The sequence below is a fragment of the Caulobacter ginsengisoli genome (genome assembly GCF_030814835.1).
Taxonomy (GTDB): domain Bacteria; phylum Pseudomonadota; class Alphaproteobacteria; order Caulobacterales; family Caulobacteraceae; genus Caulobacter; species Caulobacter ginsengisoli.
In genome coordinates this window covers 780,170-837,169 of sequence record NZ_JAUSVS010000002.1, presented here as the reverse complement: position 1 = coordinate 837,169, position 57,000 = coordinate 780,170, and the positions used below count along the sequence as shown (strand labels likewise).

Annotated in this window: 51 protein-coding genes (2 of these 51 only partly in view); 36 read left to right on the top strand and 15 right to left on the bottom strand. The window is 68.7% G+C overall.

Translation table 11 applies throughout. The annotated features are described in order from the left end of the window. Nucleotides 1-314 carry the 5' end (the start) of a P-loop NTPase family protein gene (locus QO010_RS09515; RefSeq protein WP_307348538.1) on the bottom strand. The gene continues 388 nt to the left of window position 1, outside the view, so 314 of the gene's 702 nt are visible here — the first part of the coding sequence; the start codon lies at nt 312-314; its stop codon lies off the left edge, out of view. A 73-nt stretch (nt 315-387) separates the two neighbouring features. Next, nucleotides 388-1,866 carry a GumC family protein gene (locus QO010_RS09510; protein WP_307348537.1) on the bottom strand — a complete coding sequence of 493 codons (1,479 nt, stop codon included), beginning with the start codon at nt 1,864-1,866 and terminating at the stop codon, nt 388-390. Between the two features lie 116 nt (nt 1,867-1,982). Here QO010_RS09510 and QO010_RS09505 point away from each other — a divergent pair, with 116 nt between their 5' ends. Continuing rightward, nucleotides 1,983-2,768 carry a polysaccharide biosynthesis/export family protein gene (locus QO010_RS09505; protein ID WP_307348536.1) on the top strand — a complete coding sequence of 262 codons (786 nt, stop codon included), beginning with the start codon at nt 1,983-1,985 and terminating at the stop codon, nt 2,766-2,768. Nucleotides 2,769-2,780: 12 nt separating this feature from the next. Here QO010_RS09505 and QO010_RS09500 read toward each other — a convergent pair whose 3' ends face one another. Then, nucleotides 2,781-3,053 (bottom strand): sel1 repeat family protein, encoded by a 273-nt coding sequence (locus tag QO010_RS09500; protein WP_370873737.1) that lies wholly within the window; start codon nt 3,051-3,053, stop codon nt 2,781-2,783. 395 nt (nt 3,054-3,448) lie between these two features. On the opposite strand from QO010_RS09500, the gene QO010_RS09495 reads away from it, so the two are divergent. The 3 genes from QO010_RS09495 (at nt 3,449) to QO010_RS09485 (ending at nt 7,818) form a co-directional block, all read left to right on the top strand. Beyond that, nucleotides 3,449-3,952 carry an RcnB family protein gene (locus QO010_RS09495; protein WP_307348531.1) on the top strand — a complete coding sequence of 168 codons (504 nt, stop codon included), beginning with the start codon at nt 3,449-3,451 and terminating at the stop codon, nt 3,950-3,952. A 140-nt stretch (nt 3,953-4,092) separates the two neighbouring features. Next, nucleotides 4,093-5,001: a hypothetical protein gene (locus QO010_RS09490; protein WP_307348529.1), complete on the top strand. Its 909-nt coding sequence runs from the start codon at nt 4,093-4,095 to the stop codon at nt 4,999-5,001. Between the two features lie 69 nt (nt 5,002-5,070). Further along, nucleotides 5,071-7,818 (top strand): FG-GAP-like repeat-containing protein, encoded by a 2,748-nt coding sequence (locus QO010_RS09485; protein ID WP_307348527.1) that lies wholly within the window; start codon nt 5,071-5,073, stop codon nt 7,816-7,818. On the opposite strand, the gene QO010_RS09480 is transcribed toward QO010_RS09485, so the two are convergent. Then, nucleotides 7,753-8,658, bottom strand: coding sequence for a hypothetical protein (locus tag QO010_RS09480; RefSeq protein ID WP_307348525.1), 906 nt, complete (start codon nt 8,656-8,658; stop codon nt 7,753-7,755). The genes QO010_RS09485 and QO010_RS09480 overlap by 66 nt on opposite strands. A 236-nt stretch (nt 8,659-8,894) precedes the next feature. On the opposite strand from QO010_RS09480, the gene QO010_RS09475 reads away from it, so the two are divergent. The 4 genes from QO010_RS09475 (at nt 8,895) to QO010_RS09460 (ending at nt 19,361) form a co-directional block, all read left to right on the top strand. Beyond that, nucleotides 8,895-11,543 (top strand): FG-GAP-like repeat-containing protein, encoded by a 2,649-nt coding sequence (locus QO010_RS09475; RefSeq protein WP_307348522.1) that lies wholly within the window; start codon nt 8,895-8,897, stop codon nt 11,541-11,543. A 110-nt stretch (nt 11,544-11,653) separates the two neighbouring features. After that, entirely contained in the window at nt 11,654-14,326 is a 2,673-nt protein-coding gene (locus QO010_RS09470; protein ID WP_307348520.1) for an FG-GAP-like repeat-containing protein, read from the top strand. A gap of 116 nt (nt 14,327-14,442) precedes the next feature. After that, complete coding sequence (locus QO010_RS09465) at nt 14,443-18,756, top strand: FG-GAP-like repeat-containing protein (protein ID WP_307348519.1); 4,314 nt, start codon at nt 14,443-14,445, stop codon at nt 18,754-18,756. Between the two features lie 71 nt (nt 18,757-18,827). Next, a complete protein-coding gene (locus QO010_RS09460; RefSeq protein WP_307348517.1) occupies nt 18,828-19,361 on the top strand; it encodes a nuclear transport factor 2 family protein in 534 nt (177 codons plus the stop codon). A 7-nt stretch (nt 19,362-19,368) separates the two neighbouring features. On the opposite strand, the gene gatB is transcribed toward QO010_RS09460, so the two are convergent. Beyond that, nucleotides 19,369-20,868 (bottom strand): Asp-tRNA(Asn)/Glu-tRNA(Gln) amidotransferase subunit GatB, encoded by a 1,500-nt coding sequence (gene gatB / locus QO010_RS09455; RefSeq protein WP_307348516.1) that lies wholly within the window; start codon nt 20,866-20,868, stop codon nt 19,369-19,371. Between the two features lie 163 nt (nt 20,869-21,031). On the opposite strand from gatB, the gene QO010_RS09450 reads away from it, so the two are divergent. Further along, nucleotides 21,032-23,266 (top strand): MHYT domain-containing protein, encoded by a 2,235-nt coding sequence (locus QO010_RS09450; protein WP_307348514.1) that lies wholly within the window; start codon nt 21,032-21,034, stop codon nt 23,264-23,266. Between the two features lie 4 nt (nt 23,267-23,270). On the opposite strand, the gene gatA is transcribed toward QO010_RS09450, so the two are convergent. Both gatA and gatC read right to left on the bottom strand, forming a co-directional pair. Then, nucleotides 23,271-24,743 carry an Asp-tRNA(Asn)/Glu-tRNA(Gln) amidotransferase subunit GatA gene (gene gatA / locus QO010_RS09445; RefSeq protein WP_307348512.1) on the bottom strand — a complete coding sequence of 491 codons (1,473 nt, stop codon included), beginning with the start codon at nt 24,741-24,743 and terminating at the stop codon, nt 23,271-23,273. A 2-nt stretch (nt 24,744-24,745) separates the two neighbouring features. After that, complete coding sequence (gene gatC, locus QO010_RS09440) at nt 24,746-25,033, bottom strand: Asp-tRNA(Asn)/Glu-tRNA(Gln) amidotransferase subunit GatC (RefSeq protein WP_307348510.1); 288 nt, start codon at nt 25,031-25,033, stop codon at nt 24,746-24,748. Between the two features lie 87 nt (nt 25,034-25,120). Here gatC and ruvX point away from each other — a divergent pair, with 87 nt between their 5' ends. From ruvX to dprA, 5 genes are all read left to right on the top strand, one after another. Then, nucleotides 25,121-25,585 carry a Holliday junction resolvase RuvX gene (gene ruvX / locus QO010_RS09435; RefSeq protein WP_307348508.1) on the top strand — a complete coding sequence of 155 codons (465 nt, stop codon included), beginning with the start codon at nt 25,121-25,123 and terminating at the stop codon, nt 25,583-25,585. Between the two features lie 43 nt (nt 25,586-25,628). After that, nucleotides 25,629-26,606 carry an aspartate carbamoyltransferase catalytic subunit gene (locus QO010_RS09430; RefSeq protein WP_307348505.1) on the top strand — a complete coding sequence of 326 codons (978 nt, stop codon included), beginning with the start codon at nt 25,629-25,631 and terminating at the stop codon, nt 26,604-26,606. Next, nucleotides 26,603-27,904: a dihydroorotase gene (gene pyrC, locus QO010_RS09425; protein ID WP_307348503.1), complete on the top strand. Its 1,302-nt coding sequence runs from the start codon at nt 26,603-26,605 to the stop codon at nt 27,902-27,904. Before QO010_RS09430 ends, pyrC begins: the two co-directional genes overlap by 4 nt. A gap of 71 nt (nt 27,905-27,975) precedes the next feature. Continuing rightward, nucleotides 27,976-28,635, top strand: a complete 660-nt coding sequence (plsY, locus tag QO010_RS09420) for a glycerol-3-phosphate 1-O-acyltransferase PlsY (protein WP_307348502.1) — start codon at nt 27,976-27,978, stop codon at nt 28,633-28,635. Next, nucleotides 28,636-29,727 carry a DNA-processing protein DprA gene (gene dprA, locus QO010_RS09415; RefSeq protein WP_307348501.1) on the top strand — a complete coding sequence of 364 codons (1,092 nt, stop codon included), beginning with the start codon at nt 28,636-28,638 and terminating at the stop codon, nt 29,725-29,727. Here dprA and QO010_RS09410 read toward each other — a convergent pair. After that, nucleotides 29,724-30,083 (bottom strand): hypothetical protein, encoded by a 360-nt coding sequence (locus QO010_RS09410; RefSeq protein ID WP_307348500.1) that lies wholly within the window; start codon nt 30,081-30,083, stop codon nt 29,724-29,726. The two genes, dprA and QO010_RS09410, sit on opposite strands and share 4 nt — an antisense overlap. 280 nt (nt 30,084-30,363) lie before the next feature. Next, a complete protein-coding gene (locus tag QO010_RS09405) occupies nt 30,364-30,918 on the bottom strand; it encodes a helix-turn-helix transcriptional regulator (RefSeq protein ID WP_307348499.1) in 555 nt (184 codons plus the stop codon). Between the two features lie 137 nt (nt 30,919-31,055). Here QO010_RS09405 and QO010_RS09400 point away from each other — a divergent pair, with 137 nt between their 5' ends. The 9 genes from QO010_RS09400 (at nt 31,056) to rnr (ending at nt 40,919) form a co-directional block, all read left to right on the top strand. Then, nucleotides 31,056-31,502: a hypothetical protein gene (locus QO010_RS09400; protein ID WP_307348497.1), complete on the top strand. Its 447-nt coding sequence runs from the start codon at nt 31,056-31,058 to the stop codon at nt 31,500-31,502. 59 nt (nt 31,503-31,561) lie between these two features. Then, entirely contained in the window at nt 31,562-31,927 is a 366-nt protein-coding gene (locus QO010_RS09395; protein ID WP_307348496.1) for a hypothetical protein, read from the top strand. A gap of 181 nt (nt 31,928-32,108) precedes the next feature. Further along, nucleotides 32,109-34,724 carry a type I DNA topoisomerase gene (gene topA / locus QO010_RS09390; RefSeq protein WP_307348495.1) on the top strand — a complete coding sequence of 872 codons (2,616 nt, stop codon included), beginning with the start codon at nt 32,109-32,111 and terminating at the stop codon, nt 34,722-34,724. Nucleotides 34,725-34,795: 71 nt separating this feature from the next. Next, on the top strand, nt 34,796-35,851 hold the full coding sequence (locus tag QO010_RS09385) for a hypothetical protein (RefSeq protein WP_307348494.1): 1,056 nt from the start codon (nt 34,796-34,798) through the stop codon (nt 35,849-35,851). Further along, the gene (locus tag QO010_RS09380) at nt 35,848-36,582 is read left to right on the top strand and encodes a prolipoprotein diacylglyceryl transferase (protein WP_307348493.1); all 735 of its coding nucleotides are present in this window, start codon (nt 35,848-35,850) and stop codon (nt 36,580-36,582) included. Before QO010_RS09385 ends, QO010_RS09380 begins: the two co-directional genes overlap by 4 nt. Next, nucleotides 36,524-37,972 (top strand): radical SAM protein, encoded by a 1,449-nt coding sequence (locus QO010_RS09375; protein WP_307348492.1) that lies wholly within the window; start codon nt 36,524-36,526, stop codon nt 37,970-37,972. Before QO010_RS09380 ends, QO010_RS09375 begins: the two co-directional genes overlap by 59 nt. Next, entirely contained in the window at nt 37,969-38,238 is a 270-nt protein-coding gene (locus QO010_RS09370; RefSeq protein WP_307348491.1) for a hypothetical protein, read from the top strand. Before QO010_RS09375 ends, QO010_RS09370 begins: the two co-directional genes overlap by 4 nt. A gap of 11 nt (nt 38,239-38,249) precedes the next feature. Further along, complete coding sequence (locus QO010_RS09365) at nt 38,250-38,579, top strand: hypothetical protein (RefSeq protein ID WP_307348490.1); 330 nt, start codon at nt 38,250-38,252, stop codon at nt 38,577-38,579. 45 nt (nt 38,580-38,624) lie between these two features. Further along, complete coding sequence (rnr, locus tag QO010_RS09360; RefSeq protein WP_307348489.1) at nt 38,625-40,919, top strand: ribonuclease R; 2,295 nt, start codon at nt 38,625-38,627, stop codon at nt 40,917-40,919. 6 nt (nt 40,920-40,925) lie between these two features. Here the strand turns inward: rnr and QO010_RS09355 are convergent, their stop codons facing one another. Then, nucleotides 40,926-41,435: a GNAT family N-acetyltransferase gene (locus QO010_RS09355; RefSeq protein WP_307348488.1), complete on the bottom strand. Its 510-nt coding sequence runs from the start codon at nt 41,433-41,435 to the stop codon at nt 40,926-40,928. Nucleotides 41,436-41,479: 44 nt separating this feature from the next. Here QO010_RS09355 and QO010_RS09350 point away from each other — a divergent pair, with 44 nt between their 5' ends. The 3 genes from QO010_RS09350 to QO010_RS09340 are packed head-to-tail and all read left to right on the top strand — an operon-like array spanning nt 41,480 to nt 43,893. Beyond that, nucleotides 41,480-42,502: a DUF4424 domain-containing protein gene (locus QO010_RS09350; protein WP_307348487.1), complete on the top strand. Its 1,023-nt coding sequence runs from the start codon at nt 41,480-41,482 to the stop codon at nt 42,500-42,502. Nucleotides 42,503-42,550: 48 nt separating this feature from the next. After that, complete coding sequence (locus QO010_RS09345) at nt 42,551-43,291, top strand: NUDIX hydrolase (RefSeq protein ID WP_307348486.1); 741 nt, start codon at nt 42,551-42,553, stop codon at nt 43,289-43,291. Then, nucleotides 43,288-43,893, top strand: coding sequence for an NUDIX hydrolase (locus QO010_RS09340; protein ID WP_307348485.1), 606 nt, complete (start codon nt 43,288-43,290; stop codon nt 43,891-43,893). The genes QO010_RS09345 and QO010_RS09340 overlap by 4 nt, the downstream gene beginning before the upstream one ends. Before the next feature lie 41 nt (nt 43,894-43,934). Here the strand turns inward: QO010_RS09340 and QO010_RS09335 are convergent, their stop codons facing one another. Next, a complete protein-coding gene (locus tag QO010_RS09335; RefSeq protein WP_307348484.1) occupies nt 43,935-44,699 on the bottom strand; it encodes a hypothetical protein in 765 nt (254 codons plus the stop codon). Nucleotides 44,700-44,874: 175 nt separating this feature from the next. Between QO010_RS09335 and rpmG the strand changes: the two genes are divergently transcribed. After that, complete coding sequence (gene rpmG, locus QO010_RS09330) at nt 44,875-45,042, top strand: 50S ribosomal protein L33 (protein ID WP_307348483.1); 168 nt, start codon at nt 44,875-44,877, stop codon at nt 45,040-45,042. Between the two features lie 66 nt (nt 45,043-45,108). On the opposite strand, the gene QO010_RS09325 is transcribed toward rpmG, so the two are convergent. From QO010_RS09325 to QO010_RS09315, 3 genes are all read right to left on the bottom strand, one after another. After that, nucleotides 45,109-45,555, bottom strand: a complete 447-nt coding sequence (locus QO010_RS09325) for a hypothetical protein (protein WP_307348481.1) — start codon at nt 45,553-45,555, stop codon at nt 45,109-45,111. Between the two features lie 129 nt (nt 45,556-45,684). Next, entirely contained in the window at nt 45,685-47,049 is a 1,365-nt protein-coding gene (locus tag QO010_RS09320; protein ID WP_307348480.1) for a PleD family two-component system response regulator, read from the bottom strand. Between the two features lie 3 nt (nt 47,050-47,052). Further along, nucleotides 47,053-47,418, bottom strand: coding sequence for a response regulator (locus QO010_RS09315; protein ID WP_307348479.1), 366 nt, complete (start codon nt 47,416-47,418; stop codon nt 47,053-47,055). 96 nt (nt 47,419-47,514) lie between these two features. On the opposite strand from QO010_RS09315, the gene QO010_RS09310 reads away from it, so the two are divergent. From QO010_RS09310 to QO010_RS09275, 8 genes are all read left to right on the top strand, one after another. After that, nucleotides 47,515-48,156, top strand: coding sequence for a hypothetical protein (locus QO010_RS09310; RefSeq protein WP_307348478.1), 642 nt, complete (start codon nt 47,515-47,517; stop codon nt 48,154-48,156). Further along, nucleotides 48,153-49,055, top strand: a complete 903-nt coding sequence (locus QO010_RS09305) for an ROK family protein (protein ID WP_307348477.1) — start codon at nt 48,153-48,155, stop codon at nt 49,053-49,055. Before QO010_RS09310 ends, QO010_RS09305 begins: the two co-directional genes overlap by 4 nt. Continuing rightward, on the top strand, nt 49,052-50,326 hold the full coding sequence (locus QO010_RS09300; RefSeq protein WP_307348647.1) for a DNA polymerase IV: 1,275 nt from the start codon (nt 49,052-49,054) through the stop codon (nt 50,324-50,326). The genes QO010_RS09305 and QO010_RS09300 overlap by 4 nt, the downstream gene beginning before the upstream one ends. A 73-nt stretch (nt 50,327-50,399) precedes the next feature. After that, nucleotides 50,400-51,452, top strand: coding sequence for a DUF2332 domain-containing protein (locus QO010_RS09295; RefSeq protein WP_307348476.1), 1,053 nt, complete (start codon nt 50,400-50,402; stop codon nt 51,450-51,452). 197 nt (nt 51,453-51,649) lie between these two features. Further along, the gene (locus tag QO010_RS09290) at nt 51,650-52,849 is read left to right on the top strand and encodes a peptidoglycan-binding domain-containing protein (protein ID WP_307348475.1); all 1,200 of its coding nucleotides are present in this window, start codon (nt 51,650-51,652) and stop codon (nt 52,847-52,849) included. A 268-nt stretch (nt 52,850-53,117) separates the two neighbouring features. After that, nucleotides 53,118-53,450 carry an ATP-dependent Clp protease adapter ClpS gene (gene clpS / locus QO010_RS09285; protein WP_307348474.1) on the top strand — a complete coding sequence of 111 codons (333 nt, stop codon included), beginning with the start codon at nt 53,118-53,120 and terminating at the stop codon, nt 53,448-53,450. Nucleotides 53,451-53,457: 7 nt separating this feature from the next. Further along, a complete protein-coding gene (gene clpA / locus QO010_RS09280) occupies nt 53,458-55,767 on the top strand; it encodes an ATP-dependent Clp protease ATP-binding subunit ClpA (RefSeq protein ID WP_307348473.1) in 2,310 nt (769 codons plus the stop codon). A gap of 2 nt (nt 55,768-55,769) precedes the next feature. Then, a complete protein-coding gene (locus QO010_RS09275; RefSeq protein WP_307348472.1) occupies nt 55,770-56,210 on the top strand; it encodes a YdeI/OmpD-associated family protein in 441 nt (146 codons plus the stop codon). A gap of 21 nt (nt 56,211-56,231) precedes the next feature. Here the strand turns inward: QO010_RS09275 and QO010_RS09270 are convergent, their stop codons facing one another. After that, nucleotides 56,232-56,666 carry an HIT family protein gene (locus tag QO010_RS09270; RefSeq protein WP_307348471.1) on the bottom strand — a complete coding sequence of 145 codons (435 nt, stop codon included), beginning with the start codon at nt 56,664-56,666 and terminating at the stop codon, nt 56,232-56,234. Between the two features lie 48 nt (nt 56,667-56,714). On the opposite strand from QO010_RS09270, the gene QO010_RS09265 reads away from it, so the two are divergent. Next, on the top strand, nt 56,715-57,000 hold the 5' portion of the coding sequence (locus tag QO010_RS09265; RefSeq protein ID WP_307348470.1) for a DUF4287 domain-containing protein. The gene runs 308 nt beyond the window's last position; the window shows 286 of its 594 coding nt (coding positions 1-286); its start codon is at nt 56,715-56,717; its stop codon lies beyond the right edge, outside the window.

Sequence of the window (57,000 nt, the reverse complement as noted above, 5' to 3'; positions counted from 1 at the left end):
GGGGCCTGCTGCGGCGGCTGGACGGTGAAGAAGGCCGAGCCGTCGGGGCTGGCGGAGACGGCGGTCCCCAGCTCGCCGTAGTGCTCGGGATCGGCGGCGATGGCGGCGGCCTGGGGCGAGGCGAAGAGGTCCAGATCGACCAGCCAGACCTTGCGGCCGGCCCGGCGGGCGGCGAACCGGGCGAACTCGCGGGCGACCGTCGAGGTCCCCTCCCCGCGCCGGGCGGCGATGAACTGGACGACGCGCGGGCGGCCGGGCGCGGGGGCGCCCAACGAAGCCCACAGCTCGCCCATCTCGCCGTTCAAATCCACCATGCGTCGAATCGCGCCAAGCCAGAGACAGCCAGCTTACCGTTACTGAGGAAGGCCTGTCCCGCGCCGCAGAGTCTCACCGCGGCTTGACGGACGCCATGCCTAAGATTGGCAGGTCGAGGGTCCGCGAAGCGGAGGCGGCCGTCGGCAGGCCCGGCCGGAGGAACATCCGCACCAGCCCGGCGCACAGGGCCGCGAAACCGGCGAACAGCAGGGCCAGGATCATCACCGGCTTGCGCAGGCTCTTGCCGGTCGAGGGGGCGCTGGCCCGCTCGACGATGCGGATATTGTCGCTGCTTTCCGAGGCGATCTGGCGGACGGCCTCGTCCTGGGTCGCCTTGACGCTGTAGTCGCGGACATTGGTCTGCAGCAGGTCGCGGTCGCGGCTGAGGGCCTGGAACTGCGGCTCCAGGGCGACCAGCTTGAGCAGCCGGTCATTGGCTTCCTGCACCTGGCGGTCGTACTCGGCCTTGGACTGGCGCAGGGCGGCGACCTCGGCGGTCAGCTGGATCTGCTCGGTCTGGGCCGTCTGGTAGACCGGGTTGACCCCATAGCGTTTGGGCCCTTCGGTCAGGGTGCGGCCGGCCTGCACGCCCTGCTCCAGCTGGGCGATCTGGGCGTCGATGTCCTTGATCGTCTGGCTGTCGGGCAGGTAGCGGCCCAGCTTGTCCTCGCGCTCGAGCTTGAGCGCCGCCAGCTTGGCCGAGGCGGTGGTGTCGGTATCGCGATAGAGGCCGATCTCGGGCTGCACGCCGGCCATCTGCTGCTGCAGCGCGGCCAGCCGGCCCTGGCGGTCCTGCAGCTGGGCCTGGACAGCGTTGGACTGGGCCTCGGCCTGGGCCTGCAGCTGGGTCAGCGAGGTCTTCTGGGCGTTGAAGTCGCCGATGTCGTTGGTGACCAGGAACTGCTGGTAGGCGGCGTCGGCCTCGTCGAGCTTGCCCTGGAACATCACCCGCTGGCGGTCCAAAGCCGTGGAACTGGGCTGGGCCAGGACGCTGCGGCGATAGAGCAGATACTGTTCCAGCAGCGTGTTGAGCACCCGGGCGGCGACCACCGGGTCTTCATGCTCGAAGGTCAGGTTGACGACGGGGTTGTCGGGAGCGGCCTCGATCTTCAGCCCCTTGCCCATGCCCTCGACGGCCTTGGCCATGATGGCTTGTTTTTCCTGTACGCTGGCGGCGTCGTATTTGGCGGCGAGGTCCGGGTAGATGATCCCCAGTCCGACCTTGCGGATGGTCATCTCGCGCAGCGGCTCGCTGGAGAGGATGGCGGTCTCGGACTGCACCACGCTGTTGACGTCCGGCACCGCCCCACGCGCCGCATCGCCCGCCAGGGGTTCGTAGACATATTCCTGGCCCAGCTGGATCAGCAGGCTGGAATGGGCCGGATAGGCCTTCTTCAGGGTGAAGGCGAAGCCAAGGCCGGCGATGAAGATCAGCAGGAAGACCGAGATCATCAGGTAGCGCTCACGCCAGAGCAGCGTGATGAAGTCGCTGGGCGCATAGCGCGGCCGGGCGGCCCAGTCGGCGCTGGCCGGCGGGTCGTGGGCTACCATGGTCCAGCTTTGGGCGGTCATCGGGTGTCGGCGAATCCAAGACTCTTCTAGTCTCAGCCACCCTGGCCGCGCGTCATTAACGCTCCGTTACCCATTCTCGTTAACGGTTGGACACCATGAGCCCTCGTTCCCGCCTGATGGTCACGCTGCTGGCGACCTGCGCCGTCGCCGCCAGCGCGCAGGCGGGCAACCTGCGCTGGCCGGGCTATCGCGAGGGCCAGTCCCCTCCCCCCGCTTCGACGGCCGCCCCGGCGCCTGAACCCGAGCGCGACGCGCCCGGCGCCTTCGCCAATATCGGCTACGCCGATTGGAGCGACTCGGAGCCGGAATACCGCCTCTATCCGGGCGATGAGCTGGACATCACTGTCCCCTCCGCCCCGGAACTCAACAAGACGGTGACGGTGCAGCCGGACGGCCGCGTCTCCCTGCCCCTCATCCAGCCGGTGATGGCCGCCGACCGCACCATTCCCCAGCTGCAGGACGCCCTGACCGCCGCCTATGCGACCCAGCTGCGCCGGCCGCAGGTGTCGGTGGCGGTCAAGACCGCCCAGCCCCTGAAGGTGTTCGTGATGGGCGAGGTCGACAAGTCGGGGGTCTATGACATGCCCGGCGACATCAACGCCCTGCAGGCCATCGCGCTGGCCGGCGGCTTCAAATCCAGCGCCCGGACCCACAAGATCGTGGTGATCCGCCGCGGCCCCGGCGGAACGGCCATGGCCCGGACGGTCGATCTGGATCAGGTGATGAAGAACCCGGCGGGACGGGACCTGGTGCCCCTGCGGCGGTTCGACGTGATCGTCGTGCCGCGCACCGGCGTGGCCCAGGTGGGGGTCTATATGCAGCAGTTCCGCGACCTGCTGCCCCTGCAGTTCAGCTACGCCATCAACGGCGTCAGCCAGTAGGCTGGCGGCGCCTTAAGCGCGGGCCAGCCACTCGCGGGCGGCGCGCTGGGCTTCGGCGACGTCTTCCGACGCCATCTCCTGGCTGATTTCCTTGCGGTAGATACGGGCCTCGAGAGAGCCGCGCATGGCCGCCAGGTTGAACAGCATGTGGGCCGAGACATAGTCCAGCGGCGCCCCGCCCTGACCGGTCGAATACAGCAGTCCCATGCGGAACAGCTCATCGCCCGACGTATCGGGCCCCGGCAGCGGCATCGGAGGCGCGGCGGCCTCCATTTCCATAACCATCGACATGACCGTAATCCCCTTTGGGCGCCCGTTCTGGGCGTTCGTCATGAGACGATGAAAGAGCTCCAGGCATGAAAGCAGGGTTAATCGAATAGGGGTCCAGAAGAAAAACGCACCTGAAAAACGCTATATTTTGTCGCGGTTTAGCATTCAGGCTAGGTTTCGGTCAGGGTTGATTCACCGGTGCTACCGGGCGGTTACGAAGCCCGTAACGAGGGGTTAGCGGCGGGGGTTGGGAGTCTCTGATTGTTAAGGGGGACCTGCGGAACACCCATCCTGACCGGGGCGTTCAGATTGGGTTCAGGCCCGGCGATTCACCATGAAGGCCTGTCGAGGGATCATCTGACGGCCGGCTCTTGGCTGGGATCGGCCGCTGTAAACAGGAGGACGTGCTCATGAAACGTCTGATTATGGCCATTGCCAGCATCGCCTGCGTGGCGGGGCCCATGGTGGTCGCGGCCACCGACGCCAACGCCCAGTCGCGCTGGGACCGCCGTGACGATCGCCGGGACGACCGTCGCGATGATCGCCGGGATGACCGCCGCTGGGATCGCCGCGACGACCGTCGTGACGACCGTCGCGACGACCGCCGTTGGGACCGTCAGCGTCATAACGGCTACTACTACAACGGCCGCTGGGCCTATGGCCCGCCGCCGGCCAGCTACTACGGCCGCCCTGGCTATCGCCCGGGCTACTACGCCTGGCGTCGCGGCGCCTACCTGCCGGGCTCGTATCGCAGCCGCGGCTACGTGGTCTACGACTACGGCCGCTATCGCCTGCGCCCGCCGCCCCGCGGCTACTACTGGTACCGGGTCGGCAACGACTATCTGCTGGCCGCCATCGCCACGGGCCTGATCTACGAGGTCATCGCCAACAGCAACGGCGGCTACGGCTACTAGACGCCGTTCCAGTCCGAAATGAACGCCCCGCGGGAGACCGCGGGGCGTTTTTCGTTGGGCGCGATTCCCCACAGCGGGAACCGACGGCGTGGCGCTGCGGGGCCGGTGGCGCTACAGACTTACCCAGTATGGGTAGGGCGATGCGGGCGGTTGGTGAAAATCCGGGGGCGGCCGAGGCGGCGGCGGTTCTGGACAGGCGGGAAGTGGCCAGGGTCATGGCGCTGCCGGGCTTTGACCAGGCCGTGCGCCAGGCGGTCAGTTGCTGGCTGCCGCGCGACATGGCCGACACCGGCGATATCGGCCTGCTGCGCGATGTGGGCCGGGTCGTTGGCGCCATACTGACCTTCTATCTGGATGGCGAGCCGGGCGGGTTGACCCGCCCGCGACTCGAAGCCCTGCTGACCGCCACCGGCGTCTCCAGCCGGGGCCGCGCCGCCTCGATCCTGATCTATCTGCGTTTCATCGGCTATATCGAACCGGACCAGGGCGCGGGCGAGGGCGCCGGCGTTCGGCGGTTCGCGCCGACCGCCAAGCTCATCGCCGCCTATTTCGGCCGTATCCGGCGTGAACTGGCCTGGGCCGCCGCCCTCGACGCCGACATCGCCCGGCTCTGCGCGCGCTTCGACGAGCCAGGTCTGGCGCGCGCGTGGGCGCACCGCCACGGCGAGCAGGTGGTGGCGGTGCTCGAGCATCTCTCGGCGCCGGAAATCTCACTGGACGTCTTCTCGCATCGCAATGGCGGCATGATGATCCTGGCCGGCCTGCTGCAGAACGCCGAGACGTCTTCCGGCGACACATTCCCCGCGGCGGGGCGGGTCCGCTTCAGCGTCAGCCGCCTGGCCAGGCTCAGCGCCAGTTCGCGCGCCCATGTCCGCCACCAGCTGCAGGCCGCCGAGAAGCTGGGCCTCCTGGCCGACCTGGCCGAGGGCGAGGCGACCATCACCCCGACCCTGGCCTACAATGTCCGCTTCTTCTGCGCCGGCAACGTGCGGATGTTCGCCTGGAACGCGCGACGGGTGCTGGCCGAGGCCGGGCCACAGGTCTGCTAAAAATTTCCACTGATCGGCCGCGCGCCGATCGGCTCTTTAAGGGGACCGCGTCCGCCCCGGAGAGCCGTCATGTCCAATTTCCCCGCCGTTCTCGATGTCGCCAGCCTGGACTCGGCCGACGGCTCGGTGCTGACCGCCAACCCCACCGCCAGCGCGGGATTCAGCCTGGCCCGCATCGGCGACATCAACGGCGACGGCTTCGACGATTTCGTCGTCGGCGCGCCGGACCTCTACTACCATGTCGGCGGCGTCTTTGTGGTGTTCGGCAACGCCTCGGGCCTACCGGCCACACTGAACCTGTCCGCCCTGGACGGAACCAATGGGTTCGAGGTCCGTGGCACGACGTTGAACGGCCGCGCCGGCTTTTCCGTCACGGGGGGAGACTTCAACGGCGACGGCCTGGCCGACGTGCTGGTTGGGAACCCCAACGCCGACCCGGGGACTACGGACGCCGGCTCCGTCTTCGTGGTGCTGGGCCGCCAGAGCGGATTTTCGGCCGTGGAGTGGGCCGACAACCCCAACCAGGAGCAGGCCTTCCGCCTGAACGGTCCTACAACCTCCGGCCATGCCGGCGCCCTGGTCGCCGCCGTCGACCTGAACGGCGACGGCTTCGACGATGTGGTGATGGCCGACTACGTGCATCCCTATGCCGGGTTCGACCCTAACCATCCCAACGTCAATGGTCGGGTCGAGGTCTATTTCGGCAGGCCCGGCTACGCCCTCTCCAGCGAAACGGTCATCGGCGGCGGATTCACCATCACCGGGACCGCCGCCCAGCCGAACCTGGGCCAGCACCTGTCGGCGGCCGGTGACTTCAACGGCGACGGGATCGCCGACCTGCTGGTGGGCGTCAACAACTACGACGCCTATGTGATCTATGGCGACGCCGCCGCCAGCGGCTGGACCTCGTTCGACATCGACCATGTCGACCCCTCCAGGGGGATGCATATTCACGGGCCGATCGTGCCGACCTGGGCCTCGGCGGGCGATGTCAACGGCGATGGCTTCGACGACATTATCGTAGGCAGCTGGGCCAAAGGTTCCTTTGGCGAGGCCTACGTCGTCTTCGGCGGGGCCAGCGGCGACATCGATCTGACGACCGGCGTCCCGGACAGCCGCTGGATGCGGCTGGTGGGCGACAACAGCGGCGGCGGCAGCTCCAGGTTCGGGACCTCGGTCGCGGGTCTGGGCGACGTCAACGGCGATGGCTACGACGACGTCATCGTCGCCGCGCCGGCCGGCTTCCCTGGCTCCGGCGCCGCCTATGTGATTTTCGGCGGGCCCGACCTGGCCGGGACCACCCTGAACATGGCTGGCCTGGGCGCGCTGGACGGCTTCCGCATCAACAACATAGGGGTCACCCTATCCGGCCCGAGCGTCAGCGGCGCGGGCGATGTCAACCATGACGGCCTGGATGACATCCTGGTTTCCGGCGGCGGCAAGAGCTACGTCATCTACGGCCGCTGGACGACCCAGGTGTTCGACGGCGACAGCGGCGACAACACCCTGACCGGCGCGCCGGGCGACGACATCCTGGACGGGGGCGGCGGGGCCGACATCCTCTACGGCCTGGTGGGCGCCGACACCCTGTCCGGCGACGACGGCGGCGACCTGCTGGATGGTGGGACCGGGGCCGACGCCATGACCGGCGGGGCCGGCGACGACAGCTACTATGTCGACGACATTGGCGACACCACGGTGGAGGCCGGCGGCGAGGGCAGCGACGTCGTGTATACGACCATAGACTGGACCCTGGCCGCCAACATCGAGAAGCTGATCCTCGACGGCTCGGGCGATATCGACGGGACCGGCAACACCGCCGCCAACGTCATGACCGGCAACGCCGGGAGCAACACGCTGGATGGCGGGGCCGGGGCGGACCTGATCAAGGGCGGGCTGGGCGACGACACCCTGCTGGGCGGGATCGGCGACGACCAGCTGCTGGGCGGCGATGGGACCGACAGCCTGGACGGCCAGGGCGACAACGACCGGCTGGACGGCGGGATCGGCAACGACATCCTGGCCGGCGGCGCGGGTAACGACATCCTCGACGGCGGCGGCGACAATGACGGCCTGGACGGCGGCACGGGTAACGACCAGCTCAACGGCGGCGGCGGGATCGACTCCCTGACCGGCGGCGACGGCAACGACGTCCTGGACGGCGGCACGGGCGGAGACGCCATGACCGGGGGCCTGGGCGACGACACCTACTCTGTCGACGACGCGGGCGACACGACGGTGGAACTGGCCGGCCAGGGGACCGACATGATCCGGGCCAGCATCGGCTGGGTCATGGGCGCCAACCTCGAGAACCTGGTCCTCGATGGAACCGGCAATATCGACGGAACGGGCAACGGCGCGGTCAACGCCATCACCGGCAACACCGGCGCCAACACCCTCGACGGCCAGGCCGGCGACGACGTGCTGAAGGGAATGAACGGCAATGACGTCCTGATCGGCGGGACGGGCTCGGACATCCTGGTCGGCGGTGCGGGGGCCGACACCTTCGTGGTGCGGCAGGCGTCGGTGATCCAGAGCCATCTGGGCGGCGCGGTCGAGGTCGACACGGTCAACGATCTGATCCTGGTCCAGGGCGACAAACTCGACCTGTCGGCCATCGACGCCGACAGCTCGACCGGCGCGGACGACGCCTTCCATCTGGTCGGAAGTTTCAGCCACCATGCCGGCGAGATGACGCTGAACGTCTCGGGCGGGATCACCCTGCTCTCGCTCGACGTCGATGGCGACGGCTCAGCCGACTACCGGATGAAGATCACCGGCGATGTCCATCTCGACAGCGGCGGCTGGCTGCTCTAGCGCCTGCTCGGCCGCCCAGGCCAGGCCCATCCAGTAGATCGGCAGGAAGTTGCGCACCTGCAGGATCAGGTCGGGCGACAGGGTCGTCAGGCCTTCGCGGTCGCGCAGCAGGAAGCCGGCCTGCTCGCCCGCCCGGAGGATGGCCTGGGCCTGGCCGCGCGAGATGTCGGCCCGCCGCGCCAGCGACCGGTCCGACAGCCGCACCGGTCCCGGCGCCGGGAAGTCCCCGCCTTCGGAGCTCGCGTCGACCAGGATCTGGCCCAGCACCGCCAGGCCTGACCGCCGATGCGAGAAGACGTCCAGCCTGCGCTCGGTCGGCGGCGCGTTCGGCGCCTGGAGCAGCGCCAGATGCGAACCCAGCAGGAAACGGCCATGGGCGGCGATCAGCCGTTCCGGCATCCCCGGCTGGTTCCAGACGGTCAGGACCGCGGCAGTGGCGGGCCAGGCCGGCAGGCAGGCCTCGAGCTGCAGCCTGAACCAGTTGGTCAGAAGCTCGCGCAGCGCCGGCGTCGGCGCATAGCGCTGGACCCGGCCGTCGGGCGACGGGGCCGGCGCGATCATCTTGCGGAACTGCAGATAGATCAGCATCGGCCCGATCCGGCCCCGGCTGGCGACGCCCCAGGCGGCCATGACCCTGGCCAGGCTGGTATGGGTCAGGCCCTCGGGCTCAGCCTCGAGCTGCACCGTCCACAGGGCGGCCATGAAGATGCCGACGTCCTTGAGAATCTGGCCCAGGCGCGGATCCCCGGCCGGCTGGGCCCAGCTGTCGCAGGTGCGGCGGGCCGCGGCGGCGAAGTCCGGATGCGCCTGCAGCCCGGCCAGCTCCTCGGACCTGCTCATCGCAAAGACCATCGCGCCGAGATCGGCCGCTGGATAGGGGGTGGGGTCTGGCAGGCTGAAATCCCTCCGCGAGTCCGACCGTTCGCGATCGGAGCCGGCGCCCCCGCGACGCCGTCATGCCCAGCACTTCATCCTACCCATCCCAGGAATTGTGCCAATTTTTTTCCCTGCCCGGGGGATTGAACCGCTGATCTAACGCCGCGGCGCGGGCGGGCGGTCCGCGAGGGAGGGCGGCGATGCCTGGTTTTCCGACAACAATCGTCTTGGATGGCTCGGCTATCGTAACCGAGGCGGCGCCCGACCAGACCTATAGCTATTCGGGCTGGGACCTCGCCTCGCTGGGCGACATCAACGGCGACGGCTTCGACGACTTCGTCGTCGGCACGAAAACCTCGAGCCCGGGCGCCTACGTGGTTCTGGGCGGGGGCGCCGGCAGCTTCACCATCACGGGCGCCAACGCCTACTCGGCCGCGGGTGTCGGCGACATCAATGGCGATGGCTATGACGACCTGATCCTCAGCACGCCGTACCAGGACAATGGCCTTGCCTGGGTCGTGTTCGGACACGCCGGCGCATTTGCAAGCCAGCTCGATGTGACAACGTTGGACGGGAGCAATGGCTTCCGCATCGAGAACACCTTCCCCGACAACAGTTTCGGCAAGTCGATCGCGACCGGCGACTTCAACGGCGACGGCTTCGACGATGTCGTCGTGGCGGCCGCCAACCGCCAGTTTGTCCTGTTCGGCCATGCCGGCGGCTTCGCGGCCAACCAGGACAACCTGGCTGGTCTGACCCTGTACAGCCCCACCGCCTTCTACAGCTTCGGCAATATCGTCGCCGCGGCCGGTGACATGAACGGCGACGGCTTCGACGATTTCGTGTTCGGCGATCCGGGCGGGTCCATGGCCTATGTGGTGTTCGGGGCCAATGTCGGGCCGGGTCAGTTCTTCGGCGACGCTCTCGATGGGACCAACGGCTTCAGGCTTTTCGGCCCATCGGGAAGCCTCACCGGCCGGTCCGTCGCCTCGGCGGGCGACATCAACGGCGATGGTTACGACGACCTGATCATCGGCGCGCCGCTGCAAAGCACGGCGGGGACCTATGCAGGCGCCGCCTATGTGGTGTTCGGCCATGCCGGCGGCTTCCCGCTCGATACCGACCTGAACACCCTGGACGGGACGAACGGGTTCCGGATCCTGGGCGATGTCGCCGGTGGCGTGACCGGATGGGCTGTCGCCTCGGCCGGCGATTTCGACGGCGACGGCTTCGACGACCTGCTGGTCAGCAGCCGCGGCAAGAACGCCGTCCAGCTGGTATTCGGCCACGCCGGTGGCTTTTCGGCCGGTCTGAGCATCGCCGATCTGGACGGCAACAACGGCCTGACCCTCCAGTTCCCGATAAACGGAACCGAGTTCGGCTTTGCCGTTTCCTCCGCCGGGGATGTCAACGGCGACGGCTATGACGACCTGATCGTCAGCGCCCCGTGGACGCTCCGGCACTACGGCCGTGAGGGTGAAACCTATATCGTCTACGGCCGGCCGGTGACGCCGGTCGTCTCCAGCGGCACGGCCGGCGTCGACAACGCGGTCGGCAGCCGGACCCAGGACACCATGGCCGGCGGCGGCGGGGCCGACTTCCTGTACGGCCTGCAGGGCGACGACGTCCTGGCGGGCGATGACGGCGGCGACTGGCTGGACGGCGGGACCGGGGCGGACGCCATGACCGGCGGAACGGGCGATGACACCTTCGTGGTCGACGACGCGGGCGACACCACGATCGAAGCGGGCGGCGAAGGCAGCGACACGGTCGACGCCTCGGTCAGCTGGACGCTGGCCGCCAATATCGAAAAGCTACTGCTGGAAGGCTCGGGGAACATCAACGGGACCGGCAACGGCCTGGCCAACACCCTGACCGGCAATGGCGGCAACAACAGTCTGGACGGCGGGGCGGGCGCGGACCTGATCAAGGGCGGGCTGGGCGACGACACCCTGCTGGGCGGGATCGGCGACGATCAGCTGGTCGGCGGCGACGGCACGGACAGCCTGGACGGCCAGGGCGACAACGACCGGCTGGATGGCGGCGTCGGCAACGACACCCTGGCCGGCGGCTCCGGCAACGACATCCTCGATGGCGGCGCCGACAACGACAGCCTGGATGGCGGGACCGGCAACGACCAGCTGACCGGCGGCGGCGGGGTCGACAGCCTCACCGGCGGCGACGGCAATGACAGCCTGGACGGCGGGACCGGCGCCGACAGCCTGAGCGGCGGCCTGGGCGACGACGTCTACTATGTCGATGACGCCGGCGACACCGTGACGGAGCTGTCGGGCCAGGGAACCGACACCGTCCGGACGATGGCTGCCTTCACGCTGTCGGCCAATGTCGAGAACCTGATCCTCGATGGGTCCGGCAACATCGGCGGGACCGGCAACAGCCTGGTCAACGCCATCACCGGCAACAGCGGCGACAACATCATCGATGGCGGGGCCGGGGACGATGTCCTCAAGGGCCTGAACGGCAATGACACCCTGATCGGCGGGACCGGCTCGGACATCATGGTCGGCGGCGCCGGGGCGGACACCTTCGTGATCACCCAGGCCTCGATCCACACCAGCGGGGCGATCGAGACCGACACGGTCAACGATCTGCTCGTCGCCCAGAGCGACAAGCTCGATCTCTCGGCCATCGACGCCGACAGCCTGACAGCGGGCGACCAGGCCTTCCACCTGGTCGGCGGCTTCACCCACCATGCCGGCGAGTTGACCCTGACCCTGTCGGGCGGAAGCACCCTGCTGGCCCTCGACGTCGATGGCGACGGCCGGGCCGACTACCGCATGACGATCGTCGGCAATGTCACCGGCGACAGCGGGGGCTGGCTGCTCTAGCCGGCCGCATCCTCATTCCGGGGATTGTGCCAATTTTTTTCCCTGCCCGGCTCAGCGGTCGCTTGCTCTAACGCCGTTCGACGGGCGGGCGGCCCGTGAGGGAGGCAAGGATGTCCGATTTTCCGGTAGTCATCGGGGTGGGGCCCGGCTTCGACATTGCGGCGGTCCTGAGCGGCGACGTCTTCAATGGCCGCGCCGGCTGGAGCGTCGCTTCGATCGGCGATTTCAATGGCGACGGCCTGATCGATTATGTCGTCGCGGCCCGGTACGGCAACAGCTTCGGCGGCACGGGCGCCTATATCGTGTTCGGCGGCGGGGCCGGCGGCTTCACGATCCATGGCGTCAATGCGCTCTCGGTCGCCGGCGCCGGCGACATCAACGGCGACGGCTTTGACGACCTGATCGTCGGCGCCCCCTATTCGGGCAACGGCCACGCCTATGTGGTGTTCGGCAGCGCCGACGGTTTTTCCGGCGACCTGGCCACGCTGGATGGGACCAACGGCTTCAGCGCCAGCGGGACCTTCGTCACCGGCTCCGGCTTCTCGGTCTCTTCGGCCGGCGACTTCAACCACGACGGCTTTGCCGACATCATCGTCGGGAGCAACACCGGCAACGCCTATGTGATCTATGGCAAGGCCGACGGATTCGGCGCCAGCTTCGATTCCTTCAACCTCGACGGGACCAACGGCTTCAAGCTGGCCGGGGGCGGCCTCGGCCGGGCCTTGGCCGCGGTCGGCGACCTCAATGGCGACGGCTATGACGATATCGCCTTCGGGGTTCAATCGGCGTCCGCGGTCTATGTGCTGTACGGAACCGGCGAGCCGCTCGACAACTTCGTGGACGTTGCCAATCCGACCGGAACCACCGGCTTCAAGATTTTCGGACCGGCCGGCGACTTGGTTGGCGCATCCGTCGCCTCGGCGGGCGACGTCAACGGCGATGGCTATTTGGATCTCATCGTCGGGGCGACGGGCGACGACGCCTGGGCGACCGACGCCGGCGCCGCCTATGTGGTGTTCGGCGAGGCGGGAGGCTTCTCCGGCGACATCGACCTGACGACCTTGGACGGGACCAACGGCTTTCGGATCGTCGGCGCCTTCACCGCCGGCGCGGCCGGTACGTCGGTCGCCTCGGCGGGGGACTTCAATGGCGATGGCTACGACGACCTGATCGTCGGCGCTCCGTTGGCTTCCACCCCCGGCGCCGCCTATGTGGTGTTCGGCAAGGCCGGTGGCTTCGCGGCCGATCTGAACATCCTGAGCCTGGACGGCAACAACGGCTTCGTCATCACCGGGCCGTCGGATGAGGATTTCGGGCGAAGCGTCGCCTCGGCCGGCGACCTGAACCACGATGGCTTCGATGACCTGATCATCGGGTCGGACGGGAGCAACACACGGTCTGGGAGGGTCTACATCATCTACGGCGCCTTAGCCGTGCCGGTCGACTTCATCGGGACGAGCGGCGGCGACACCCAGGACGGCGGCAAGGCGGCTGACAACCTGGCCGGCGGCGACGGCGCCGACTTCCTGTATGGCCTGCTGGGCAACGACTCCCTGTCAGGCGATGACGGCGGCGACTGGCTGGACGGCGGGGTCGGGGCCGACGCCATGACCGGCGGGACGGGCGATGACAGCTACTATGTCGACGATGCCGGCGACACGACGATCGAGGCCGGCGGCGGCGGCAATGACGTGATCTACACGACCATCAGCTGGACCCTGGCCGCCAACATCGAGAAGCTGATCCTCGACGGCTCGGGCGATATCAACGGGACCGGCAACACCGCCGCCAACACCATGACCGGCAATGCCGGCGCCAACAGCCTCGACGGCGGGGCCGGCGCGGATCTGATCAAGGGCGGGCTGGGCGACGACACCCTGCTGGGGGGCATCGGCGACGACCAGCTGCTCGGCGGCGACGGGACCGACAACCTGGACGGCCAGGGCGACAACGACCGGCTGGACGGCGGGATCGGCAACGACATCCTGGCCGGCGGCTCGGGCAATGACATCCTCGACGGCGGGGCCGACAACGACAGCCTCGATGGCGGGGCGGGCAATGACCAGCTCAACGGCGCCGCCGGAACAGATAGTCTGACCGGTGGCGACGGCAACGATGTGCTGGACGGCGGAATCGGCGCCGACGGCCTGACCGGCGGCCTGGGCGACGATGTCTACTATGTCGACGACGCGGGCGACACGGTGACCGAAGCTTCAGGCCAGGGCGCGGACACCGTCCGGACGATGGTCACCTACGCGTTGTCGGCCAATGTCGAGAACATGATCCTCGACGGCTCCGGAAGTATCGGGGGCACGGGCAACGGTCTGGCCAACGCCATGACCGGCAATGGCGGCGACAACGTCATCGACGGCCAGGCCGGGGACGATGTCCTCAAGGGCCTGAACGGCAACGATACCCTGATCGGCGGGACCGGCGCGGACATCCTGGTCGGCGGCGGCGGGACCGACACCTTCGTGGTGACCCAGGCCTCGGTGATCCAGAGCCATCTGGGCGGGGGCCTGGAGGTCGACACGGTCAACGACCTGATCGCCGCCCAGAGCGACAGGCTCGACCTGTCGGCCATCGACGCCGACAGCGGCACGGCCGGAGACCAGGCCTTCCAGCTGGTGGGCGCCTTCACCCACCATGCCGGCGAGATGACCCTGGTGTTCGGCGCCGGGATCACCACCCTGCAGCTCGACGTGGACGGCGACGGCGTCGCCGACTACCGGATGAAGATCAGCGGCGACGTCCATCTCGATAGCGGAGGCTGGCTGCTCTAGCCCCGTCTCTACCCAATTTGAGCAGCTTCCCCGCCCCCGCAATCCGAGATAGCAACGGTATGTGACGCGCCCGTTGTTAAGGCGCGAGGGGGGGAATCCAAGTGGCCAGTCCGGCTTTGAGCGGTCTTGCGACCGACGTCACCTTTCTTGAAAACACCGTCAACGCCACGCCGCAGCTGCTGGACGCGGACGTCACCTTCTCCGACACGGACGACGACTTCGCGGGGGGACGGCTGATCGTCAACGGCCTGCTGGCCGAGGACCGGGTCGCCATCGCCAACGGGACGGTGATCTACGTCACCGCCGGCAACCTCTACTACGACGCCGATGGCGCAGGCGCCGGAGCGGCCGTTCTCATCGGCGTGGTGAGCGGCGGGGTCGGCTCGGCCCTCAAGGTGACCTTCAACGGCTCGGCGACCAGCGCGGCGGTCGACGCCCTGATCCAGAACCTGACCTACGCCAATGTCAGCGACACGCCGACGGCCAGCCACAGCCTGGCGATCTCGGTCACCGACGCGGCCGGCCACCGCCTGGACCAGGGACCGATCTGGAGCGCCCCCACGCTCTCCGCCGACGTTGTGGTCGACAACCTGGCCAGGCCGGTGCTCGCCGACCTGGACGGCGATGGCGACCTGGACCTGCTGGTGGGCAGCGGCCCGGGCCTGAGGTATTTCGAGAACACCGGCACAGCCGTAACGGCGACCTTCGTCGAGCGCACCGGCGCGGCCAACCCCGGCGACGGCCTGCCGATCGACATCGACGCCTCCCCGGCGCTCGCCGACATCGATGCGGACGGCGACCTGGACCTGCTGGTCGGGGACGCCTGGGGCGTGCTCGCCTATTTCGAGAATACCGGGTCGGCCCAGGCTGCGGTGTTCACCGCCCGGACCGCCGCCGACAATCCGTTCGACTCCCTCGGCGCGGCCGAGGGCCACGCCTCGCCCGCCTTCGCCGACCTGGACAACGACGGCGACCTGGACCTGGTCATCGGCGGCGCCGACGGCCTGTTCAAATATGCCGAGAATGTCGGCTCCAGCCTCAATCCGGACTTCCTCCTGCGGACCGGCGGCGACAATCCCTTCGACGGCATCCCGGTGGGGCCGCAGGAGACAAACTCCGCCCCGGTCCTGATCGACGTCGACGGCGACGGCGACTTCGACCTGATCACGGGCGCCGACTATGGGCAGTTCCGCTATCTGGAGAACACCGGCTCGGCCGCCAGTCCCGTCTTTGTCGAACGGACCGGCGCCGCCAACCCGCTGGACGGCTACGCGGTCTATTACCGCGCGGCCCCCACGGTCGGAGACCTGGACAACGACGGCGACCTCGACCTGGCGGCCGGCGACTATTTCGGCGACCTGTTCCTGTTCCCGACCACCATCGGCCAGCTTATCACCATTAACATCACCGCCGAGCGCGAGGCGGCCAGCCTGGCGGGGCATGCCAGCCCCAGCCTGACCGGCGTGCGGAGCAGCGCCACCTTCCTCGAGAACACCGTCAATGCGGCCGCCCAGATCATCGACGCCAACGTGGTGTTCAGCGACGCCGACAACGACTTCAACGGCGGCAGCCTCACGGTCAGCGGCCTGCTGGCCGAGGACCGGGTGTCGGTCTCCAACAGCGCGACCATCTATGTGACCGCCGGCAGCCTCTATTATGACGCCGACGGCGCGGGCGCGGGGGCGGGCGTGGTCATCGGCGCGGTAAGCGGCGGGACCGGCGCGGACTTCACCGTCACCTTCAACGCCGCGGCGACCGGCGCGACGATCGACGCCCTCATCCAGCGCCTGGCCTACGCCAATGTCAGCGACACCCCGACGGCCAGCCGCAACCTGGTCCTCTCGGTCAACGACGCGGCCGGCCACCACCTGCTGCAAGACCCGGTGCTCGGCAGCGGGACGGTCCTGACCGGCGTCACCAGCGACGGCTTCGCCCGCCCCGCCCTGGTCGATATGGACGGCGATGGCGATCTCGATCTGGTTCTGGGCAGCTACGACGCCACCGGCCTGAAGTATTTCGTCAACGGCGGCTCGTCGCTCTCGCCCGACTTCGTCGAGCAGACCGGCTCGGACAATCCGCTGGACGGGCTGTTCAGCGGCTATCTCGGCGCGCCGAGCTTCATCGATATCGACCGGGACGGCGATCAGGACCTGCTGGTCGGGGACTATTACGGCGGCCTGTTCTATTTCGAGAACACCGGCTCGGCCCAGACGCCGGCCTTCACCGCCAGGACAGGCGTGGACAATCCCTTCGACACCATCGTTCCGGCGGCCGATTTCGCCTCTCCCACCTTCGCCGACCTGGACAATGACGGCGATCTCGATCTGGTGTTGGGCGGCATCGATGGCCAGTTCGGCTATGCCGAGAATGTCGGGTCCGACACGACGCCGAACTTCGTGCAGCGCACCGGCGCCGACAATCCCTTCGACGGCATCGTGCCGCAGATATCTCAGGCCAACCGCAGCACCCCGGTGCTGTTCGATGTGGACGGCGACGGCGACTTCGATCTGATCTCGGGCGCGGACTATGGACAGATCCGCTACCTGCTCAACATCGGCACGGCGGCCAACCCCGACTTCGTCGAGGTGACCGGGACGGACAATCCCTTCAGGAACATCGGAGTCGACTTCAACTCGGCGCCGACCGTCGGCGATCTGGACGGCGACGGCGACCTGGACCTGCTGGTCGGAGACATGTTCAGCGCGGTGACCCGGTACACGCTGGGCCATACCAGAACCATCACCATCAATGTCACCGCCGAGGCCGACCCGATCGTGCTGAGCGGGGACAGCGGCGACAACATCCTGGACGGCGCGGGCCTCAACGACACCCTGTCGGCGGGCGATGGCAACGACACGCTGAACGGGGCCGCGGGCGCCGACGCGATGAGCGGCGGGACGGGCGACGACACCTACTATGTCGACAACGCCGGCGACACGACGGTGGAAAACGGCGGCGAAGGCTATGACACCGTCCACACGACGATCAGCTGGACCCTTGTGGCCAACACCGAACAACTGATCCTCGACGGCTCGGGCAACATCAACGGCACGGGCAACAGCGCCGCCAACGCCATGACCGGCAACAGCGGCGCCAACAGCCTGGACGGCGGCGACGGCAACGACACTATCAACGCCGGCGGCGGGACCGACAGCCTGACCGGCGGCAACGGCGTCGACCTGCTCTACGGCGAGGGCGGAACCGACACCCTGGACGGCGGCGCCAACGGCGACGTGCTGGACGGCGGAACCGGGGCCGACGCGATGAGCGGCGGGGCCGGCGACGACTGCTACTATGTCGACAACGCCAGCGACACGACGGTCGAAACCGGCGGCGCGGGGACCGACGTCGTCCACACCACGGTGAACTGGACCCTCAGCGCCAACATCGAGACCCTGATCCTGGACGGCTCGGGCGACATCAACGGCTCGGGCAACGCCGCCGCCAACACCCTCATGGGCAACGCCGGCGCCAACAGCCTGGACGGCGGGGACGGCGACGACCTGATCAAGGCCGGCCTGGGGGCCGATATCGTCCTGGGCGGCGTCGGGGCGGACCAGCTGCTGGGCCAGGACGGAGCCGACAACCTGGATGGCGGCGATGGCGCCGACCGCCTCGACGGCGGCAACGGCGACGACATCCTGGCCGGCGGGATCGGCAACGACATCCTGGACGGCGGCGCCGGCATCGACACGATGGATGGCGGCGCCGGCAACGACCAGCTCAACGGCGGCGACAACAATGACAGCCTGACCGGCGGAGACGGCAACGACATGCTGACCGGCGGCCTGGGCGCCGACGCCATGACCGGCGGTTTGGGGGATGACTGTTTCTATGTCGACGACGCTGGCGACACGACGGTCGAGGCCAGCGGCCAGGGCTCGGATATCGTCCACGCCGCCGTGACCTGGACGCTGGGCGCCAACATCGAAATCCTCATCCAGGATGGCTCGGGCAATATCGACGGGACCGGCAACGCCCTGGCCAACACCCTCACCGGCAATGGGGGTAACAACAGCCTGGACGGCGGGGCCGGAGACGATGTCATCAAGGCCGGTAACGGCAACGACATTCTGATCGGCGGCGCGGGCGCGGACATCCTGGTCGGCGGCGCGGGGGCCGACACCTTCGTGGTGACCGCCGCCTCGATCCGCACCAGCGGGGCGGTCGAGACCGACACTGTCAACGACCTGATCGCCGCCCAGAGCGACAGACTGGACCTGTCGGCCATCGACGCGGACATCTCCACCGGGGCCGACGACGCCTTCCACCTGGTCGGCGGCTTCACCAGGCATGCCGGCGAGATGACCCTGACCCTGTCGGGCGGCAACACTCTGCTGGCCCTCGACGTCGATGGGGACGGGCGGGCCGACTACCGCATGACCATCGCCGGCAACGTCACCGGCGATAGCGGGGGCTGGATTCTCTAGGCCCCGCCGGATTTACACATCGGGCGCGCCCGGTCAGACTGGCCGGACCGATCGGCGGGCAGGAGTTGATCATGATTTCTCGACTGGGGCGGGCCATGGCCGCGGCCTTGATGCTTTGCGTGCTGGGCGTCTGTGGCCCCGTCTTCGCCGGTCCCGATGAAGAGGCGCTGGCCAAGATCGAATACGACTTCGCCAACATGCAGATCACCAAGGACCCGGCCACGATCGAGCGCATGGCCGGGATCATGGACGCGGGCTTTCGCTTCACCGATCCCGCGCGGCGCGACTGGGGCGCGTCGAAAGAGCAGGTCCTGATGACCATCCGCTCGGACAAGCTGGTCATCGCCTCGACCGACTTCCGCCCCTTCACGATCCGCATCTTCGGCTCGACGGCGATCGTCGAGGGCGTCAACAGCTCGACCGGCGCCTTCGACGGCCGGGACATCAGCGGGACCTTCGCCTGGGTCGACGTGTTCGAAAAGCGCGATGGCCGCTGGATCTGGCTGTTCAGCCAGAGCGGTTTCATCGGCGACAAGCTGTCCGACAAGGAGGCCTGCGACGCCGCCTGCCCCGGCCTTCAGCCCGGCTTCTCGCTCAAGAAGTAGGGCCCGCCTACTCGACGCCGAGCTTGGCCTTCAGGATGGCGTTGACCGAGCCCGGATTGGCCTTGCCGGCCATCTCCTTCATCACCTGGCCCACGAACCAGCCGATGGCTTGCGGTTTTGCTTTCACCGCCTCGGCCTGGCCGGGGTTGGCGGCGATCAGCCTGTCGATCACCGCCTCGATGGCGCCGGTGTCGCTGACCTGGACCAGGCCGTGCTTCTCGACGATGGCGGCCGGCGCCCCCTCCCCGGCCCACATGTGGTCGAAGACCTGGCGGGCGATCTTGGAGGAGATGGTCCCCGCCTCGATCAGCTTGACCAGGCCGGCGATGTCGGCCGGCGGGATGGGCGAGTCGGCGATGTCGTGGCCGTCCTTGGCCAGGCGCCCCAGCAGGTCGTTGATGGTCCAGTTGGCCACCAGCTTGGCGTCCCGGCCCACCGCCGCCTGCTCGAAGAAGCTGGCGCGGGCGGCGTCGGCGATCAGCACACCGGCGTCGTAGGGCGAGAGGCCGTACTGGCTCTGCAGCCGGGCCTTCTTGGCGTCGGGCAGTTCGGGCAGGCCCGCCTCCAGTTCCTTGACCCAGGCCGGATCCAGAATCAGCGGCAGCAGGTCGGGGTCGGGGAAGTAGCGGTAGTCGTTGGCCTCTTCCTTCGAGCGCATGGAGCGGGTCTCGCCCTTGCCCGGATCGAACAGCCGGGTCTCCTGGTCGATCTTGCCGCCGTCCTCGAGGATCTCGATCTGCCGGCGGGCCTCGTACTCGATGGCCTGCTGGATGTAGCGGTTGGAGTTGACGTTCTTGATCTCGCAGCGCGTGCCCAGGTGCTTGAAGCTGCCGGTTTCGCGGAACTTCTCGTAGGCGCCCGGCCGGCAGACCGAGACGTTGACGTCGGCGCGCAGGTTGCCCTTCTCCATGTCGCCGTCGCAGCTGCCGACGGCGATCAGGATGGCCCGCAGCTTCTTCACATAGGCCACCGCCTCGTCCGAGCTGCGCATGTCGGGCTTGGAGACGATCTCCATCAGGGCGGTGCCGGCCCGGTTCAGATCGAGATAGGTGGCGTTCGGATCCAGGTCATGGATCATCTTGCCCGCGTCCTGCTCCAGGTGCAGCCGCTCGATGCGGACCGTGAAGGTCTCGCCGTTGTCATGCTCGACGACCACCTCGCCCTCGCCGACGATGGGCTGGTCGAACTGGCTGATCTGATAGCCCTGCGGCAGGTCGGGATAGAAGTAGTTCTTGCGGTCGAACCGGCTCTTCAGATTGATCTGGGCCTTGAGGGCCAGACCGGTCTTCACCGCCTGCTCGACGCAATAGCGGTTGAGCACCGGCAGCATGCCGGGCATGGCGGCGTCGACCAGGCTGACCTGCTGGTTGGGGCCGGCGCCGAAGCCGACCTTGGCGGACGAGAACAGCTTGGACTGCGAGGACACCTGGGCGTGGACCTCGAGGCCGAGGACGATTTCCCAGGGGCCGGTGCGGCCGGCGATGGTCTTGGTGTCGGTAGCGGTCATGGGCGTCTTCCTAGCCCGCAGGGGCGATCAACGGAAGCGCCCAGCGCGACGGATCGCCCCGGTCGCGGCCGAAAATGCCCAAGCAACCGAAACCGGTAACCTTCTTGGCCGATAATGGACGCTGTTATCCGGGGAGTTGGACTTGCTGGCCGTTCTTCTTTGCGTGACGCAGGATCATAACCCGTGGCTGGTTTTGCTGGCCGCGGCGATCTGCGTCGTGGCGATCGGCACGGCCTTCCACCTGAACAGCCGGGCCGCCCAGGCCTCCGGCGCGGTGCGGCGCGGCTGGACCGGGCTGGCCGGACTGCTGGCCGGCGGCGGCATCTGGGCCACCCATTTCATCGCCATGCTGGCCTACCAGCCCGACCTGGCCATGGGCTACGACCCGCTGGGCACGGTGCTGTCGCTGGTGCTAGCGGCCGCGGCCCTGACCGGAGCCTTCGCCCTGACCAACAGCCTGGCCGGCCGCTGGGCCGCGCCGCTGGCCGGCGGCGCCGCGGGCCTGGGCATCGCGATCATGCATTTCGTCGGCATGACGGCGCTGCGGCTGTCGGCCGACCTGATCTGGCGGCCGGGCTATGTCGCCGCCTCCCTCGCCGCCGCCGCCGGGCTGGCGGCGCTGGCCTTCTTCGTCGCCAAGGCCAAAACCAAGAAGGGCCGCGGCCGCTGGCGCTGGCTGGCCAGTTCCGGAATCTTCGTCGCCGCCATCGTAGCCCTGCACTTCACCGCCATGACCGCCGTGGTGGTGGTCCCCAACGGCGCCAAGGCCATGGCCGGCCAGATCATCGACCGTGGGGGGCTGGCGGTGATCGTCGCCGGCTTCTCGATGCTGATGCTGGGCGCCGCCCTCGCCCTGCTCTGGGTCGAGGGCCGCAGCCAGGTGGCGACGTTGCTGGGCCTGCGCACCTCGCTGGACGGCCTGACCTCAGGCCTGGCCATCTTCGACCGGCAGGACCGCCTGGTGGTCTGGAACCGCCCCTTCACCGAAATCGCCCGGGCCGCCGGCGCCGAGCCCGAGGCCGGCCAGACCATGGCCGAACTTCTGAGCCAGGCCGGAACCCGGACGGACGGCCCGGTCAAGCAGGCCCTGGCCGACGTGCGCCACACAGCCGTGGACCGCGAAGCGCAGTGGCCGGACGGCCGCTGGATGCGGGTCCAGGCCAATCCCACCGCCGACGGCGGGCCGGTGCTGATCATCTCCGACATCACCGCCCAGCGCGAACACGCCGACGCCCTGGCCGCCGCCCGCGACGCCGCCATCGCCGCCAGCCGCGCCAAGAGCGAATTCCTGGCCAATATGAGCCATGAAATCCGCACCCCCCTGAACGGCGTCCTGGCCGTGGCCGACCTGCTGGCCCAGGACAGCCTCAACCCGAACCAGCAGGAACTGGTCGGCATCATCCGCTCGTCGGGCGATACCTTGAACCGCCTGCTCAGCGACATCCTGGACCTGGCCCGGGTCGAGACCGGTCGCATGGAAACCGCCAGCGAGGCCTTCCCGCTGGGTGAGACCGTCCGGTCGGTCGCCGGCCTCTTCGAGACCAAGGCCAAGGAAAAGGGCCTGACCTTCGCGCTGGACCTGCCGGCCGGGATGGAACGGCTGGTGACCGGCGATCCGATGCGGCTGAAGCAGATCCTCGGCAACCTGCTCTCCAACGCGGTCAAGTTCACCGAGGTTGGCTCGGTGCGGCTGACCGTGCGGGACACCGAAAGCGGCGTGCGTTTCCGGGTGCTCGACACGGGCCTGGGCTTCGACGCCCAGACCCGCGCGCGGCTGTTCCAGCGCTTCGAACAGGCCGACAGCTCGGTCACCCGCCAGTTCGGGGGCAGCGGCCTGGGCCTGTCCATCTCGCAGGAACTGGTCCGGCTGCTGGGCGGGACGCTGGACTGCCGGTCGCAGCCCGGCATGGGCTCGGCCTTCACCCTGGTCCTGCCCCTGCCCGACGCCGAGGCCGATGCGGGCGCGCCGGATGCGGACCAGGAAGTCTCGGACGCGCCCTCGGGCCTCAGCGTGTTGGTCGTCGACGATCACCCCACCAATCGCCGCGTGCTGGAACTGCTGCTCGGCGGCGCGGGCTGCGAAGTGACCTGCGCCGACGACGGTCAGGCCGGGCTGGAAGCCTGGCGCTCGGGCCGGTTCGACGTCGTGCTGATGGATATGCAGATGCCCGTTCTGGACGGCCTGGCCGCCACCCGGGCCATCCGCGCGGAGGAGCTGGCCAGAAACCTGCCCCGCACGCCGGTGATCATGGTCTCGGCCAATGCGCTGGCCGAACACCTGGCGGCGAGTCAGGCCGCCGGCGCCGACAACCACATTTCCAAGCCCATCGCGGCGGCGGAGCTGTTCGCGGCGCTGGAGGTCCTGACCGGACCCCAGGCTGAGCGTCGGGTCGCCTAGCGCCCTACCACCACCGTTCGGCCTTCGACCGGAACCCCGCCGCGTCCTCGATGGCGCCGGCCACCGAGAACACCGTCCCCTCGTCCAGCGCCCGGCCGATCAGCTGCAGGCCCAACGGCAGGCCTTGCGCGTCCAGGCCCGCGGGGATGCTGATCGACGGGAGGCCGGCCAGGTTGGTGGTCACCGTGAAGACGTCGTTGAGATACATCGCCACCGGATCGGCCATCCGCTCGCCCAGCGCGAAGGCCGCCGACGGCGCGGTCGGGGTCAGCAGGACGTCGCAGGTCCGCCAGGCCTGGTCGAAGTCATCGGCGATGCGCCGGCGCACCCGCTGGGCCTTGAGGTAGTAGGCGTCGTAATAGCCGGCCGACAGCACATAGGTGCCGATCAGGATGCGGCGCTTGACCTCGGCCCCGAAGCCCTGGGCCCGGGTCTGCTCATAGGTCTGGGTCAGGTTGGCGCCCGGGACGCGCAGGCCGTAGCGCATGCCGTCATAGCGGGCCAGGTTCGAGGAGGCCTCGGCCGGGGCGACGATGTAGTAGGCCGGCAGGGCGTATTTGGTATGGGGCAGCGAGACCTCGACGATCTCGCAGCCGGCGGCCTTGAGCCATTCGACGCCGTCGGCCCACAGCTTCTCGATCTCGGCCGGCATGCCGTCGACCCGGTATTCCTTGGGCACCCCGACCCGCAGGCCCTTGATCGACTTGCCGACGAAGCTGGCGAAGTCCGGCACCGGCTCGTCCAGGCTGGTGGAGTCCTTGGCGTCATGGCCCGACATCGAGGTCAGCAGGATGGCGGCGTCCTCGACCGTCTTGGCGATCGGGCCGGCCTGGTCGAGCGAGGAGGCGAAGGCCACCACGCCCCAGCGCGAGCAGCGGCCATAGGTCGGCTTGATCCCCACCGTGCCGGTGAAGGCGGCCGGCTGGCGGATGGAGCCGCCGGTGTCGGTGGCGGTGGCGCCCAGGCAGAGGTCCGCCGCGACCGCCGCGGCCGAACCGCCCGACGAGCCGCCGGGGGTCAGGCTCTGGTTGCCGCCGCGGGCCTTCCAGGGGTTGACCACGGGCCCGAAGGCGCTGGTCTCGTTGGACGAGCCCATGGCGAACTCATCCATGTTCAGCTTGCCCAGCATCACCGCCCCGTCGCGCCACAGGTGGCTGGTGACGGTGGACTCATAGTTCGGCTTGAACTCGCCCAGGATCTTCGAGGCGGCGGTGGCGCGGACGCCCTGCGTGCAGAACAGGTCCTTGATGCCAAGCGGCGCGCCTTCCAGCGGGCCGGCGGTCCCGGCGGCGATGCGGGCGTCGGAGGCCTTGGCCATCTCGATGGCCTTTTCCGGGGTCTCCAGGACGAAGGCGTTGAGGGTGCGGGCGGCCTCGACGGCCTCCACGTGAGCCTGGGTGATCTCGACGGCGGAGAAGTCGCGGGCTTTCAGGCCGTCCAGGGCGGCCTTCAGGGTCAGGGCGGTGAGCTTGGACATGACTATTCCACCACCTTGGGCACGATGAAGAAGCCGTCGGTCGTGCGGGGCGCGTTGGCCAGCACGCGGGCCGGGTCGCCGCCGTCCACCACGACATCGTCGCGCAGCGGCAGGGCGCGGGCGACCACCGAGGTCATCGGCTCGACCCCGTCGGTATCGACCTCCTGCAGCTGTTCGATCCACTGCATGATGGCGTCCAGCTCCTGGGCCAGCGGCGCCAGGCGCTCCTCGGGTTCGGCGATGCGGGCGAGGCGTGCGACCTTGCGCACCGTCTCGGCGTCGATGGCCATGGCGGCCTCCTGTTACGTTCGGGGCTGGGGTTACCCGCCCCAACCTCTCTTTGACAAGCACTCTCGCGGCGCGTAGCCGCCAAAGGCATGGCGGTCTTCGATATTTCCGAGCTTTCGGCGCAACTTTCGCCCTACGCGGCCCTGGCCGGGCTGGATCTGGGCGAAAAGACCATCGGCGTGGCGATGAGCGATGTCACCCGCACGGTCGCGACGCCTCTGGAAACGATCCGCAGGACCAAGTTCACCGACGACGCCAACGCCCTGTTCAAGCTGATGGAGGGCCGGGGGGCGGTGGGGATCATCATCGGCCTGCCCGTCAACATGGACGGCACGGAAGGCCCGCGCTGCCAGTCGGTGCGGGCGTTCGGGAGGAACCTGCTGCGGCTGCGGGACCTGCCCATCGCCTTCTGGGACGAGCGGCTGTCCAGCGCGGCGGTCAACCGGGTGCTGATCGACGAGCACGACGCGACGCGGAAACGGCGAGGCGAGGTGGTCGACCGGATGGCGGCAGGGTGGATCCTGCAGGGAGCGCTGGATCGGATGCGTTCCTGAGGGGGCTCGACGACTCCCCTCCCCTCGCCTATGACGGCGGCTCATGACGACAGCCCTGGGTCTTGAAGACGTCCGCGCCCGGACCTTCCCCTTCCCGCACCGTCATTTCATTTCCGCCGCCGATCTCAACGCCGTCCAGGCCGCCGAGCTGCTGGAGCTGGCCGACGGCTTCGTCGACCTGAACCGCCAGACCTCCAAGAAGCTGGACCTGCTCAAGGGCCGAACGGTGATGAACCTGTTCTTCGAGGCCTCGACCCGGACCCAGTCCAGCTTCGAGTTGGCCGGCAAGCGGCTGGGTGCGGACGTGGTCAATATGAGCCCCCGCTCCTCCTCGATGAGCAAGGGCGAGACCCTGATCGACACGGCGGTGACGCTCAACGCCATGCAGCCGGACCTGCTGGTGGTGCGCCACGCCTCCTCCGGCGCCGCCTCGCTGCTGTCGCAGAAGGTCGGCTGCAGCGTCATCAACGCCGGCGATGGCCAGCATGAGCATCCGACCCAGGCCCTGTTGGACGCCCTCTCCATGCGGCGGGCGTTCGGGCGGGTGTCTGGCCTGACCGTGGCTATCTGCGGCGATGTCATGCACAGCCGGGTGGCGCGCTCGAATGTCAGCCTGCTCAACACCCTGGGGGCGACCGTGCGCCTGGTCGGGCCGCCGACGCTCATTCCCGCCGGGGCCGACCGCTGGGGCGCCGAGATTCATCACGACCTGCGCAGCGGCATCGCCGGGGTCGATGTGGTGATGATGCTGCGCCTGCAGCTGGAGCGGATGCAGGGGGCGCTGGTCCCCTCGGCCCGGGAGTATTTCCGCTTCTGGGGCCTGGACCGCGAGAAGCTGGCCGCCGCGGCGCCGGGGGCCAAGGTCATGCATCCCGGCCCGATGAACCGCGGCGTGGAGATCGATTCCGACGTCGCCGACGATCCGAACATCAGCCTGATCCAGAACCAGGTCGAGATGGGCGTCGCCGCCCGGATGGCGGTGCTGGCCTCGCTGGCCGCGCGGCTGGAGAACCGGCCTTGAGCAAGCCCCGGCCCCAGGCCTTCATCAACGCCCGGCTGGTCGATCCCGAGAGCGGCTATGACGGCCCCGGCGGGCTGGTGGTCGCCCAGGGTTCCATCGCCGAGGTCCGCAAGGGGAGCGATTTCCAGGGCTTGTCGGAGGATCTTCAGGTCATCGACTGCAACGGCGCCATGCTGGCGCCCGGCCTGGTCGACCTGCGCGTCAAGACCGGCGAGCCCGGCGCCGAGACCAAGGAGACCCTGAAGTCCGCCGCCCAGGCCGCCGCGGCCGGCGGGGTGACCTCCATCGTCGTGCAGCCCGACACCGACCCGGCGGTGGATGACCCCGCGGTGGTGGACTTCATCCTGCGCAGGGCCCGCGACGTGGAACTGGTGCACGTCTATCCCGCCGGGGCGGCGACCAAGGGGCTGAAGGGCCAGCAGATGGCCGAGATTGGCCTGATGCGCGAGGCCGGCTGCGTCTATGTCACCGACGTCGACCGGCCGATCGTCGATTCCAAGGTCATGCGGCGGCTGCTGAGCTACGCCGCCAGCTTCGGGGTGCTGGTCGCCCACCGCCCGGCCGACCCCTGGCTGTCCGAAGGCGCCGCCGCCACCGAGGGCGAGTTCGCCGCCCGGCTGGGCCTGCCGTCGGTCCCCACCGTCGCCGAACAGATCATGCTGGAGCGCGACCTGGCCCTCTGCGAACTGACCGGCGCGCGGCTGCTGGCCGACCAGATCACCTGCGCGGCGGGGCTGGAGAGCCTGAGGCGCGGCAAGGACCGCGGCGTCCGGGTCTGGGCCAGCGCCTCGATCAACCATCTCAGCTTCAACGAGCTGGACATCGGCGACTACCGCACCTTTGCCCGCCTCGACCCGCCCCTGCGCCATGAGGATGACCGCCAGGCCCTGATCGACGGCCTGGCCGAGGGGCTGATCGACGTGGTGGTCTCGGCCCACACCCCCGCCCCCGCCGAGGACAAGCGCCTGCCCTTCGACGAGGCCGCGCCGGGCGCCATCGGGCTGGAGACCCTGCTGCCGGCCCTGCTGGCCTTCCACCACGACGAGCGCATCCCGCTGGTCAAGCTGATCCGCGCCGCCACCCTGGCTCCCGCCCAACTGATCGGCCTGAAGACCGGCCGGCTGACCGCCGGCGCCCCGGCCGACCTGGTGCTCTGCGACCTGGGCGCCCCGCTGATCGTCGACGCCGACAGGCTGATCTCGAAATCCAAGAACTCGCCCTTCGATGGCCGGCGCCTGCAGGGCCAGGTGCTGATGACCCTGGTCGACGGGCGGATCGTGCACCGGGCGACGGAGTAGCGGGGGAAGGGCTTGACCCCGCTTCCCTCACCAGACAACCCTGGCGGCCAGAAACGCCGGGAGGGCGCATCTTGGAATCATTGGCCGGTATCGCCCTAGCGACCCTGGGACTGATCGTCCTGGGCGGCTATCTGCTGGGCTCCATTCCCTTTGGGATGATCGCCACCAGGCTGGGCGGGGCCGGCGATATCCGGCAGATCGGCTCGGGCAATATCGGGGCGACCAATGTCCTGCGCACCGGCCGCAAGGATCTGGCGGCCATCACCCTGGCGGGCGATGCGCTGAAGGGGGCGGCGGCCGTGCTGCTGGCCGGCCTCATCACCCACTGGACCGCCCCGGCCATGGCGCTGGCGGGCGGGGCGGCCTTTGTCGGCCACCTGTTCCCGGTCTGGCTGAAGTTCAAGGGCGGCAAGGGCGTGGCCACCTTCTACGGCGTGCTGTTCGCCATCGCCTGGCCTGTGGGCGTGCTGGCGGGCCTGACCTGGCTGGCCATGGCGGCCCTCTTCCGCCTCTCCTCGCTGGCGGCGCTGACGGCGGCGGCCCTGGCCCCGCTGTTCGCCTTCGCCACCGATGGGCTGGGCGTGGCGGGCCATTACAAGTATCCGGTCGTCGTGCTGACCACGGTCATGGCGGTGCTGATCTTCATCCGCCACCATGAGAACATCCGCCGCCTGCTCAAGGGCGAGGAGCCGCGCATCGGGGGCGGCAAGGACGCCGCGCCCACCGCCTAGATGCGGCGCAGCCTCACCGACGATCAGCGCCGCGACTGGCTGCGGCTGGCGCGGACCGAAACCATCGGGGCGGTGGCCTTCGACCAGCTGATCGCCCGCCACGGCGACGCTGGCAAGGCGCTGGAAGCCCTGCCCGCCCTGGCCCGTCGCGCCGGCCGGGCGGCGCCGCTGGGCACCCCCTCCCCGGCCCATATCGAGGCCGAACTCGAGGCCGGCCGGCGGCTGGGGGCGCGGCTGATCGCCTGTGTCGAGCCGGGCTTTCCGCATCTGCTGGCGGTGCTGGACCCGCCGCCGCCGCTGATCTGGGCGCTGGGCCGGGCCGAGCTGCTGGAGCGGCCCGGGATCGCCATCGTCGGGGCCCGCATCGCCTCGGCGGCCGGCCAGAGGTTCGCCCGGGATCTGGCCCGCGACCTGGGCGCCGCCGGCCGGCTGGTGGTCTCCGGCATGGCGCGGGGCATCGACGCGGCGGCGCATGAGGGATCCCTGGCGACCGGCGCGGTGGCGGTGCTGGGGGGCGGCGTCGGCGACGTCTATCCGCCGGAAAACCGGGGGCTTTACGAACGGCTTGCCGTGGAAGGCTGCGTGGTCTCCGAATGCCCGCCCAGCTATCGCGCCCAGGCCCGTGACTTCCCGCGCCGCAACCGCATCATCTCGGGCCTCAGCCGGGCCGTGGTGGTGGTCGAGGCGGAGCTGAAGTCAGGCTCGCTGATCACCGCCCGCCTGGCGGCCGAGCAGGGCCGCGACGTCCTGGCCGTGCCAGGATCGCCGCTCGATCCCCGCTCGCGCGGAACCAACAACCTGCTGCGGCAGGGCGCGGCCATCTGTGAAGGCGCGGACGACGTGCTGCGGCTGCTCGACACCCTGCCGGGCCTGGGCGAGAGCGAACGCGACCCGCCGGCCCCGTTCGCCGACGAGCCGTCCCGGGCCCTGCGCGATCAGCTGGAAGGCCTGCTGTCGCCCACGCCCGTCACCCGAGACGAACTGGTCCGCGTCACCGGCGCCCCGGTCGGCGAGGTGATGGCCGCCCTGCTGGAACTGTCGCTGGCCGGCCGGGCCGAGCTGATGCCCGGCGGGTTGGTGGTGAGCGGTTAGGCGGAGACCACCACGCTCAGCACCGGCGGGCGGCGCATCCAGCCGCGGGCGAGTTCCAGATAGAAATGCGCGTCCTGCTTGGTGACTTCCTTGCAGCGCGCGATCTCGGCGTCCGTGCCGCCGTTGCGGCGGCAGAGCGAGATGTCCTGGCGGCCGTCGCGCAGGCATTCCACCGCGCTGGCGGCGGCATAGTAGAGCTTGGCCGGCGGCACGCGGGCGCGGACATCCTCGCGGCTGAGCAGGCGGAAATAGCGGTTGAGCAGGCGGCGTTCCGGGTTGTTGAAGTCGACCCGGTCGAGGCCGTCGAGCTCCAGTTCGTCGTCAAACCCTTTGATCTGCGCCACAGCGTCCAACATGGAATACGTCCCCTTTTCCGACTGTGGATAAGGATCATCGAATCCGCTGGGAGGGGGGTCCCGTAAGTCTACGGGGGGCGCCACCCGTACGGGGTACGGGGGTGGCGCGGCCTAGTCAAAACCCTGAAATTGCAGACTATTTATTGTTCGAAATATCCACACTCGGTCAAGTCGAACCCATTTCCCGCTCAACGTACGGGCAAATGACGGGCTCTGAAAGAGTCCAGAGTTTAGAGCACGTCGGGCGGCGGAACCGGCGGTCACTTCCGCCTGACGTGCTCTAGAGCAGCCCGTCGCGCATGGCGATAATGGCCGCCTGGGTGCGCCGTTTGACCCCCAGGCGGCGGCAGGCGTTGTCCAGATGCTCGTCGACGGTGCGGGGGCTGAGGCCCACGATGGCGGCGATGTCCCAGCTGCTCTTGCCCTGGGCCGCCCAGCGCAGGCATTCCAGCTGGCGCTCGGTCAGGGGGCTGGGTCCGGCCTCGCCGGTGGTGAAGGCCCGGGCCAGGGGCGTGGGGTCGGGCGCGGAGGGCAGGCCCAGCCGTTCGGCCAGCCGGCCCCAGAAGGCCTGCACGGCGTCCAGCCGCTCCTGGCTGACGAAGGGCAGGAACCACAGCGGCCCTTCCGGCCCCAGCGGCTTGGCCTTGGGATTGTCGATCGAGACTCCGGCGACCTCGGCGGCCACCAGTTCCACGCTGTAGGCAAAGGTGCGGGTCGGCCCCTTGGGCAGAGCCAGGCGGCGACGGCGCGCCTCCTCGAACGCCTTCTCTGGACCGTAGCGGTCCACCAGGGCGTCCACCTGCGACCGAACAGCGCGGTGGAAGTCACGGTTCATGCTCAGACTGATGACCCCCTCCCTTGTCACAAGAATAGATGCGACCTTCGCGCTATAGGTAGCACAGGTTATGAACCTTGGCGGACGGAAATGGGAATTTCCCGCCGTCCGCGACAATTTGGAAGGGCCGCCCCGGCATGTCGCTGATCGCCTACTATCTGATCCTGCTTTTGATCACCTCCTATGCGATCGCCAGCGGGCGGCGATTCGAGCGCTATGCGGGGGGGCTGATGATCCTCAACTCGCTGCTCACCACCACGCTGCAGCGCCTGCTGCACGACTTCTATCCCCTGATCACCATCACGCTGAACGACGCCTTGCTGCTGACGGCAATGGCCTGGATCGTCTGGCGCTGCCGCCGCCCCTGGTTCCTGGGCATGCTGGCGGTGGAGGCGATCATCCTGCTCCTCGACCTGAGCCAGGTCTCGGTCCAGCTCCTGCCGCGCAAGAGCTACGCCGACGCCACCGCCATCCTCGCCTACGCACAGTTGGCCATGCTGGGGGCCGGGGTGATCTGGCGCACCTACGGGCCGCCCGCCGAACCCCCGGAATCGGAGCCGTTGCCGCGCGGTCCCGTACACTAACGGGTTGGGTTAATCCCCAAACCGGGTCGCCACTGGACTCCTCATTTCGGGAGGGTTCCATGAACAGACAGATCATCGCTCAAGACGTCGCCGACCATCTGGTCGAGGCCGAGCTGGCCATCGCCCAGAGCATGGCCAAGGCCGCCAAGCTCATGGAGGTCATGGTGCTGGCCCAGCTGCAGCTGAAGGTGGCCTCGACCGTCGCCGAGCCGGCGATGAGGCGGGTGGCCGCCGCCATGGCCACCCTGGGCCAGGCCCATTCGGAAATGGTCTCGGCCCACAACCGCATGGACCAGATTCAGCGCAAGATCGGCCTGACCCCGGTCGCCGGCGGCGGCATGGAAAAGGAAGACGACGGCCCCGTCCTGCCGCCCCATGGCGCCGACCTTGGCCAACCCGTGACGGGCTTCGAAGCCCAGATCTGATCATCGGCGATCCCGCCTCCCAAAAAGGCGCCGCCCCCTTGAAAAGGGGGCGGCGTTTCGACGCCTGTTGGGCATCTGTCCGGCTATCCGTTGACAGAGCCCCTACCCCACCCCCACTTTCCGGCCTCGCTCGATCGGCGAATTTCCCGCCGACGCACCGTCATAGAGACCGCCGGACTGCATGAACCTCGTCATCGTTGAGAGCCCCGCCAAGGCCAAGACCATCAACAAATACCTCGGCCCGGGCTTTACGGTGTTGGCGTCGTACGGCCACGTCCGCGACCTGCCCTCCAAGGACGGCTCGGTCCGCCCCGACGAAGACTTCGCCATGAGCTGGGAGGTCGACGCCAAGGGGGCCAAGCACCTGTCGGCCATCGCCGAGGCCGCCAAGGGCGCCGAGAAGATCATCCTGGCCACCGACCCCGACCGCGAGGGCGAGGCGATCAGCTGGCACGTGCTGGAAGTGCTGAACCGCAAGAAGGCGACCAAGGGCGCCGAGATCCAGCGGGTCACCTTCAACGCCATCACCAAGTCCTCGGTGCTCGAGGCCATGGCCAATCCGCGCCAGATCGACATGGAGCTGGTCGACGCCTACCTGGCGCGGCGGGCCCTGGACTATCTGGTCGGCTTCACCCTCTCGCCTGTGCTGTGGCGCAAGCTGCCGGGCTCGCGCTCGGCGGGCCGGGTGCAGTCGGTGTCGCTGCGGCTGATCGTCGACCGCGAGATCGAGATCGAGCGCTTCAAGACCCAGGAATACTGGACCGTCGAGGCCGACGTCTCGGCCGGCGCCGAGCCCTTCCTGGGCCGGCTGGTCAAACACGAGGGCAAGCGCCTCACCAAGTTCGACCTGGGCAATGAAGAGACCGCCGCCGCCGCCAAGGCCGCCGTGCAGGCCGCGACCTTCAAGGTGACCTCGGTCGAGAAGAAGCCGGCCCGGCGCACCCCGCCCCCGCCCTTCACCACCTCGACCCTGCAGCAGGAAGCCAGCCGCAAGCTGGGCTTCTCGGCCCAGCGCACCATGCAGGCCGCCCAGAAGCTGTATGAGGGCATCGACATCGGCGGCGAGACCGTCGGCCTGATCACCTACATGCGGACCGACGGCGTGCAGACCACGCCCGAGGCGCTGGATGAGGCGCGGGCGGTCATCAAGGGCCTCTACGGCCAGGAATACGTCCCCGAGACGGCCCGGCTCTACAAGACCAAGGCCAAGAACGCTCAGGAGGCCCACGAGGCCATCCGCCCCACGGCGCTGGGCCGCAATCCCGGCTCGATGCGGCTGGAGGGCGACCTTGGCCGGCTCTACGAGCTGATCTGGAAGCGGATGATCGCCTCGCAGATGGAAGCCGCTCGCATCGAGCGCACGTCTGTCGAACTGGACAGCAGCGACGGCCGCACCGCCCTGCGCGCCACCGGCCAGGTGGTCCTCTTCCCCGGCTATCTCAGCGTCTATGAGGAAGGCCGCGACGACGCCGACGACGAGGATTCGGCCCGCCTGCCGATCATCCGCGAGGGCGCCGACGCCCGGGTGATCGCCGCCAGAGCCGACCAGCACTTCACCGAGCCGCCCCCGCGCTACTCGGAAGCCAGCCTCGTCAAGAAGATGGAGGAGCTGGGCATCGGCCGGCCCTCGACCTACGCCTCGATCCTGACCGTGCTGCGCGATCGCGCCTATGTCCGCATGGACAAGAACCGCTTCATTCCCGAGGACAAGGGCCGGCTGGTCACCGCCTTCCTGGAAGAGTTCTTCAAGCGCTACGTCGAGTACGACTTCACCGCCGCGCTAGAGGAAAAGCTCGACCTGGTCAGCGACGGCAAGCTCGACTGGAAGGTGCTGCTGCGCGAGTTCTGGACCCAGTTCCAGGGCGCCGTGGGCGACATCGGCGAGCTGCGCACCAGCCAGGTGCTGGACGCCCTCAACGAGAGCCTGGGCCCGCACATCTTCCCGGCCCGGGAAGACGGCGCCGATCCGCGCACCTGCCCGACCTGCGGCACGGGGCGCCTGTCCCTGAAGACCGGCAAGTTCGGGGCCTTCATCGGCTGCTCCAACTATCCCGAATGCCGCTTCACCCGCCCCATCGCCCAGCCCGACGGCGAGGGCGAGGCCGCCGCCGAGGGCGACCGCGAGCTTGGCGTGAACCCCAAGACCATGCAGACGGTCTGGCTGAAGGCCGGCCGTTTCGGCCCCTATGTCGAGGAAGCCGCCGACAAGCCCAAGCGCGCCAGCCTGCCCAAGGGCTGGCCGCCGGCGACCATGGACATCGACAAGGCCCTTAGGCTGCTCAACCTGCCCCGCGAGGTCGGCAATCACCCCGAGGACGGCAAGGCCATCCTGGCCGGGATCGGCCGCTATGGCCCCTACGTCCAGCACGACGGCCTCTACGCCAACCTGGAGAACGAGGACGAGGTCTTCGACGTCGGCCTCAACCGCGCCGTCACGGTCCTGGCCGAAAAACGCGCCGGCCGCGGCGCCGGCGGCCGCGCAGCGGCCACGGCCCTGGCCGAACTGGGCGCCCACCCCGCCGACGGGGAGCCGATCCGGGTGCTGTCAGGCCGCTTTGGCCCCTACATCAAGCACGGCTCGACCAACGCCAACGTGCCGAGGGGCAAGGACCCGGCGAGCGTGACGCTGGAAGAGGCGGTGGCCCTGCTGGCCGAACGCGAGGCCAAAGGCGGCGGCAAGAAGAAGCCGGTTCGTAAGGCGGCGGCGAAGAAGCCGGCGGCAATGACGGCCAAGACGGTGAAGGCGAAAAAGCCGGCTGCGAAGAAGAAGGCCGCGCCGAAGAAGAAGCCCACCTAACTCCTCTCCTCTAACGAGGAGAGGAGGCGCGTCCAGGTGACAAACCCAGCCACATGCGGGAGGCTGACGCCATGCGCCTGACGCCCCTCGCTTGCCTGACCGCCCTGGCCTTCCTGTTCGCCGCCGCGCCAGTGGCCAAGGCCTGCACGCCAACCTACCCGACGCCGGAGAACATCGAGCAGGACAATGTGCGGGCGCGCTACCTCATGCCGAACGTCTGGGAGCAGGCGCGCAAGGCGGCCGACATCGCCATCGCCCGCGCCGATTATGTGGACGGACCCGAGACGGACGCGCCGGAATACGCTCGTGGCCCCGACAACCTGAGCGGCGAGGATCTGCGTCCCGTCCGGTATTTCTTCACGGTCGTGAGAGTCCTCAAGGGCGCCCCGCCTCAGCGATTTGCCTTCCAGCCGGCCGAAACCCTCATGCTCTGGCGTGGCCGCCCGAACACCTGGATGACCCGCTGGAACGAGAGCCTGTTCAGCCTGTTTCACGTCGCCCGCGGCGACCGGGAATTCTGGCGGCGCGGAACAGGGTCGATGGGGTGGTTTTCCAATGGTCCCGGCGATTGCAGCAACCAGATCGCCTTCCGCACCGAGCCCCTCTACCTGGTCATGCGGGATGAGGCGGGCGTCACGCTCCTGGCGGACGTTCTGGACGACAACGACCCCCTACCCGACCTCATCGAGGCTTACGCCAACGACCCGGCGGCTCCGGTCTTCTACAGCCTGCCGCTGGCGGACTATCTCAAACTCGACGGGCCCCTGCTGAGGGTCCGCGTGACCCGCTGTGAGCCATTGGCCGCCGTTATTCTCGAGGAGATGAAAGGCTATGGCATCGATGCCTATGCGGTTGGCGAACAACTTTTCCCTGAAGGCCGGGGGGACATCAGCATTCCCGGCTGTCGGCGAGGCGGTGAATATCTGTTCGACGATGGGCCCAACAGCTCGGTAGGCCTGCAAATCTTCGACTCTTCGGGCCTCTACCCCATCGACGGCGACTGGGTGACCTTCGACGACAGCGGGATGGCCATTCGGTTCGAAGGCCCCAAGCGCGTCCTGCTCGCCGACGTCCGGCGCCTGGCCAAACCTTCGACCCCAGCCTCCTCATCAAGTCCATCCGGGTGATCCACATCCCCACCGCCCCCTGGGCTCACCCGCTGTTCGACGTCCTGGGCTGGGGTGGCGGCATGGCGTTGGGCTACGGCCTCTACCGCTGGCGGCTGAGGGAGGCGGCGCTCAGGCTGGCGACCGCCACCGGGCCGGGCTACTTCGCCGCCCTGATCGCCGGGGCGGCGCCGGGGGCGTGGCTGGCGGGGTCGCTGAACACCCTGCGCGGGCCGGCGCCGGCGTTGTCGCACAGCATCGTCGGGGCGCTGGTCGGGGCCATCGCGGCGGTGGAGGTCTACAAGCTGGTCCGGGGCATTCGCGGCTCGACCGGCGGCGTGTTCGTCGGGGCGTTCGCGCTGGGGGCCGTCATCGGGCGCTGGGGCTGCCTGTTCACGGGCCTCGCCGACCGCACCTACGGCTCGCCCACCGCCCTGCCCTGGGCGGTCGACCTGGGCGACGGGATCGGGCGCCATCCGGTGCAGGTCTACGAGTCGCTGGCCATGGCGGCCTTCCTGGCGGTCTATCTGATCGGCCTTGAGCGGCGCGCGCCCTGGGCGATGAAGCGCGGCTTCTACGCCCTGTGCCTGGCCTACGGCGTCCAGCGGTTCGCCTGGGAGTTCCTCAAGCCCTATCCGCCGGTGCTGGGACCGCTTAACCTCTTTCACCTGTTGTCGCTGGGACTGGCCGCTTATGGACTTGCCTTCTGGGTCAGAGACCGCCGCGACGAAGAGCGAGGCGCCGGCCCGTAAGGTCGCGCCCTACCTGTTCTTCGGCCAGACCACGAGCCTGTGCGAAACCTGCCTGGCCCTGGTCCCCACCAAGATCATCACCGAGGGCCAGGACGTCTATTTCCTCAAGCGCTGCCGCGAGCACGGGGTGCAGAAGACCCTGGTCAGCGACGACCTGGACTACTGGAAGGCGACCAAGGACTGGCTCAAGCCCGGCGACCGGCCGTTGAGCCCCCAGACCCGCACCGACCACGGTTGCCCTTATGACTGCGGCCTCTGCCCCGACCATGAGCAGCACAGCTGCCTGGCCATCATCGAGGTCAACGAGGCCTGCAACCTGACCTGCCCGGTCTGTTTCGCCGACAGCTCGGTCAAGCGCACAGGCCATCGGCCGCTGGCCGAGATCGAGGCCATGCTGGATGCGCTGGTCGCCTCGGAGGGCGAGCCGGACCTGGTGCAGCTGTCCGGCGGCGAGCCGACCCTGCATCCCCAGTTCTTCGAGATCCTCGACGCGGCCAAGGCCCGGCCGATCCGCCACCTGATGATCAACACCAACGGCCTGCGCATCGCCCGCGAGCCGGGGTTCGCCGCCAGGCTGGCGGCCTATGCGCCCGGTTTCGAGGTCTATCTGCAGTTCGACAGCCTGCGGCCCGAGGCGCTGATGGATATCCGCGGCGCCGACCTGTCGAAGGTCCGGGTCCAGGCGCTGGAGGCGCTGGAAGCGGCCAACCTCTCGACCACGCTGGTCGTCACGGTGAAGGCCGGGGTCAACGACCAGGACATCCCCGACATCGTCCGCTTCGCCCTGCAATGGCGCTGCGTGCGGGGCGTCACCTTCCAACCGATCCAGGACGCCGGCCGCAACGAAGGCTTCGATCCCTCGCGCCATCGGGCGCTGCTGTCGCAGATCCGCCGGCGGATCGCCGAGGCGGGCGTCTTTGGGCTGGAGGACCTGATTCCCCTGCCCTGCAATCCCGACCAGATCTGCATCGGCTACGGCCTGAGGAACGGCGATCAGGTCTCGCCGATCACCGCCCTCTTCCCGCGCGAACTGTTCGTCGCCGCCGCGCCGAACACCGTCACCTTCGAGGGCTATCCGGAACTTCAGCAGCGGGTGTTCGAGCTGATGAGCCTGTCGACCGCCCAGGCTGACACGTCCGACAAGCTGGCCAACCTGCTCTGTTGCCTGCCCGAGGCGGCCGTTCCGCAGAGCCTGGCCTATGAGCACACCTTCCGGGTGGTGATCTCGCAGTTCCTGGACCGCTTCAATTTCGACCTGGGGACGGTCAAGCGCTCCTGCGTCCACTTCGTCGAGACCGACGGGCGGATCATCCCCTTCGACACCTACAACACCTTCTACCGCCCCGGCGCGCCCGGCGCGGCGGCCCTGAAGCGGGGACAGCACCGATGAACGACGTCGCCAACAAGCATATCGACCCGCTGCGGCGGCTGGCCGGCTGGATCGTCGTGGCGATCGGCGTGCTTTGGCTTCTGCTCAGCGGCGCCTGCACCGCCCTGGCCCTGGCCTATGCGCTTCCGGACGCCCTGGGCCATGCCACGGCGGGCGAACTGGCGGGCCTGCTGGCCACGATCCTGATCCCGGGCGGAATCGGGATCGCCATCGGCTGGGGAATCTACGCCGTCGGCCGCGCCATCGCCGGCCGCCGCAAGGGCTGAGCGGCGGCGGCATGGAGGACGGCGACGAACGCCAGGACCTGACCGGCTGGCTCTCGCCCGGGCGGGGCGATTCCGGCTCGGCCCAGTCGGCGCTGCGGCGGATGGCCGGCTATCTGCTGATGACGATCGGGGCGCTCTGGGCCCTGGCCTGCGGCGCCTGCACGGTGAATGCGACGCTTGGCGCGATGGGCAGCGTGGCGAACCCGGGGGCGCTGGCGGCCTTTGGCCTGATCATCATCCTGCCCGGTCTGGGCTTTACCGGGGTGGGGCTTGTGGTCCTGCGGTGGGGCTGGCGGGTGGCCCATGGCGGGCCGAAAATCGAGCCCGAAACCTTCGAGTAGCCGCGCGGCGCGAGACTTACCCGCCGCCACGCGGTATCCAGCGGCATGGCCAAACCCCACAAGCCCAGCACCTTGCGCCCCGCCAAGGGCCTTCCCGACCGCGACACCCTGATCCAGTTCCTGCGCGAGGCCGGGTCCGCCGACAAGGCCGACATCGCCAAGGCCTTCGGGCTGAAGGGCGAGCAGCGGCGGGCGCTGCGCGAGATGCTGCGGGACCTGCAGAACGAGGGCGCGCTGGGAACCCGCGGCCGCAAGGGCTTTGCCGAGGCTGGCGCGGTGCCGCCAGTGGGAGTCGCCGATATCGTCGAGCGGGACAATGACGGCGATCTCTTGGTCAGGCTGGTCAAGGGCGGTGAGGACGTGCCGCTGGCCCGCCTGGCCCCCGACCGCAACGAGGCCCAGGGCGGGGCGCCCGGCATGGGCGACCGGGTGCTGGTCCGCTTTGGCCGCACCGAGACGGGGGAGCTGGAAGCGCGGCTGATCAAGCGGCTGGGTCAGAGCGCTCACCGCCTGCTGGGCGTGGTGCGCAAGGGCAAGCGCGAGGTGCGGGTCGAGCCCGTCGATCGCCGCTCCAAGGACAGCCTGGTGCTGTTCGACCCCGACGCCGCGAAGCTCAGGGAAGGCGACCTGGTCCTCTGCTCGATCGAGACCGCCGTGCAGAAATACGGCCCCAAGCGCGGCAAGGTGCTCGAAGTCCTCGGCCGCGAGGACGACCCGCGCGCGGCCTCGCTGATCGCCATCCACGCCCACGGCATCCCGACCGGCTTCACCGACCAGGCTCAGTCCGAGGCCCTGGCCGCCCAGCCCCCGACCCTGGAAGGCCGCGACGACCTGCGCGACCTGCCCTTCGTGACCATCGACCCGGTCGATGCGCGTGACCACGACGACGCCGTCTTCGCCCATCCCGATCCCGACCCGAAGAACGCCGAAGGCTGGATCGTCTGGGTGGCCATCGCCGATGTCGCCGCTTACGTGCGCGCCGGCACCGCCCTGGACCGCGAGGCCCGCGAGAAGGGCAACAGCGTCTACTTCCCCGACCGGGTCGAGCCGATGCTGCCCGAGCGGCTCTCCAACGGCCTGTGCAGCCTGCGGGAAGGCGAGAACCGCGCCTGCATGGCCGTGCGGATGGTGTTCGACAAAGGGGGCCGCAAGACCGGCCACAAGTTCGTCCGCGGCCTGATGCGCTCGGCCGCCAAGCTCTCCTACGAACAGGCCCAGGCGGCCATCGACGGGACGCCCGACGACAAGACCGGGCCCCTGCTGGACGGCGTCCTGAAGCCGCTGTGGGCCGCCTATCACGCCATGCTCAAGGGCCGGCTGGTCCGCTCGCCGCTGGCCATCGAGTCGATGGAGCGCAAGATCATCATCAACCCGGAGGGCGAGATCACCTCGATCACCCCCCGCCCCTCGCTGGAAGCCCACCGGCTGATCGAGGAGATGATGATCCAGGCCAATGTCTGCGCCGCCGAGACGCTGGAGGCCCGCAAGACGCCGCTGCTCTACCGGATTCACGACACCCCCAGCCAGGAGAAGGTCATGTCCCTGGCCGAGTTCCTGGGCACCCTGGGCATCAACTGGTCCAAGGGCGAGGCGCCGCGCACCGACCGCTTCAACAAGCTGCTGGACGACACCCGCGAGGGGCCGCACGCCGAGATCGTCAACGAGGTGGTCCTGCGCACCCAGATGCAGGCCATCTATTCGTCCGAAAACATCGGCCATTTCGGGTTGAACCTGGCCCGCTACGCCCACTTCACCAGCCCGATCCGGCGCTATGCCGACCTGATCGTCCACCGGGCCCTGATCCGCGCCCTGAAGCTGGGCGAGGACGGCCTGACCGACCAGGACATCAGCCAGATCAAGGACACCGCCGAGCGCATCACCTTCGCCGAGCGGCGGGCCATGGCCGCCGAACGCGACGCCACCGACCGCTATGTGGCGGCCTTCCTGCAGGACAAGGTCGGGGCGGCCTTCCTGGGCCGGATCACCGGGGTGACGCGGTTTGGACTGTTCGTGCGGCTGAACGACACCGGGGCCGACGGCCTGGTGCCGGTCTCCTCGCTGGGCGGCGAGTATTTCGTCCATGACGACCGCAGCCACGCCCTGGTCGGCGAGCGCACCGGGGCCCGCTGGCCGCTGGGCATGGCGGTGGAGGTCAAGCTGCTGGAGGCGACGCCGGTGACCGGCGGACTGATCTTCGAGATGCTCAGCGAGCCGGCCAAGGCCGATCCCAACGCCCCCCGGCCCAGGCTGGGCGTGCGGGGCCGTGGCGGCCCGCCGCGCGGTGGCCCCCGCGGGCGTCCGTCCGGCAAGGCGGCCAGTCCTGGCAAGCGGCGGCGGTAGCTCGCCCTAGAGATCGAGCCGCATCGCGCACCGACGCTCGCCCGGCAGGCCGCGCTCGATCTCGCGGGCCAGGTAGCCCCGCAGCCGCTCGTCCAGCTCGCCCTCGGCCAGGGTGCGATAGCCCAGCCGCCGGTAGAAGACCTCGTTCCAGACCAGGTCGCGGAAGGTGGTCAGGGTAACGGCCTTGAGCCCCAGCGCCCGGGCCTTGGCGGCGGCGGCGGCCATCAGGGCGCGGCCCAGGCCCCGGCCCTGCGCCTCATGGGCGACGGCCAGCTCCAGCACATGCAGCGCCTCGCCCTCGGGCGTGGCGAGCAGAAAGCCCAGGATGGCGCCGTCCTCCTCCGCCACCCAGACCGCGCCATCGGTGATGAAGGGGGGATAGGCCTGGGCGGGCGTGACCTCGTCGTCGGCGATCCATTCCAGGCCGGGCGCCTCGCGGAACCGCGCGCCGGCCGAGGTTTCGACCTGCGGCAGCTGGGCGGCGTCTTCCAGATGGGCGAGGCGGATGGTCGGCATGGCAAATCGCCCTTAAGCTAAGACCCGGGCATATGGAGGGGTCGATGCGGATATCCAAGGCGATTTCGCTGGGCGCGGCTGTGGGGTTACTGCTGCTGGGACCAACGGCGCGGGCCAACGACTCCACCGCCGAGCTGGCGGCCGGCGGGTTGGTGCTGAAGACCTCCGCCTCGATCCAGATGAAGTCGGAGGACCTCTTCATCTCCACCGAGGAGGTGCGGGTCGCCTATCGGTTCGTGAACACCTCCAGCCGGGACGTCACCACCATGGTGGCCTTCCCGATGCCGGATCTGGAGATCAACGGCGTCGACGACATGATCGCCATCCCGACCGAGGATCCCCAGAACATCCTGGGCTTCACCGTCACGGTCGACGGCAAACCGGTGGCGACCCGGGTCGAGCAGAAGGCCTTCTCCAAGGGCGTCGACCGCAGCGCCTACCTGACGGCCCTTGGCATCCCCCTGGCCGCCCAGACCAAGGCGGCCGACGACGCCATCGACGCCCTGCCCCAGGCCAAGAAGGACGAACTGGTCAGGATGGGCCTGGCGGCCATCGACGAGTTCGACGCCGGCAAGGGCTGGGAGAAGCACTGGCGGGCCAGCTGGACGGTCAGGACCACCTTCTACTGGGCCCAGACCTTCCCGGCCGGGAAGGAGATCGCCGTCCTGCACCGCTACAAGCCCTCGGTCGGGGCCAGCGCCGGCTCGATGATGGGCAGTGTCTATTCCAAGGGCACGCCTGAGCTGGCGCAGTACAAGCGCCGCTACTGCATGGACCAATCGTTGCTCAGCCGCATCGATCAGATGGCCCGGGCGGCCGGCAATGACGGCTCGCCCTTCTGGGAGCAGCGCATCGGCTATGTGCTGAAGACCGGCGGCAACTGGGCCGGGCCCATCGGCGATTTCCATCTGACCATCGACAAGGGCGCGGCGGCCAACCTGATCAGCCTTTGCGTCAACGGCATCGTCAAGACCGGTCCGACCCGGTTCGAGGTGCGCAAGAGCAACTTCACGCCGGACCGCGACCTGGACATTCTGATCCTTTTGCCAATCCCGGCGGCGGAGTGACGCCACGTCACGGCTGGCGCCGCCGGCGGCGCGGCCTATGCTTTGTCGATGTCAGAGACCAAGCCAGATCCGATCCTGGACCCCAACTACGACCCGCGCAGCGACGGCGCCATGCGCGAGGCCGGCGCCAGGCTGATCCGGCCGCGCCATGCCGCCACCCTGATCATTGTCCGCCGCGATGGACCCAAGCCGCGGCTGATGATGGGCCGCCGGGCTCAGGGCCACGCCTTCATGCCCTCCAAATGGGTGTTCCCGGGCGGCCGCATCGACCGGAACGATTTCACCGCCCCGGCGACCGGCGAGCTTGAAGCCGAAACCGCCCGGCGCCTGGCCCAGACCGCCCGCCACGCCAGCCCGCTGCTGCCCAGAGCCCTGGCCATGGCCGCCATCCGCGAGACCTTCGAGGAGGTCGGGCTGCTGCTGGCCAAGCCCGCCGAGCCGCGTCCCGGCGCCGGGCCCTGGCGCGAGTTCCTGGAGGCCGGCGCCCTGCCCGACCTGTCGGCGGTGCGGTTCGTGGCCCGTGCCATCACCCCGCCCTATCGCCCCCGTCGCTTCGACGCCCGCTTCTTCATGGCCGAGGCCGAGAACCTGATCAGCCTGGAGCGCCGCCCCGACTGTGGCGAGCTGGACGAGATCGCCTGGGTCGACCTGGACGAGGCCGCCGCCCTGGACCTGCCCAACATCACCCGCTTCGTGGTCCAGGAGGTCGGCGAGCGGCTGAAGCAACCCGGCCGCCCCGCCCCCTTCATGCGCTTCCTGCGCGGCGCCCGGCGGCTGGAGCATCTGTGAAGCCGGTTCGACCGAGGCACGCCGCCAGCCTGCTGCTGCTGCGCCGCTCGTCCAAGGGCCTGGAAGTCCTGATGGGCCGGCGGCCGAAGAAGTCCAGCTTCGCCCCCGACGTCTTCGTCTTCCCGGGCGGCAAGGTCGATCCCGCCGACTATCGCGGCCACGCCCCACCCCTGGCCCCCGGCTGCCTGGAGAAGATGGTCGCCTCGCCGGGCCTGGCCCACGCCCTGGCCGCCGCCGCCCTGCGCGAAACCTGGGAGGAGACGGGCCTGGACGTCTCGGCCGCCCCGCTGCGGCTGGCGGCCCGGGCCATCACCCCGACCATGAGCCCCATCCGCTTCCACGCCCGCTTCTTCGTCACCGACGCCGAGCATGCGGTGGGCGTCCCGGCCGCCACGCCGGAACTGTCGGACCTGGCCTTTCGGCCGCTCGAGGACGCGCTGAAGCTGCCGATCATCGATGTGACCGAGGCGGTGCTGCACTCACTCCTGGAGGATGCGCCGCCCTTCCTGTTCACCTATCGGCGCGGTCGACCGAGGATCACGCCCCTGGCGGAGCACCCGGAGGGACGGGTGTTCGATCCCGTGCTGACCTCGTTGATCTGAGGGCGTCCCGCGAGCCGCCTGCCCCCCCGGGGAGAGGCGGCTCAGTGCACCGAGGGAATGATGCAATAGGTCTTGGAGACGTCCTGGTCTCGGAAGGCCTTGGTGCGCATCAGCGAACGGTAGTTCAGGTCGTAGTCGTCGAGATTGTAGTGAATGCCGCCGGCGTCGAAGGCCAGGCTGAGAACAGGCTCGCGCGCCGCGTCGATGACCTTCCGGCAGTCGGTCCCATCCCTGACCCGGTCGCAGGCCCAGCCGGCGGAGCAGGACCAGACTTTGTTGACCGCATACTCCTCGTCCCGCAGAGCCGGCGAGGCGACGAAGGTCATCCGGTCAGAGATTTTGCCGTCGCGGCCAATCCACTGCAGCCAGCGTGATGGTTTGCCGAACTGGGCGGTCAGCTCACGCCGCCAGTCCTCGGCGCTGCGGGGGTCGTTCTTCGCGACGTCCTGCATGTAGCTGACACCGCTGACGATGCGCCGGCCGTCCAGGTCGAAATAGGTGACGGTCACGATCTTACCGGTGGCGAAGAAGACTTCCTCGCCATCGTTGGCCGAGCCGTTGTCGTAGTGGTGGGGATGATCGTAACGCTTTTCGACGCCCTGAGCGGCCAGGACCTTCTCAGCCTCAGCCAATGGCATGCGCAGGGTCACACCCAGCAGCGGCATAGCGCGCAGCTTCGCCGCCGAATAAACCGGTCCGAGGACGGTGCGCATGCTGGGCGCTGGCTGCGAGGCCGCGCTGGACACAACGGCGGTCAGGACCAGGGCGATCAGGAGGCGGGCCAAGGGCCTGACGGTGGTGTTCATGAAGCTGGGCGCCTTCCCCCCGGTTACTGCCCTGACTTTGATCCAAGCCCATCCTGGCGGCAAGCCAACGGCGGCGTCGTGAGCGCATTGACTTCGCGCCCGCGATCAGTATGTTCCGCCGCTCTCAGATTTCCCGCCTTCCGGGCGGACCGTTGCACGCCCGAGGATTCGACCCATGGCCAAACCGGCTTCCATCAAGATCCGCCTGAACTCGACGGCGGACACCGGCTTCTTCTATGTCACCAAGAAGAACGCCCGCACCAAGACCGAAAAGATGGTGCTGAAGAAGTACGATCCGGTCATCCGCAAGCACGTGGATTTCCGCGAAGGCAAGATCAAATAGGCAGCGAGTCATCTCGCGCCTAAGCGAACGCCCGGCCGCTGGCCGGGCGTTTTGCGTTTTGAACCGCTAGCTGGCCTTGGACCTGGAGCGGGACTTGCCGCCGCCGCTGGAGCGGGGCTTGGGCCTGGCCGCCGGCTTGCTTATGGCGGCCACGCGCTTGCTGGGCAGGCTGCCCACGCCGCCGGCGATCGAGCCCAGGAACAGGATCAGCGTCAGGGTGATCAGCCAGATCGGCGTCGGGGCCTCGATGGCGGTGGTTTCCATCATGCGGATCATCGAGACCCACAGGGTGGCCAGGGTGAAGCCCCAGGCCCCGGTCAGGGCGCGCGAATTGGTGGTGGTGTCGGCGGCCATGGCGAAGGCGCCGCCGGCGATCAGCAGCGCCGCGGCCACCATGTCGTCGACCCAGTAGGCCCAGGGTTCCCAGGCGCCCCAGTTGCGGGCCACGACCTGGGCGACGACCAGGGGGCCGAAACAGACCGCGGCGCGGGCTGACCATATTCTGTAGTTCACCCAACTTCCCCCGATGCGACACGACAAGGTTGATCCCGACGCCCGAGACATGCCTCGCTTCCGGCGGCCGGGCAACTGTCACGATGCAGAGCAATCCCCGAAACTGGGGACAGCAGGCCCGTCCGATGGTCAGGCGGCCTTGGCGATGACCCGGTTGCGGCCGGCGGCCTTGGCCTCATAGACGGCCTCATCGGCCCGCTTGAGCAGGCTCTCGGGCGAATCGCCGTTGCCGCGGGTCGCCGCCACCCCGATGGAGATGGTGACGGTCAGCTGGTCGCCCTCGCCGGCCACCCGGAAGGGCGAGCCGGCCACATGCAGGCGGATGCGCTCGGCGATGCGCTGGGCGTCGGCCAGGCGGGTGTCGGGCATGATGACGGTGAACTCTTCCCCGCCGTAGCGGCAGGGCAGGTCTATGGCCCTCACGTTGGAGGCCAGGCGCACGGCGAACTCGCGCAGCACCTCGTCGCCGACGTCGTGGCCGTAGCCGTCGTTGATCTTCTTGAAGTGGTCGATGTCGATCATCAGGGCGGCGACCGGATCGCCCCCCATCACCGCCCGGTTCACCAGCGCGCCCAGCTGGCCTTCCATGTAGCGGCGGTTATGCAGGCCGGTCAGCTGGTCGGTGACGGCCAGTTCCAGGCTGTGGTCCAGGCTGTCGCGCAGGAAGTCGGAATAGCGCTTGCGCTTGATCTGGGTGCGGGTGCGGGCGGCCAGCTCCTGGGGGTCGATCGGCTTGGTCAGGATGTCATTGACGCCGATGTCCAGCGCCTTGACCAGCCGCGAGCGCTCGTCCGGATCGATGATGGCCAGGATGGGCAGGTGGCGGGTCACCTCGTCCGAGCGGATGGCGGCGCAGAAGCGCAGGCCGTCGAAGTCGCGGGCGGTGGCGTTGACGATGATCAGGTCGACCGGGCCTCTGGCGGTCGCCAGGGCCTTGTCCGCCTCGGTTTCGACCACGGGGCGGTGCTCGACGGCCAGTTCGGCGCTGACCCGCGCCGCCTGGCGCTCGTTGTCGTCGACGATGAGGATGCGGCCGCCCGAGCCGCCCAGGCGCGAGGCGGCGCCGGCGATGACGCCCATGCGCCGGCCCGAGGCCTCGCGCTGGCGCAGTTCGTCGATGATGACCTTCAGCCGGGTCAGACTGCGCACCCGGGCGAACAGCATGACGTCGTCGATGGGCTTGGTCAGGAATTCGTCGGCGCCCGCTTCCAGGCCGGCGATGCGGTCGGAGCGGCCGTCCAGGGCGGTGACCAGCACCACCGGGATGTGGCGGGTGATCTCGTCGCTCTTCAGCCGGCGGCAGACCTCGAACCCGTCCATGCCGGGCATCATCACGTCCAGCAGGATGATGTCGGGCAGCTCGGCGGCGGCAATGGCCAGGGCGCTAGGGCCGTCGTTGGCGGTCAGCACCTCATAATATTCGGCGGCCAGGCGCGCCTCGAGCAGGCGGACGTTGGCTTCGATATCGTCGACGACCAGGATGCGTGCGCTCATGGCCTAGTCCAGTAACCGGCGAATGGTTTCAAGGAAGTGCGCAACCGAGATCGGTTTGGAAATATAAGCCTCGCAACCGCCCTCGCGAATCCGCTCCTCATCGCCCTTCATGGCGAAGGCGGTCACCGCCACCACCGGGATATGGGAGAGCTCGTCGTCCTCCTTCAGCCACTTGGTGACCTCCAGGCCCGATATCTCGGGCAGCTGGATATCCATCAGGATCAGGTCCGGCTTGTGCTCGCGGGCAAGCGCCAGGGCCGACAGCCCCTCACGCGTCTGCAGGGTCTCGTACCCTTGCGCGTCGAGCAGGTCGTGAAAGAGCTTCATATTGAGCTCGTTATCCTCGACGATGAGGACCTTCTTGGCCATGCCGTCCCGACCTAAACCCGACACTGCCCGGCAAAAGGACTCGCCCTCGGTGTCAGAGTCCGTAATCACACGGATATCCTTAAGCCTGAGCTAATCTTGTCTCTTAGCCTTCCCCAGGACCTGATCGTCAGCCCATCGGCGCCCCTGCTCATCGTCGATGTCGACGAAGTGCTGGCCCTGTTCATGGCCGGCTTCGAGCGGTTCATCCGGCGGCAGGGCTATGAGATGCGAATCGACCGCTTCGCCCTCTTCCAGAATCTCTACCGGCCAGGCGAGGCCGAGCACCTGGATATCGTTACCGGCCGGGCCCTGTTCGACGCTTTCTTCCGAGACGGAGCCGACGATCTGGAGCCGGTCGCGGGGGCCGCCGACGCCCTGGCCGATCTGTCGCAGCGGGCCGGGGTGGTGATCCTGACCAACGCCCCCGACTGTGGGCGTGAATCGCGCACCGGCTGGCTGGCCCGGCACGGGTTCGACTTTCCGATGATCCTCAACAGCGGCGTCAAAGGCCCGATCATCGCCCAGCTGGCCGGGCTGACCAGCGGCCCGGTAGCCTTTATCGACGACCTGCTGCCCAATCTCGAATCGGCGGCCGAATCGGCTCCAAGGGTGCTGCGCTTCCAGACGGTGGCCGATCCGCGGCTCCGCCCACTCGCACCCCAGGCCCCCGAGCGGCATCCGCGTCATGACGACTGGGCCGATCTCAAGCCCGCCATCGAGGCGGCGGTCTGGCGATGATCCGCATCGGCGTCGATTTCGGCGGCACCAAGATCGAGGCCGCCGCCCTGGACGAGCGCGGCGACTTCCGCGCCCGGGTGCGGGTTCCCAATCCCGGAAACTATGACGAGGCCCTGCTGGTGGTGCGCGATCTGGTCGCCGAGGCCGAACGCAAGGCCAGCGCCCGCCTGGCCAGCGTCGGCATGGGCATGCCCGGTTCGATCTCGCCCAGCACCGGCCTGATCCGGGGCGCCAATTCGGTCTGGTTGAACGGGCGGCCCTTCAAGGAAGACCTGGAGCGGGTGCTGGACCGGCCCATCCGGCTGGAGAACGACGCCAACTGCTTTGCCCTCTCCGAGGCCAGCGACGGCGCCGCCGCCGGCAAGCGGGTGGTGTTCGGGGCCATCCTGGGCACCGGCTGCGGCGGCGGGGTGGTGGTGGACGGCCGCACGATCATGGGCGCCAACGGCGTCGCCGGCGAATGGGGCCACACCCCCCTGCCCTGGCCGACTCCCGAGGAATACCGCGCCCACCAGTGCTGGTGCGGCCGGTTCGACTGCCTGGAAACCTGGACCTCCGGCACCGGCTTCTGCGAAGACTATGAGCGGCTGAGCGGCCTGAAACTCACCGGCGACGCCATCGTCGCCGCCGCCCGGGCCGGCGAGATCCCGGCCGCACAGGCGCTGGACGGCTATATCGACCGCCTGGGCCGGGGTTTGGCGGTGATGTGCGACTTCATCGACCCCGACGCCATCGTGCTGGGCGGCGGCATGTCCAACACCGCCGAGCTCTACGACCGCCTGCCGGACGCCATCCGGCCCTGGCTGTTCTCCGACGTCTTCGAGACGCCGATCGTCCAGGCGATGCACGGCGATTCCTCGGGGGTTCGGGGGGCGGCATGGCTGTGGCCGCTGGATTGAAGGCCCTCTGCAGGGACTGCTTCTGGACCGGGCCCGAGCGGCCGGCCTCACGGCGCTGTCCCAGCTGCGGTTCGCCCCGGCTGGTCGCGCACGAGGAGCTGGCCAGCCTCTCCATGGCCCATATGGACTGCGACGCCTTCTACGCCTCGGTGGAGAAGCGCGACCGGCCCGAGCTGCGCGACGAGGCGCTGATCATCGGCGGCGGGGTGCGGGGGGTGGTGACCACCTGCTGCTATATCGCCCGGATGAGCGGGGTGCGCTCGGCCATGCCGATGTTCAAGGCCCGCAAGCTGTGCCCGCAGGCGGTCATCCTGCCGCCGGACTTCTCGAAATACCGCGCCGAGAGCCGCCGGATCATGGCCAAGATGCGCGACCTGACCCCGCTGGTGCAGCCGCTGTCGCTGGACGAGGCCTGGATGGACCTCGCGGGCACCGAACGGCTGCACAGCGCCCCGCCGGCGGTGACCCTGGCCAAACTTCAAGCCGATATCGAGGCGGACGTCGGCATCACCGTCTCCATCGGCCTGGCCCCCAACAAGTTCCTAGCCAAGATCGCCTCGGACCTGGACAAGCCGCGCGGCTTCTCGGTCCTGGGCCAGGAGGCCCCGACCTTCCTGGCGACCAAGCCGGTGGGCATCCTGCCCGGCGTCGGACCGGCCATGGTCGCGGCGCTGGAGAGCGCGGGCTTCCGCACCGTCGGCGACCTGGCGCGGGCCGACCAGCGGGATCTCGCCAACCGGTTCGGCGACAACGGCCTTCGCCTGCACCGACTGGCCCACGGCCAGGATGCGCGGGTGGTCAATCCCGACCAGGTCCGCAAGACCATCAGCGCCGAAACCACCTTCAATACCGACCTCAAGGCCTTGGAAGACCTTGAAGATCGGCTCTGGCCCCTCTGCGAGAAGGTCGCCCGCCAGCTGCGCGCCGAGGACATCTGCGGCCGGGTGGCCAGCCTGAAACTGCGCACCCCCGACTTCAAGATCATCACCCGCCGCCGCACCCTGGACTCCCCCATCCAGACCGCCCGCACCCTGTTCGACGTCGCCCGCGAACTGCTTCACGCCGAGCCGGCCGGGCGCAGCTACCGGCTGATCGGGGCGGGCCTCAGCGATTTCAGCCCCGCCGGCTCCGGCGAGGGGGACTTCTTCGCCGGCAAGGAGACCCGGGTGCTCTCCAGCGAAAAGGCCGTCGATGCGCTGCGGGCCCGCTTCGGCCGCGAGGCGGTGCAGACCGGCCGGGCCCTGAAGAGCGGCGCCCGCGAGCGGGATTGATCGACAGTTTCAAGATTTTCACCGGCCGCGCGGTCGCTAGTTTCCGCTCCTGACACCGCGGCGGAGCTGAGCGATGAGCGATAACTACATCCAGGGCCTGCAGTGGCAGGCCAAGAACTGCCACGACATGGGTTCGCCCTTCTCCGGCGAACTGCTCGAGCGGGCTATCGCCGGCGAGCTGGGGCCGCTGGACGATCTGTTCGCGACCTGGAAGGACGAAGAGGCCCGCGTCCACCTGCGCGAGGCCACGCCCCTGCGGCTGCTGGGAGCTTTGCACGCCTTCGCCCTGGCCGAGCCGCAAGGCGCTCTCGCCGCCCAATATCCCGCCGCCAATCCGGACCCGGACTGGGCCGCCCTGACCGCCGCCGCCCGCGCTCTACTGGAGAACCGGCGGGACGAGGTGGCGACCTTCATGGTTTCGCCGCCCCAAACCAACGAGGTCGGACGCTCCTTCGGCCTGGCTCCGGGCTTCATGGTCATCGCCGCGGAGACCGACCTGCCGCTGCGGCTGTTCGAGATCGGGGCCAGCGCGGGGCTGAACCTGCGTTTCGACCGCTATGACTACGACTTCGCCGGCCAGCGCTGGGGGATCGGCGGCTCGCCAGTGCTGCTGGACAACGACTGGCGGGGGCCGCCCGCCCCGCTGGGGCCGCTGGAGGTGGTCGAGCGGGCCGGTTGCGACCAGGCGCCGGTGGATGTCGCCGACCCGGCCCAGGCGCTGCGGCTGCAGGCCTATGTCTGGCCCGATCAGGTCAAGCGGCTGGCGCGGGTGCGCGGGGCCATCGCGGTGGCGCAACGAAGCCCCGCCGAGCTGACCGCCGCCGACGCCGCGGCCTGGACCGCCCGGCGCCTCGCGCCCAAGGCCGGGACGGCCAGCGTGCTCTATCACTCGGTCATGTGGCAGTACATGCCCGACTCGACCCAGGCCGCGACCCGCGCGGCCATCGAAGCGGCCGGGGCGGCGGCCAGCGATAAGGCCCCCGTCGCCTGGCTGCGCATGGAGCCCAATCCGGCCCGCAAGGGCTGGCCGATGGAGCTGCGGCTGACCCTGTGGCCGGACGGATCGGAGCGCCATCTGGCCGACGTCCACCCGCACGGCGCGTGGGTCGAGTGGTCCCCAATTTAAGGGGGTCCGCCGCCTCAAAACGGGTCGGGGCGGGAAATGGGTAGCAGGAATTTCCCCTGCCAGGCGAAAATCGCACAAGTTCCTTTGCAGAACCCAAAAGATGACAGATGGTTAACGCCGATGGGTTGGATGGGGACGTTCCAATGAAACGAAACGCTTATTTGAGTAGCGTAGCCGCGTTCGGCGTTTTGGCTGTGATGGGCATGGTCCCCTCCGCGGCCCTGGCCGGGGGTTACGACAACGGCGGTGACTATCCGCCCAACGCCGAACCCGGGAAATGCTACCAGAAGGTGCTGATCCCGCAGGTCTATGAATCCTACACCGAACAGATCGTCGACAAGCCCGGCCGCACCGAGACCCGGGTCATCCCGGCCGTCTACGGCATGCAGACCCAGCAGATCATCGTGCGCGAGGAGCGGGTCGAGTACATCACCATTCCGGCCACCTACAAGACGATCACCGAAACGATCGTCATCAAGCCGGCGACGACCCGCACGGTCACCATTCCGGCGGTCTACAAGACCATCACCGAGCAGGTGCTGGTCAAGGAAGCCCACACCGAGTGGCACCGCGGCATTCCGGCCAAGGACATCGCCGCCTACGGCTACCAGACCAAGGTCACCGCCACCGGCGAAGTGCTCTGCCTGATCCTGGTGCCGGCTGAATACGCCACTGTCACCCGCCAGGTGCTGGTGTCGGCCGAGCGGACCGAGCAGGTCGTGGTGCCGGCCGAGACCCAGATCGTGACCCGCCAGGTCATCGACCAGGACGCCCGGGTCGACAAGCGCGTCATCCCCGCCGAGTACCGCTCGGTGCAGGTGCGCGTCGTCGTCACCCCCGAGCGGATCGAGACCTTCGACATTCCGCCGACCTACAAGATCGTCACCAAGCAGCGCATGGTCAGCGACAACCGCTTCGAGTGGCGGGTGATCGACTGCAAGGACGGCTATCCGATCGAACCGCCCCCGGGCGGCTATCAGGTGCCGGGCGTGACCAAGTATCCCAAGCCGGGCTACGCTGCGCCGCCGCCGACCTACGCGCCGCCGCCGCCGAAGTATCAGGCTCCGCCGCGCCGCTACACGCCGCCGCCGCCGCCCAAGTATCAGCCGCCGGAATCGGAGCCGGTGCAGTCGTCGGGCTACGGCACGACCCCGCCGTCGGCCCCCAAGCCCTACACCGCCCTGGCCTCGGCCGATAAGGGCGATCTGGCCACGCCGCAGGTCATCCGCGACGTGCAGACCGCCCTGGGCGTCCGCGGCTACTACGCCGGCCCGCGCAACGGCGTGTTCTCGGCCCAGACCCAGGCGGCCCTGGCCAAGTTCCAGGCCGACCGCAAGCTGGATATCGGCAAGATCACCATCGACACCCTGCGCTCGCTGGGCGTGCCGATCAGCTAGGCGCCGGTTTCGGCTAAGACATCAGGCGGCTCCCGCTCCGGCGGGGGCCGCTTTTTTGCGTTGCGGGACGGTCAGGACTGGCCAAACGCCCACCCAATTCCCATATGGCTAACGCACGGCGGCAGCCTTCCCTGGCTCGCCTGTCAGGGGATTACGCGTCAATACAGCGCGAGGTCCTATCTGGCCCCTTCCAAAGCGGCCGTGTTTCCATATCTAATCCTATAAGCGGCGGGCCGGTTGGCTCGCCTGCGGGAGCGAGTCGAGATCGATGGCGGAGCGGAAGGCCGGCGGAGAAGGCGGAACAGGAGTCGGTTCGGCGGTGGTCACCCAGACCAAGCCGAAGACGGCGAAACCGTCGCTGTACCGGGTTCTCATCCTCAACGACGACTACACGCCGATGGAATTCGTCGTTTACGTACTTGAGCGTTTTTTCAACAAGTCGCGCGAAGATGCGACCCGGATAATGCTGCACGTGCATCAAAACGGGGTCGGCGTATGTGGGGTTTTCACCTACGAGGTCGCAGAGACCAAGGTAGCGCAGGTGATCGATTCCGCCCGCAGGCACCAACACCCGTTGCAGTGCACCATGGAAAAGGATTGAGCGGCTGATGCCCTCGTTTTCGCGCAACCTCGAAGAATCCCTGCATCGCGCTGTGGCGTACGCCAACCAGCGAAAGCACGAATACGCCACGCTCGAGCACCTGCTGCTCTCGCTGGCCGACGACGAGGACGCCGCCGGTGTGATGCGCGCCTGCGACGTCGACCTGGCGGCGCTCAAGAAGAGCCTGGTCAACTATCTGGACACCGAGCTGCGCAGCCTGATCGTTGACGACGGTGAGGACGCCAAGCCGACCGCCGGCTTCCAGCGGGTGATCCAGCGCGCCGTCATCCACGTGCAGTCCTCGGGCCGCGACGAGGTGACCGGGGCCAATGTGCTGGTCGCCGTGTTCAGCGAGCGCGAGAGCCATGCCGCCTACTTCCTGCAGGAGCAGGACATGACGCGGTACGACGCGGTCAACTACATCGCCCACGGCATCGCCAAGAAGGCCGGCGCCTCCGAGCCCAAGGTGGTCAAGGGCGCCGAGGACGAAGGCGACAAGCCCCCGGTGAAGACCGGCGGCGAGGCGCTTGAAGCCTACTGCATCGACCTCAACGAGAAGGCCCGCCAGGGCAAGGTGGACCCGCTGATCGGCCGTCTGGCCGAGGTGGACCGCTGCATCCAGATCCTCTGCCGGCGCACCAAGAACAACCCGCTGCTGGTCGGCGACCCGGGCGTAGGCAAGACCGCCATCGCCGAGGGCCTAGCCCGCAAGATCATCAACCACGACGTTCCCGAGGTGCTGGAAGGCGCCACCATCTTCTCGCTCGACATGGGCGCGCTGCTGGCCGGCACCCGCTATCGCGGCGACTTCGAGGAGCGGATCAAGCAGGTGGTCAAGGAGCTGGAGAACCACCCCAACGCCATCCTGTTCATCGACGAGATCCACACGGTGATCGGGGCCGGCGCCACCAGCGGCGGGGCGATGGACGCCTCCAACCTGCTGAAGCCCGCCTTGGCCAGCGGCACGCTGCGCTGCATGGGCTCGACCACCTACAAGGAATTCCGCCAGCATTTCGAGAAGGACCGCGCCCTGGTCCGGCGGTTCCAGAAGATCGACATCAACGAGCCGACCATCGCCGACAGTTTGAAAATCCTCAAAGGGATCAAGGTCTACTACGAGGAATTTCATAAGCTGAAATACACCGCCGAGGGCCTGAAGGCGGCGGTGGACCTGTCGGCGAAATACATCACCGACCGCAAGCTGCCCGACAAGGCCATCGACGTCATCGACGAGGCCGGGGCCAGCCAGATGCTGGTGCCGCCCTCCAAGCGCAAGAAGGTCATCGGGGTCAAGGAGATCGAATCGGTCGTCGCCAAGATCGCCCGCATCCCGCCGAAATCCGTCTCCAAGACCGACACCGAGTCGCTCAAGGAACTGGACGCCGATCTGCGCCGGGCCGTGTTCGGCCAGGACGAGGCGATCAACCAGCTCAGCTCGGCCATGAAGATGGCCCGGGCCGGCCTGCGCGATCCCAACAAGCCGATCGGCAGCTATCTGTTCAGCGGCCCGACCGGGGTGGGCAAGACCGAGGCCGCCCGCCAGCTGGCCTCGACCCTGGGCATCGAGCTGCTGCGCTTCGACATGTCGGAGTATATGGAGCGCCACACCGTCAGCCGGCTGATCGGGGCGCCCCCCGGCTATGTCGGCTACGACCAGGGCGGCCAGCTGACCGACGCCGTCGACCAGCACCCGCACGCGGTGGTGCTGCTGGACGAGATCGAGAAGGCCCATGCCGACGTCTACAACATCCTGCTGCAGGTCATGGACCACGGCGTCCTGACCGACGCCAACGGCAAGAAGGTCGACTTCCGCAACGTGGTCCTGATCATGACCACCAACGCCGGCGCCGCCGACAGCCAGCGGCAGTCGATCGGCTTTGGCCGCGGCAAGGTCGAGGGCGAGGACGAGGCGGCCATCAAGCGGCTGTTCACCCCTGAGTTCCGCAACCGTCTGGACGCGGTGGTGACCTTCAAGCCGCTGACCCAGGAGATCATCCGCCAGGTCGTGCAGAAGTTCATCCTGCAGCTGGAACTGCAGCTGGCCGACCGCAACGTCACCATCGAGACCAGCGACGACGCGGCCGACTGGCTGGCCAAGAACGGCTTCGACGAACTGTTCGGCGCCCGCCCGCTGGCCCGGGTCATCCAGGAGCACATCAAAAAGCCCCTGGCCGACGACATCCTGTTCGGCAAGCTGGTCCGCGGCGGCCACGTCAAGGTGGTGCTCAAGGACGGCAAGATCGCCTTCGAGATCGAGGGTTACGTCCCGCGCAAGCCGGGCGAGCCGGAGATCGAGGAACCCGCGCTGGCTGAGTAGCCATGCAGGGCTGCAGCGGCGAGGTGACGGTGGAGCGGCATGCGCCGCAGCTGCCGCGCTTCGCCGTTCTGCCGTTCGACCCCTTGGCGATGTGGGGGTTTTCCGAACTGTTCACGGCGGATGGGACGCTGGGCGGCGCGCCGTTCACCCGGCGCAGCGTCAAGCCGTGGGGCGATGGCCGGTGGTGGATCGACCTGCCGAACGCACTGTGCGCGGCGGCGGGGGTGGATACGGGGGATCGGGTGGTGTTGACGCTGGTTCCCGATGGCAATGCGCCGGCGGTCGAGATCGCGGCGCTGCTGGAGACGGATGCGGCGCTGATGGCGGCCTGGAACAGTTATCCGCCGAGCCACCAGCGCGAGTGGAGCCGCTGGGTCGAGGAAGCGAAGAAGCCGGAGACGCGGGCCGCGCGGGCGGCGAAAGTGGCCGAGCGTCTTCGCTGATCCTCCCCCTCCGGGTGAGGATTAGAGCGCGGCGGAAATCTGCCCCGCCACCCCCTTCAGTTCCTCCACATCCGCCATCCCCCCAGACGCATGCCGCCCCACGGCCACGCCCTCCCACCTCGGGATGATGTGGAAATGCAGATGGAAGATCGTCTGCCCCGCCGGCGCCCCGTTGAACTGGGTGACCACGATCCCGTCGGGCTTGAGCGCCGTCCGCACCGCCCGCGTCACCTTCTGCACGGCCAGGATCAGTGTCTCCAGCACCTGCGGCTCCGCATCCAGCAGGTTCCTTGCCCGCGAGGTCTTGGAGATCACCAACGTATGCCCCTTGCTCTGCGGGAACACGTCCATGAAGGCCAGAACCGCCTCGTCCTCATAAACCTTCACCGCGGGCATCTCGCCGCGGATGATCTTGCCGAAGATGTTGGCTTCGTCGTACGCGCCATCCAGACTCATTGTCGCCCTCGCCGCTTCGCGCCATGCTCCGGTTGGGAGGAGCAGATCATGGGCATAGGCAACGAGGGCGGCGGTGACAACCTGACCGAACGCCAGAAGAAGTGGTTCGCCTCGGTCCAGGCCAGCCTGGAGCGCGACACCGGCAAGACCCTGGCCGAATGGGTGGCCATAGCCCGGACCTGCCCGGAGACCAGGCCCCATGCCCGGGTCGAGTGGCTGCGCGAGAACTACGGCCTGGGGGTCAACCGCATCGCCCACATCCTGTCGGAGGCCTTCCCGCCGGAGATCGGCTGGGACGACGCCGACGCGCTGCGGGCGGCGCTGTGGAAGGACC

Bases quoted from the DNA above. Each gene is read 5' to 3' on its own strand.
- QO010_RS09460 (WP_307348517.1), top strand. From the start codon at position 18,828: ATGATTTCTCGACTGGGGCGGGCCATGGCCGCGGCCTTGATGCTTTGC.
- QO010_RS09470 (WP_307348520.1), top strand. From the start codon at position 11,654: ATGTCCGATTTTCCGGTAGTCATCGGGGTGGGGCCCGGCTTCGACATT.
- QO010_RS09405 (WP_307348499.1), bottom strand. From the start codon at position 30,918: ATGAACCGTGACTTCCACCGCGCTGTTCGGTCGCAGGTGGACGCCCTG.
- QO010_RS09345 (WP_307348486.1), top strand. From the start codon at position 42,551: ATGTCAGAGACCAAGCCAGATCCGATCCTGGACCCCAACTACGACCCG.
- QO010_RS09350 (WP_307348487.1), top strand. From the start codon at position 41,480: ATGCGGATATCCAAGGCGATTTCGCTGGGCGCGGCTGTGGGGTTACTG.
- QO010_RS09430 (WP_307348505.1), top strand. From the start codon at position 25,629: ATGACGACAGCCCTGGGTCTTGAAGACGTCCGCGCCCGGACCTTCCCC.
- QO010_RS09295 (WP_307348476.1), top strand. From the start codon at position 50,400: ATGAGCGATAACTACATCCAGGGCCTGCAGTGGCAGGCCAAGAACTGC.
- clpA (WP_307348473.1), top strand. From the start codon at position 53,458: ATGCCCTCGTTTTCGCGCAACCTCGAAGAATCCCTGCATCGCGCTGTG.
- QO010_RS09290 (WP_307348475.1), top strand. From the start codon at position 51,650: ATGGGCATGGTCCCCTCCGCGGCCCTGGCCGGGGGTTACGACAACGGC.
- QO010_RS09500 (WP_370873737.1), bottom strand. From the start codon at position 3,053: ATGGTTATGGAAATGGAGGCCGCCGCGCCTCCGATGCCGCTGCCGGGG.
- topA (WP_307348495.1), top strand. From the start codon at position 32,109: ATGAACCTCGTCATCGTTGAGAGCCCCGCCAAGGCCAAGACCATCAAC.
- QO010_RS09320 (WP_307348480.1), bottom strand. From the start codon at position 47,049: ATGAGCGCACGCATCCTGGTCGTCGACGATATCGAAGCCAACGTCCGC.
- QO010_RS09305 (WP_307348477.1), top strand. From the start codon at position 48,153: ATGATCCGCATCGGCGTCGATTTCGGCGGCACCAAGATCGAGGCCGCC.
- QO010_RS09505 (WP_307348536.1), top strand. From the start codon at position 1,983: ATGAGCCCTCGTTCCCGCCTGATGGTCACGCTGCTGGCGACCTGCGCC.
- QO010_RS09410 (WP_307348500.1), bottom strand. From the start codon at position 30,083: ATGTTGGACGCTGTGGCGCAGATCAAAGGGTTTGACGACGAACTGGAG.
- QO010_RS09485 (WP_307348527.1), top strand. From the start codon at position 5,071: ATGTCCAATTTCCCCGCCGTTCTCGATGTCGCCAGCCTGGACTCGGCC.
- rnr (WP_307348489.1), top strand. From the start codon at position 38,625: ATGGCCAAACCCCACAAGCCCAGCACCTTGCGCCCCGCCAAGGGCCTT.
- ruvX (WP_307348508.1), top strand. From the start codon at position 25,121: ATGGCGGTCTTCGATATTTCCGAGCTTTCGGCGCAACTTTCGCCCTAC.
- QO010_RS09275 (WP_307348472.1), top strand. From the start codon at position 55,770: ATGCAGGGCTGCAGCGGCGAGGTGACGGTGGAGCGGCATGCGCCGCAG.
- QO010_RS09375 (WP_307348492.1), top strand. From the start codon at position 36,524: ATGGACTTGCCTTCTGGGTCAGAGACCGCCGCGACGAAGAGCGAGGCG.
- QO010_RS09385 (WP_307348494.1), top strand. From the start codon at position 34,796: ATGCGCCTGACGCCCCTCGCTTGCCTGACCGCCCTGGCCTTCCTGTTC.
- QO010_RS09495 (WP_307348531.1), top strand. From the start codon at position 3,449: ATGAAACGTCTGATTATGGCCATTGCCAGCATCGCCTGCGTGGCGGGG.
- QO010_RS09315 (WP_307348479.1), bottom strand. From the start codon at position 47,418: ATGGCCAAGAAGGTCCTCATCGTCGAGGATAACGAGCTCAATATGAAG.
- rpmG (WP_307348483.1), top strand. From the start codon at position 44,875: ATGGCCAAACCGGCTTCCATCAAGATCCGCCTGAACTCGACGGCGGAC.
- gatC (WP_307348510.1), bottom strand. From the start codon at position 25,033: ATGGCCATCGACGCCGAGACGGTGCGCAAGGTCGCACGCCTCGCCCGC.
- QO010_RS09480 (WP_307348525.1), bottom strand. From the start codon at position 8,658: ATGAGCAGGTCCGAGGAGCTGGCCGGGCTGCAGGCGCATCCGGACTTC.
- QO010_RS09335 (WP_307348484.1), bottom strand. From the start codon at position 44,699: ATGAACACCACCGTCAGGCCCTTGGCCCGCCTCCTGATCGCCCTGGTC.
- QO010_RS09355 (WP_307348488.1), bottom strand. From the start codon at position 41,435: ATGCCGACCATCCGCCTCGCCCATCTGGAAGACGCCGCCCAGCTGCCG.
- QO010_RS09475 (WP_307348522.1), top strand. From the start codon at position 8,895: ATGCCTGGTTTTCCGACAACAATCGTCTTGGATGGCTCGGCTATCGTA.
- gatB (WP_307348516.1), bottom strand. From the start codon at position 20,868: ATGACCGCTACCGACACCAAGACCATCGCCGGCCGCACCGGCCCCTGG.
- QO010_RS09395 (WP_307348496.1), top strand. From the start codon at position 31,562: ATGAACAGACAGATCATCGCTCAAGACGTCGCCGACCATCTGGTCGAG.
- QO010_RS09400 (WP_307348497.1), top strand. From the start codon at position 31,056: ATGTCGCTGATCGCCTACTATCTGATCCTGCTTTTGATCACCTCCTAT.
- QO010_RS09365 (WP_307348490.1), top strand. From the start codon at position 38,250: ATGGAGGACGGCGACGAACGCCAGGACCTGACCGGCTGGCTCTCGCCC.
- QO010_RS09490 (WP_307348529.1), top strand. From the start codon at position 4,093: ATGCGGGCGGTTGGTGAAAATCCGGGGGCGGCCGAGGCGGCGGCGGTT.
- clpS (WP_307348474.1), top strand. From the start codon at position 53,118: ATGGCGGAGCGGAAGGCCGGCGGAGAAGGCGGAACAGGAGTCGGTTCG.
- dprA (WP_307348501.1), top strand. From the start codon at position 28,636: ATGCGGCGCAGCCTCACCGACGATCAGCGCCGCGACTGGCTGCGGCTG.
- QO010_RS09270 (WP_307348471.1), bottom strand. From the start codon at position 56,666: ATGAGTCTGGATGGCGCGTACGACGAAGCCAACATCTTCGGCAAGATC.
- QO010_RS09510 (WP_307348537.1), bottom strand. From the start codon at position 1,866: ATGGTAGCCCACGACCCGCCGGCCAGCGCCGACTGGGCCGCCCGGCCG.
- gatA (WP_307348512.1), bottom strand. From the start codon at position 24,743: ATGTCCAAGCTCACCGCCCTGACCCTGAAGGCCGCCCTGGACGGCCTG.
- QO010_RS09370 (WP_307348491.1), top strand. From the start codon at position 37,969: ATGAACGACGTCGCCAACAAGCATATCGACCCGCTGCGGCGGCTGGCC.